Here is a 56,723-nt window from a genome sequence, read left to right as displayed (position 1 = left end):
AATCGCCACCTGAATCTCTTTTTCGTCATCGTGGAGCTTGATGGTGTGGCCGGCGCCGGTCGCCGGCGGCAGCAGCGTGCCTTTTACCGCAATAAATGAGGCCGGCGTGGCGGCATAAGGCTGCGTGAAGGTGACCACCTGCTTTCTCTCAGGGGTGATCACGATGGCATCCATAATCACGTCGTATTTTCCCGCGTTCAGGCCGGCGATCATCCCGTCCCAGTTTTGCACTACCAGCTTGCACTCAATCCCCATGCGCTGGCAGAGGTTCGCCATCAGCTCGGGCTCGAATCCGCTCAGCTTCCCTCCCGGCAGCGTCAGGTTCCAGGGCTCATACCCTCCTTCGGTCGCGATGGTAATCGACTTCCACTCCTTCGCATTGACCGTTCCACCGCAGAGCAATAGTCCAGAAAACAGGGCTGACAGGCAGGTCTGACGAAAAGTAATGCTCTGCTTCATGATTGATTCTCCTGAGATCATTAAAATAATTGCCGAACGGCGACTGCCAGGCAGGTGTAAATCACAGATGACAGATCATGTATATACAAGCATTGACAAATCCATACACTGTTCCGATGATGGATTTGTGAACCAGGCTGTAAATAATTTGTGATTAAATTGAAAAGTGCATGTATCAAAAAATTTACATGTATTCACATATAAGGTGGTATGCCCGCGATGATTATGCCCTTTACATTATCCTCCCTGCCCGTCACGCCGTGGAAAAACGGCGGCGGCGAAACCCGAGAAATCGTCAGCGTGCCGTCGCCCGATGCGCCGTTTCTCTGGCGGGCCAGCATCGCCACTTTACAAAGCGACGGACCATTTTCACCCTTTCCGGGCGTAGATCGGGTGATAACCCTGATAGACGGCGGTTCTCTGTGGCTGCGCGGCGGAGATATCGCCCATCACCTGCACCTGTGGGAGCCGTGGGCCTTTGCCGGCGAATGGCCGCTGGCCAGCGAGGGGATTACGCAACCGGGGCTGGACTTCAACATAATGACCCAGCGTAGCCGGGCCACGGCGCAGGTGAGCGTGGTGTCCACCGCGCAGCGGCCCGGCGCGGCGGGAGTCGCCTGGGTGCTGCAAGGGCGCTGGCAGTTGGGGGAGCAGCTGCACGCTGCCGGGAGCGGCATCTGGTGGCAGGATACGCCGCCGGGGGAGCTTCTCCCGCGATCCGCCGACGCCAGGCTGCTGCTGACGAGCCTGAGCGTAGGTTAGCCGTATTTCGCCCGGAGAACGGCGCCGAACGCCCGCGATATCCGGTGATATACTGGAGAGTACGCGATGGCAGGGATACGATAAGCCGCCTGCGCTGACCGTGAAGGTTGACGCCCATGAACGCAGCGGCAGCGCCGATGCCGCCCGCTGGATGTCCGCTATTGCTGAAAAATAGCGTGACACAGGGGGTCGTCAGTGGGATATAATTCTCGGCTAAATTTGAGTTATTTTGAAATAACAACACTAACTACATGATTGTTAAAGTAAAAATAAGCAATAACGATAAGGATTAAAGCTATGGGTTTTCTTTCCGGTAAGCGCATTCTGGTGACTGGCGTTGCCAGCAAACTGTCCATCGCCTACGGTATTGCGCAAGCAATGCACCGTGAAGGGGCTGAACTGGCGTTCACCTATCAGAACGACAAACTGAAAGGTCGTGTGGAAGAATTTGCTGCGGCACTGGGTTCCAACATCGTACTGCCGTGCGACGTGGCTGAAGATGAGAGCATTGAGTCTCTGTTCACCGAACTGAGCAAAGTATGGCCGAAATTCGACGGTTTCGTTCACTCAATCGGTTTCGCACCGGCCGATCAGCTGGACGGCGACTACGTTAACGCGGTAACTCGTGAAGGTTTCAAAATTGCTCACGACATCAGCGCCTACAGCTTTGTAGCGATGGCGAAAGCCTGCCGCGAGATGCTGAACCCGGGCTCCGCCCTGCTGACGCTCTCCTACCTGGGCGCAGAGCGCGCGATCCCTAACTACAACGTGATGGGCCTGGCGAAGGCGTCTCTGGAAGCGAACGTGCGCTACATGGCGAACGCGATGGGTCCGGAAGGCGTGCGCGTCAACGCCATCTCCGCCGGTCCGATCCGTACTCTGGCAGCATCCGGGATTAAAGATTTCCGTAAAATGCTGGCCCACTGCGAAGCCGTCACCCCGATTCGTCGTACCGTGACCATCGAAGACGTCGGCAACAGCGCAGCGTTCCTGTGCTCTAACCTCTCTGCGGGCATCTCCGGTGAAGTGGTTCACGTTGACGGCGGCTTCAGCATTGCCGCCATGAACGAGCTGGAACTGAAATAAGTTCTTTGCCCTCCTCACGCCGTGAGGAGGGTTTTACTCTGCTGCTGACGACCTTTCGCGCCTTCTCTCCCGCTCTGTTATTCCAATCAGCTATTTGTTAGCACGTATCAATATTTTCTCCTGCTCCAGGGTTACGCCAGGATAGTTATGCATAGATGGCCCACAGAAGTGCGGCCGGACACATATCGATCAAGGAACGCCCATGGAGCAACGCCGCGTGTATGGCAAAAACCACTGGTATCACGAGACCCAGTCAACAATCTGCCCGGTGGATGTATTACCGCTCGTCCCTGAAGCCGCTTATGTCGAAGACCGTTTTTTACTCGACCTGACGTTGCCCGAAGAGCTGCTCCACGCGCATGCGGGCTGGCTGGCGCCGGCTCGATGTTTGGCCGACGCGCTCTTTCCGACCTCAGTGACGGCGAATCGTCTGCAAACCTTTAGCGCCTACGATCGCCTGAGCACGGCGCTAACCGTCGCGCAGGTCTATGGCGTACAGCGCCTGTGTAACCACTACGCGGCGCGCCTGGCGCCGCTGCCGGGCCCGGACTCATCCCGCGAGAGCAATCGTCGTCTGGCGCAGATCACGCAGTATGCGCGCCAGCTGGCCAGCTCGCCCTCGGTCATTACCGCCCTCTCCCGCAGCCAGCTGGACGAAGTGGGATTAACCAGCCGCGATATTATCCTGATTAACCAGATTATCGGTTTTGTCGGCTTCCAGGCCCGCGCGATCGCCACCTTCCAGGCGACGCTGGGCTTTCCGGTGCGCTGGATGCCGGGAATGCCGCAGCAGGAGGATGCGCCGGCAGAAGGCTTTGCCGCTGCTGACGTCGACTGGCTGGCCGACGTCAGCGACGGCGACCTGCGCTACGCTGACGACGATCGCCAGGCGCGGCTGGTCAACTGGCAGCAACACCCCGGCCTCGCCGAGCTGGCGCCGCTGCTGGCGGTCCACGATGCTATCCTCAGCGCGCAGGATGAGCTGCTTACCCAACTGAGTGAAAATCAGCCGTTCGCGCCTCTGGTCGCGCTGATTGCGGCGCGGATCAACGGCAGCGTTAGCTGTTTTAACGCCTGGGAGCGAGAATGGACCGGCTCCCAGGCGTTTCCCGACGCATTACGCCATGACGATCGTGCGCTTCAGGCGTGGGGCGAAAAGCATCAATCCGAGCGCGCAATCTATCTGGCGGTGCAGCTGTTAACCCGCTCTCCCGACCGCTTCAGCGCCGCTCAGCTAACGCCCCTCACTGAATACGGGCTTTCCCGAACGCAGGTTATCGATATTCTGGCCTGGTGCGGGCTATGCGGCTGGATCAACCGGCTGAAAATCGCCCTCGGCAATGTGGGTCAACGGACGTAAAATGCCAAACAGCGCTTGCTGCAACAGGCATAATCGCGTAAAAATGACAGCCGCTCTTTTAGCCACGAAAATACCAAATTATGTTTCAGGACAACCCGCTGCTAGCGCAGCTTAAACAGCAACTGCATTCTCAGACTCCTCGCGTTGAAGGGGTCGTTAAGGGTACGGAAAAAGGCTTTGGCTTCCTCGAAGTTGACTCGCAGAAAAGCTATTTCATTCCGCCGCCGCAAATGAAAAAAGTGATGCATGGCGATCGTATTACCGCCGTGGTCCATACTGAAAAAGAACGTGAAAGCGCGGAGCCGGAAGAGTTGATCGAGCCTTTCCTGACGCGTTTCGTTGGTAAAGTGCATAAAAAAGACGATCGCCTGTCTATTGTTCCCGATCATCCGCTGCTGAAAGATGCCATTCCGTGCCGCGCCGATCGCAGCGTCAGCCACGATTTCAGCGAGGGTGACTGGGCGGTGGCCGAAATGCGCCGCCATCCGCTGAAAGGCGACCGCGGCTTCTACGCCGAATTAACCCAGTTCATCACCTTCAGCGACGACCACTTCGTGCCGTGGTGGGTTACCCTGGCGCGCCATAATCTGGAAAAAGAAGCGCCAGACGGCGTGGCTACCGAGATGCTGGACGAAGGGCTGGAGCGTCGCGACCTGACGGCGCTGGCGTTCGTGACCATCGATAGCGCCAGCACCCAGGATATGGACGATGCGCTGTATGTGGAAGCCGCCGCTGACGGTAAGCTGCAGCTGACCGTCGCGATCGCCGACCCGACCGCCTGGATTGCCGAAGGCAGCAAGCTGGACGACGCGGCAAAAATTCGCGCCTTCACCAACTACCTGCCGGGCTTTAATATCCCGATGCTGCCACGCGAGCTCTCCGACGACCTGTGCTCGCTGCGCGCCAACGAAATCCGTCCGGTGCTGGCCTGCCGCATGATCCTCTCGGCCGACGGTACCATTGAAGACGATATTGAATTTTTTGCCGCCACGATTGAGTCGAAAGCGAAGCTGGCCTACGACAACGTCTCCGACTGGCTGGAAAATACCGGCAGCTGGCAGCCCGAAAGCGAAGCCATCGCTCAGCAGATTACCCTGCTGCAGGACCTGTGCCTGCGCCGCAGCGAATGGCGTAAAACCCATGCGCTGGTGTTTAAGGACCGTCCGGACTACCGCTTCGTGCTGGGTGAGAAAGGTGAAGTGCTGGATATCGTTGCCGAGCCGCGCCGTATCGCTAACCGCATCGTTGAAGAGTCGATGATTGCCGCCAACATCTGCGCCGCTCGCGTGCTGCGCGACCGCCTGGGCTTTGGCGTTTACAACGTGCATACCGGCTTCGATCCGGCCAATACTGAACAGCTGGCCGCGCTGCTGAAGACCCATGACGTGCACGTCGATCCGCTGGAAGTTCTGACCCTTAACGGCTTCTGCAAGCTGCGCCGTGAGCTGGACGCGCAGCCGTCTGGTTTCCTCGACAGCCGCATCCGCCGCTTCCAGTCCTACGCCGAAATCAGCACCGAACCGGGCCCGCACTTCGGCCTTGGCCTCGAAGCTTACGCCACCTGGACCTCACCGATTCGTAAGTACGGCGATATGATTAACCATCGCCTGCTGAAAGCCATTATTAAAGGTGAAACCATCGCGCGCCCTAATGATGACGTAGCGGTGCAGATGGCAGAACGCCGTCGTCTGAACCGGATGGCAGAGCGCGACGTCGGCGACTGGCTGTACGCACGTTACCTGAGCCCGAACGCCGGCACCGATACGCGCTTCGCGGCGGAAATTATCGATATCAGCCGCGGCGGCATGCGCGTGCGCCTGGTCGATAACGGCGCGGTCGCCTTTATCCCGGCACCGTTCCTGCACGCCGTCCGCGATGAGCTGGTCTGCAGCCAGGAAAACGGCACCGTACAGATTAAGGGTGAAACCGTCTACAAGGTGACCGACGTTATCGACGTTAAGATTGCCGAAGTCAGAATGGAAACCCGTAGCGTTATTGCCCGTCCGTTCGCCTGATAGTACTCCTCAGCGGCTCCCGACTCCGGGAGCCGTTCGTTTTCCCGCTCCTGCTCTAAAAACCCCCAGATGAGATAGGTTGTGCGATCTTTTCACTTCTCTTTTGCATCCGTTTTTTGCATCATTGATTTCATTCGCTTTTGTAACCAGGATAATACTATGTCTGATCTGAATGCCCGCCTGCTCGCCCAACGTATCGATACCGTGCTGGATATTCTGGTTGCCGGAGACTATCACTCCGCGATTCATAATCTGGAGATCCTCAAGGCGGAGCTGCAGGCTCTGGCTAACGATGAGCCGGAAAGCAAGCCCGGTCAGCCGAAAGCCCCCTGGGAAATCTGACAGTCCTTCGCGCCGTAAGCGACCGCGCAGCGTCGATTGCCCGTAAAATAGCCCCCTAACAGTGATGTTGCTATGAACGCCCGACAACAAAGTATTTTGCAAATGGTCATCGATAAAGGCCGCATGAGCGTGGCCGATCTCGCGAAGATGACCGGTGTCTCTGAAGTGACCGTACGTCAGGATTTGAATCTGCTGGAAAAGCAGAGCTATCTGCGTCGTACCCACGGTTTTGCCGTGCCACTGGATAGCGAGGACGTAGAAACCCGCATGATGACCTATTTCGCCATTAAGCGTGAGCTGGCTATGCGGGCCGCTACGCTGGTTTCTCCCGGCGAGACGGTATTTATCGAGAACGGCAGCTGCAACGCTCTGCTCGCCAGGACGCTTGCCGAGCGTGGGGATATCACCATCATTACCGTCAGCAGCTATATCGCCCACCTGCTGAAAGAGACGCCAGGAGAAGTGATTCTGCTCGGCGGGATCTATCAAAAACGCAGCGAGAGCATGGTCGGTCCGCTGACCCGGCAGTTTATCCAGCAGGTCCATTTCAGCAAAGCGTTCATTGGTATCGACGGCTGGCAGCCTGAGACCGGGTTTACCGGGCGGGATATGATGCGCGCGGACGTGGTTAACGCGGTGCTGGAGAAAGGCTGCGAGGCAATTGTGCTAAGCGACAGTTCAAAATTCAGCGTCGTACACCCTTACCCACTCGGCCCGGTTGGGCGCTTCGATCGCATCATTACCGATAGCAACCTGCACGATACCGCCCGCCAGCAGCTGGCTGAAAGTGGTTTAACCGTCGATATCGTCAGCGTCGCCTGATCCGCCCCCCCTCTTTTATTCATTTCTTCGTCGCCCACTCAGGTGGGCGCAGGCCGCGCCGCGCCACGTCTGAGAGTATTCCGAGCCCCCAATTCAGACTATTTACCTGCCGGTAAAATTTAAAAAAAGTAGAATTATTGTTAGCGATATAACAGGAAGTGACTATCACCCGCGTGATTAAAGTAACACCTGCGCAACTAAACTTCATGGAATAGCCCTTAACGCATAGTTCACGCTATGCTTAAAGGAAGTTGTATCCATGAATAGATTATTCAGGAGAAAAATATGATGACTTCAATGAGCAAAAAAATGGCTGCGGCAGTTCTGGCTGTCACGGTAGTAATGTCCCTGAGCGCGTGTTCTAACTGGTCAAAACGCGATCGTAATACCGCCATTGGTGCCGGTGCTGGCGCACTGGGCGGCGCGGTATTAACCGATGGCAGCACCCTGGGTACCCTGGGCGGCGCAGCGGTTGGCGGAATTATCGGTCACCAGGTAGGTAAATAAGTTTTAAATCAGTTCAAATAAAAAATAACTGCTCGCAGATTTTCTGACTTACGCACCGGAAAAAATCAGGGCCACGGTATTTACCGTGGCCCTGTTGTTATTATCAGCCGCCGGCCAGCTTGACCTTCATACCCTTAGCTTCAAGCAGCGATTTTATCAGGTCGCGCTTATCGCCCTGAATTTCAATCACCCCTTCTTTTACCGACCCGCCGCAGCCGCATTTCTTTTTCAGCTCAGCGGCCAGCTTCGCCAGCGCGTCATCGTCCGCGTCAATGCCGACGATCAGGCATACGCCCTTACCTTTACGGCCGCTGGTCTGGCGCTGAATACGCACCACGCCATCGCCTTTAGGGCGTTCGACAACCTGCTTCGGCTCATCGATACGTCCGCTCTCCGTCGAGTAAACCAGACGGCTGTTAGAATCGGTCATTAGGCCCCCTTATTCAGCGATGCATTAATCTGGCGTAAGGTCGCCGCCGGGTCGGCAGACTGCGTCACCGGACGGCCGATAACCATATAGTCCACGCCCGCGGCCTGCGCCTGCTCCGGCGTCATAATGCGGCGCTGGTCGCCTGCATCGCTGCCCTCAGGACGAATGCCGGGGGTCACCAGCTTAAACGCCTGGCCCAGCTCCTGTTTGAAGCGCGCCGCTTCCTGCGCCGAGCAGACGACGCCATCAAGGCCGCAGCGTTGGGTCAGCGCCGCCAGCTTGGCCGCATGGTCGGCCGGAGAGAGCGTAATACCCAGCTCCTGCAAATCACCGGCTTCCATGCTGGTCAGCACGGTGACGGCAATCAGCAGCGGCGCATCTTTGCCAAACGGCAGCAGGGCTTCGCGCGCCGCGGTCATCATCCGCGCGCCGCCGCTGGCATGGACGTTGACCATCCAGACGCCAAGTTCGGCCGCCGCCGCAACGGCGTGAGCGGTGGTGTTAGGGATATCGTGAAACTTGAGATCGAGGAAAACCTCAAAATTACGCTGGTGCAAATCGCGGACAAACTGCGGCCCCAGCAGCGTAAACATCTCTTTGCCAACCTTGAGGCGGCAGTCCCGCGGATCGATGCGGTCGACGAACGCCAGCGCCTTATCGCGGTTATCATAATCGAGAGCCACAACAACGGGAGAGGATGTGACAACGCGAGAAGAAGATGTAGCAGTAGACGTCATGACCAGACCTTAATTGTTGATGGGCGCCGGGCTCGGCGCAAAAAAGGTAAACGGGCAGCATTCTACCTGCGATAAGGGGAAAATAACAGGCTGCGTTTCAGCGCCTGCCCGGCGATGGCGGCGCAATGGCCGAACGACAGCGCGGTGCAAAAAACCAACAGTATGTTGTAACTAAAGAAGGGCTTTTTTTAAATCTTACTGGCCGTCAAGGCCGCGAATCGGTTTGATGGTGGACCACGAGCGGCAGGACGGGCAGTGCCAGTAGAGGCTGTGGGCGGTAAAGCCGCATTTTTGGCAGCGGTATCGCGGCTTGCTGCGTACCTGCTCGCCGACCATATTGCGCAGCACGCCGAGGCTCTCTTTCGCGCGCCCCTCTTCCGCTTCGTTAAGGTGGTAGTCCATCAGCTTATGGAAAACGCGCATCGTCGGATGGCGCTCAAGCTGACGGGTGACGTAGCTTTGGGCGGCTTCAATCCCCTCGCGCTGTTCGAGGATCTGCGCCAGCATCAGCTCGGCGGTCGCGCCGGTATTCTCATCAACGCAGCGGCGGAGAAACGCTTCCCACTCGTCGATTTTACCCAGCTGCTGGTAGCAGGTCTGGAGCATTTCGAGGGTCTCGCCGACCAGCTCTTTGTCCTGATTGATCACCCGTTCCAGGCTCTCGACCGCCTTCGGATAATCGCCCTTTTCCATCCATACCCGGCCCATCATGATCGACACCCTGGCGCTGTTGCGATCGGCCGCGGCGCCTTTTTTCAACAGCGACATGGCCTTATCCATATCGCTGTTCGCCATCTGCTGCAGCGCCAGCTCGCACCAGAAGTTGGCGATATCGCCGCGATGCTTCTCTTTGCCGAGCTTCACCAGACGTTCGGCTACATCAATGGCGGACTGCCAGTCGCTGGTGGACTGGTAAATCTGCAGCAGCTGCTGCAGCGCGCTGAGGCGAAAATCGGTTTCATCCACCAGCTGTTTGAACATGTCCTCCGCCCGGTCGTACAGGCCGGCGGCCATATAGTCACGTCCCAGCTGCTGCACGGCAAGCAGACGCTGATCGTAGGTCAGCGAGGCGCTTTCCATCAGGCTTTGGTGAATGCGGATAGCCCGGTCAACCTCGCCGCGGGAGCGGAACAGGTTGCCAAGAGTCAGGTGAGCTTCAACGGTGCCGGTATCCTCTTTCAGCATATCGAGGAACAGATCCACGGCTTTATCCTGCTGATTGCTCAACAGGAAGTTAACCCCGGTCACATAATCACGCGACAGGCGGCTAGCGTCGTCCTGTTTGGACTGTTGTGCACTTCTGCGCCCCATATACCAGCCGTACGCGGCGGCTACGGGCAAAAGCAGAAACAACAACTCCAGCATAAACGATTATTCCTTCACCGCAGGGGTGCCTGCATCGAGTGGCGCTACGCCCGCTGGCGCAATCTGATGCTCAAGGCGCTTAACTTTACGCTCGGCGCGAGCCAACGAGACGCGAACCCGCAGCCAGAAAAGGCCGCAGATCAGCCAGCCAATGGCAAACCCTGCCGCGAAGAGCACCGCCAGCAGCGTTGAAATGCGGAATTCACCCTGTGCGAGTAAATAGTTGAACGTAACCAGTTGGTCATTTTGCGCACCCAGCGTCACGGAGATGACGAAGATCGCGAGTACCAGTAAGAAAATGAGTAAATATTTCACACTACTTCCCGTTATGTGGGTTGCGCGAAAAAATCCCGCGTTCAGCCCTATAAAGTATCATTTTCGCTGCAGCGGTGGAATGGAAAAGCACGACACCACTGCAGGATATGGGGCCAGATGGCGCGAAAAACAACGTTAGCCCTGTTATTGCGTCCGTTTCTTAATATCCTGCGCCTCTTCCCCGGGCGGCGTCAGCGGGCCACACAGCCGCTGTGTCAGCCAGGTGGCCAGCGTCACCAGCAGCCAGGAGATAAGCGTGGCAACGAGCAAATCCTGCGGCCAGTGCATTCCCAGCGCCAGACGGCTCCCCATCACCGCGGTGGCCCAGACCATCAGCAGCGCAATGGTCAGCCGACGGCGGCGCGGCCACAGCAGCCCCACCCCGAGCAGCGCCCAGCTGGCCGCAAACATGGTGTGTCCGGATGGAAAAGCAAAACCGGTCTCCTTCTGCCAGTGTTTGCGCAGGAATTTAGGAATTCCCTGCTCCTGAACCAGCTGTTCATGCACCAGTTTAGCGCGTTCTTTGCGTTTTAACGCGTAGAATTGATCGACCGGAACCTGCTGCGTTTTTTCCAGCCAGATAACGAAGGGACGCGGCTCCTGCACCTGGCCTTTGATCCAGGACTTAATGCCCTGCCCGAGCAAAATGGCCGCGGCCAGAATCATAAACAGCACCACCGCCGCCCGCAGGCGAAAGCGCAGGCACCACAGGAACCAGCCGCAAAGGATCGTATGAGTGATGATGCCCCACGGCTGAGTCACGCTTTCGGTAACCCAGTACAGCACCTTTAACCCCTGCTGCGGAAGTTCAGGATGCCACTTCCAGCCGGTGAGCCAAACCACTGCGGGCATAATCATTAATAGTGCCGCACCGGTGGCGGTTCGTCTGGCAATCGACAGCATTTCATCTCCTTAATCCTTTCTGCCGACTATCATAACGGAAAGTGGTTCGTTTGTGCGCTTTACGCGCAGGCAGCAGTGCGTAATTAGGAGAACCTCACGGCATTGTGGCAAAATAGCGGCAAACAGAAAGCACATTCAGGTGCTGACAAAGTCTGGAGAATCACATGCAGCTTAAACGTGTGGCAGAAGCCAAACTGCCAACCCCCTGGGGCGATTTCCTGATGGTGGGTTTTGAAGAACTGGCAACCGGGCAGGATCATGTCGCGCTGGTTTTCGGCGATATTTCGGGCCAGGCGCCCGTCCTGGCTCGCGTACACTCTGAGTGTCTGACGGGCGATGCCCTTTTCAGCCTGCGTTGTGATTGCGGTTTTCAGCTGGAAGCGGCGCTGTCGCACATCGCCGAAGAGGGTCGTGGGATCCTGCTGTACCATCGTCAGGAAGGCCGCAACATTGGCCTGTTAAACAAAATCCGCGCCTACGCCTTACAGGATCAGGGCTACGACACCGTAGAAGCGAACCATCAGCTCGGCTTTGCCGCCGACGAGCGCGACTTTACGCTGTGTGCTGATATGTTCAAGCTGCTGAACGTCGAGCGCGTCCGCCTGCTGACCAACAACCCGAAAAAAGTAGAAATTCTGACCGAGGCCGGGATCAATATCGTGGAGCGCGTGCCGCTGATCGTCGGACGCAATCCGAAAAATGCCCACTATCTGGATACCAAAGCCGCCAAGATGGGGCATCTGCTGAATAACTGATTCGGCAGCATAGATTCAGGGCCAGCGATTGCTGGCCCTTTTTTTTACAGCATATTGCGGATCACATAGTGCAGAATGCCGTCATTCTGATAGTAGGTCAGCTCCGTGGCGGTATCGATACGGCAGCGGCAGGCAATCACCTCCTGCTTCCCGTCCGCCCGCGTCAGGGTCACCGGCACCGTTGCGCCGGGTTCTAACGCCTGCAGCTGGCTGATATCAATCCGCTCTTCGCCGGTGAGCCCCAGCGTTTTGCGGGTTACGCCCTGCGGGAACTCCAGCGGTAAAATCCCCATGCCGATCAGGTTAGAACGGTGAATACGTTCAAAGGATTCGGCAATTACCACCCGTACGCCGAGCAGACGCGGGCCCTTCGCCGCCCAGTCGCGGCTGGAGCCGGAGCCGTACTCTTTCCCGGCAACCACCGCCAGCGGCGTCCCTTCGTCCTTATAGAGCATGGCCGCGTCATAAATCGCCACCGGCTCGCTGCCCGGCAGATGTCGGGTCATGCCGCCTTCGACGCCCGGCACCATTTCGTTACGGATACGGATGTTGGCAAAGGTGCCGCGCATCATCACCTCGTGGTTACCGCGCCGGGAGCCGTAGGAGTTGAAGTCGATACGCTCGACGCCGCGGTTTTGCAGATAGCGACCGGCGGGGCTTTCCGCCTTGATGCTTCCCGCAGGCGAGATATGATCCGTGGTCACCGAGTCGCCGAGCATTGCCAGAATCCGCGCACCGCGAATATCCTCTACCGGTTTGGGCTCAACGCCCATCTCATCGAAGAACGGCGACAGGCGGATATAGGTTGAGTCGCTCTGCCAGTCGTAGGTATCCGAACGCTCGACGTCGATAGCCTTCCATTCAGGCGTGCCTTCAAAAACCTCGGCATACTCTTTATGGAACATCTCGGTAGAAACCTGCTCTACCGCCCGCGCGATCTCCAGGCCGCTCGGCCAGATATCCTTCAGATAGACCGGCTGACCGTCGTTGCCGACGCCCAGCGGATCGCGGGTCAGGTCAACGTTCATATTGCCGGCCAGCGCATAGGCCACCACCAGCGGCGGCGAGGCCAGCCAGTTGGTTTTCACCAGCGGGTGAATGCGCCCTTCGAAGTTTCGGTTGCCGGAAAGCACCGCGCCTACGGTCAGGTCGCCCTTTTTAATCGCCTCTTCAATCGGCTCCGGTAGCGGACCCGAGTTACCGATACAGGTGGTGCAACCATATCCCACCAGATTAAAGCCCAGCGTATCGAGATAAGGGGTGAGTCCCGCATGCGCAAGATAATCAGAAACCACCTTCGATCCCGGCGCCAGCGAGGCTTTGACCCACGGCTTCGGCTTCAGGCCAAGCTCCACCGCCCGTTTTGCCAGCAGGCCGGCGGCCATCAGGACGCTGGGGTTGGAGGTGTTGGTGCAGGAGGTAATGGCGGCGATGGCCACCGCGCCGTCCGGCAGCGAATATTGCTGTCCGTTCAGCGTATAGTCGACCGGCCGTTTGTCTTTCTGCGCGTGGTTGACCTCCAGCTCGGTGCTGGCCGCAAACGCTTTTGGCACGTCCCCTAACGCGACGCGGTCCTGCGGGCGCTTAGGTCCGGCAAGGCTTGCTTCTACCGTGCCCATGTCCAGCGCCAGGGTACTGGTAAATACCGGCTCATCGCCGGTCATGCGCCACATTCCCTGCGCTTTGGCATAGGCTTCCACTAGCGCCACCTGCTCTTCACTGCGGCCGCTCAGGCGCATATAGCTGAGAGTCACCGCATCGATCGGGAAGAAGCCGCAGGTTGCACCATACTCCGGCGCCATGTTGGCGATGGTTGCCCTATCCGCCAGCGGCAGCGAATCCAGGCCGTCGCCGTAAAATTCGACAAACTTACCCACCACGCCGTGCTGGCGCAGCATCTGGGTGACGGTGAGCACCAGGTCCGTCGCGGTGATCCCTTCGCTTAATTTACCGGTCAGCTTAAAGCCGACGACGTCGGGGATCAGCATCGATACCGGCTGGCCTAACATTGCCGCTTCGGCCTCGATGCCGCCGACGCCCCAGCCGAGCACGCCGAGGCCGTTAATCATGGTGGTATGCGAATCGGTGCCGACCAGGGTATCGGGCCAGGCAAACCATTCGCCGTTATGCTCTTCGCTCCACACGGCCTTGCCGAGATACTCGAGGTTGACCTGGTGGCAAATGCCGGTACCCGGCGGCACCACGCTAAAGCGGCTGAACGCCTGCTGCCCCCAGCGCAGGAACGCGTAGCGCTCGTGGTTACGCTCCATCTCCAGGCGAACGTTCTCCTCAAAAGCGTCATCGTTACCAAAGCGGTCTACCGTTACCGAGTGGTCAATCACCAGGTCGACGGGGGAAAGCGGGTTAACCTTAGCGGTATCGCCTCCCAGGCGTTTTACCGCTTCGCGCATGGCGGCCAAATCCACCACCGCCGGCACGCCGGTGAAGTCCTGCATCAGGACACGCGCCGGGCGATAGGCAATCTCCCGGTCCGCATGGGCCTGCTTGAGCCAGGCGGCCAGGGCGTGGATATCCTCTGCGGTGACCGAGTCGCCGTCCTGCCAGCGCAGCAGGTTTTCCAGCAATACTTTAAGCGACTTCGGTAACCGGGTCAGATCGCCCAGTTCTTTAGCGGCCAGCGGGAGGCTGTAGTAGTGGTAGGTTTTATCATTGACCTGTAGCGCGTCCTTACTGGCTTCTCGTAGGGTTGACGACATAGCTCCTCCTTTATCTCAGGGATGGCATACCCTGATGCTCCTCAGGGTTTATATTAAAGATAACACATCCCAGGCATAACACTTTGATAACAACCCGAATTGCTAAAATCGGTAAAACCGCATCAAAGATATTGCACCAAAATAGACAGCAGGAATTTTGTGGTTATAAAGAGGCGAGTTCGGGAGGGATATTATTATTAGCGGAAGGAGAACTAAGTAGCGAAATGCGAAAAAGAACTAATCGCCGGTTCAGTGACGATTAGTTCAAAGGAATGGATTATTGATTAAAAACCATCGTGGCGAAATATATCCTCCTTAATGCCGTTGGTTTATTAAACTGGAATAAACACCGAGGTTCTTACTGTCATAAAAGTGACATTTTCAGCGAGACGAAAAAGCGTCGCTTAGCTCACGATCCAGACGTTACAGATGACTAGTGCAACGATACTCCAGAACATAGCCAGCCCGATGAACACAGCGCCCCAGGCCCGACTTCTCAACACAGGATCCACTTCCGTCTTGTCACCGGCCTGTGACATCGCCAACTTCATATAATCGATATCACTTATCATATCTTCACCACCAATCGTTGAAATTATCAGGTACAGTTAAATATTAATTACGGACCCTCTATTAATCCAGTGAATTTTGCCCAGAATTATTATCTTTAACCGTTAATTTGATCGGGGTAGGTATAATTGCAACCGTGTTAAAAGGAATAATGAAATTTGTGAGTTATACGAGGTTTACAATGTTAAATACGGTCCATTATAGGTATTGGCATCCCGGGGATGGGATGCCGAATATTTAGCCAAATCATTTTTCAGGCAGTTTAATATCCTTAAACATCGCCTCAATATCTTCATTCGAGCGTAAAGCCACCGCAGTATCCACCACGTCGCGCGTCAGGTGCGGCGCAAAACGTTGAATAAAATCATACATATAGCTTCGCAGGAAGGTGCTGCGGCGGAAGCCTATTTTCGTGGTGCTGTGGCTGAAAATGCCGTTGGCGTTAAGTTTCACGAGGTCCGGGTCGGACACCGGATCGACCGCCATGCTCGCAATAACCCCAACGCCCAGACCCAGGCGAACGTAGGTTTTGATGACATCGGCATCGGTAGCGGTAAACACGATGCGCGGCGTCAGGCCGGCGCGGTTGAACGCGGTATCAAGCTCGGAGCGTCCGGTAAAGCCAAAGGTGTAGGTAACCAGCGGATACTGGGCCAGCTCTTCAATCGTTACCGAGCCTCTGGAGGCAAGCGGATGCTCAGGGGTCACGACAATCGAACGATTCCAGTGGTAGCACGGCAGCATCACCAGGTCATCGTAGAGATGCAGCGCCTCGGTCGCGATAGCAAAATCGGCATTCCCCTTCGAGACCGCCTCGGCGATCTGCGTCGGCGACCCTTGATGCATATGCAACGAGACGCGCGGATAGCGTTCGATAAAGCCCTTAATCACGCCAGGCAGCGCGTAGCGCGCCTGGGTATGAGTGGTCGCCACGTACAGCGACCCCTTATCCGGCCACGTGTGCTCGCCCGCCACTGATTTGATGGCGTCAACTTTCGACAGCACTTCGCGGGCAATGCGGATAATCTCCTGACCGGCAGGCGTCACCTGAGTTAAATGCTTGCCGCTGCGGGCAAAAATCTGAATACCCAGCTCATCTTCCAGCATGCGGACCTGCTTGCTGATGCCGGGCTGCGAGGTATACAGGCCTTCGGCGGTAGAGGAGACATTTAGATTATGGTTAACAACCTCAACGATGTAGCGGAGTTGCTGTAGTTTCATGGCTGATATCCGTTAACGCGTAAAATGAATTCGCTTAATACAGTTGACGTTCAGGCTGCCTGTCGGCAGAGAGCTGCGGTTCGCCGCGCTGGCGCCGCAAAGCGTCCTGAAACGAGAATGTAGTAAGACGATTTAATAATAAAAAAGGGATTAACTATAACCACTATATCATTTATATCTACAGTGTATAGACGCTAACGGAAAATAATAAGGCGGTTATAAGCCCGAATAAATGCGGCAAAACTTCAAGGATTTCAGCAATCAACGGGAAAAGAAAAGGGCCGCAGTGCGGCCCTTTTGCGGGGTAAGGCGCTTACTTTTTCGCTTCAGTCCACTTGCCGTCGATGTAGAAGGCTGACCAGCCGGTGGCTTTGCCATCTTTTTCCGACGCAACGTACTGCTGCTTGGTTTTACGGCTAAAACGCACCAGCGTTTTATTGCCTTCCGGATCCTGCTGCGGCGCATCGGCAAGATAACGCAGCTTCTCGGCGAGGCGGTCACGGAAGCGGTACAGCTCCTCGACCAGCGGCGCGCGCGTTTCGCGGGATTTCGGGAAGGTATTTGCCGCGAGGAACACGCCGGCTGCACCGTCACGCAGAACAAACCAGGCGTCCGATTTCTCGCACGGCAGTTCCGGCAGCGGAACCGGATCTTCCTTCGGCGGCGCCACTTCCCCGTTACGCAGAATTTTGCGCGTATTCTTACATTCGTCGTTGGTGCAGGCCATGTACTTACCGAAACGCCCCATCTTCAGGTGCATCTCAGAACCACATTTCTCGCACTCAACTACCGGGCCATCGTAGCCCTTAATGCGGAACTCGCCCTCTTCAATCTCATAGCCGTCGCAGGTCGGGTTGTTACCGCAGACATGCAGCTTACGCTTAGGATCGATGAGGTAGCTGTCCATCGCCGTGCCGCACTTCTGGCAGCGGCGCTTGGCGCGCAGCGCGTTGGTTTCAGCATCGTCGCCTTCCAGCACGTTGAGCACTTCGTTTTCCGGCACCAGGTTAATGGTGGTTTTGCAGCGCTCTTTCGGCGGCAGCGCGTAGCCGGAGCAGCCGAGGAACACCCCGGTGCTGGCGGTACGAATGCCCATCTCACGCCCGCAGGTCGGACAGTCGATGCTGGTCAGCACCATCGGGTTAGGCTGCATGCCGCCCTCTTCCGGATCCTTCTCCGCCGTTTCCAGCTGAGCGGTAAAGTCGCCGAAGAAGTGATCCAGCACCTGCCGCCACTCGGCCTGATGATTCGCCACCTGGTCGAGACGGTCTTCCATCTGCGCGGTAAAGTCGTAGTTCATCAGATCGCGGAAGTTCTCTTCCAGACGATCGGTGACGATCTCACCCATTTTTTCCGCATAGAAGCGACGGTTTTCAACCCGAACGTAGCCGCGATCCTGAATAGTCGAAATGATCGACGCATAGGTTGACGGACGGCCAATACCGCGTTTTTCCAGCTCTTTAACCAGCGATGCTTCGCTAAAGCGCGCAGGCGGTTTGGTAAAGTGCTGCGCCGGGCTAAGTTCAACCAGGCTTAAGCTGTCGCCCTGATTAACCACCGGCAGGACGCGGTCTTCATCGCCCTTGCGCAGCGCAGGCATGACTTTGGTCCAGCCGTCAAAGCGCAGCGTACGGCCGCGCGCCTTGAGCTTAAAGTCGCCGGCTTTTACCGTCAGGGTGGTAGAGTCGTACTGCGCTGGCGTCATCTGACAGGCGACAAACTGGCGCCAGATCAGCTGATAGAGCTTCAGCGCATCAGATTCCATACCTTTTAAATCTTCCGCCATCACGTTGACATCAGAAGGACGAATCGCTTCGTGCGCTTCCTGCGAGTTTTCTTTGCTGGCGTACTGGTTGGCGTTCTCCGGCAGATACTTTTTGCCAAAGTTATCGCCGATATAGCCGCGCACCATGCTCAGCGCATCCTGACTCAGGTTGGTGGAGTCGGTACGCATATAGGTGATGTAGCCGGCCTCATACAGACGCTGCGCCATCATCATGGTTTTCTTCACCCCAAAGCCCAGACGCGTGCTGGCCGCCTGCTGCAGGGTTGAGGTGATGAACGGCGCGCCCGGCTTGCTGCTGGTCGGCTTATCTTCGCGTTCCAGCACGCTGTAGCCTGATTTCTCCAGCAGCGCGACGGCAGACATGGTCTCATCGCGGTTAACCGGACGGAACGGCTTGTCGTTCTTGTGCGTGACCTGCAGCGCTAAAGCGTCTCCGCCAGGCGTCGTGGTGCTGGCGTCAATCTCCCAGAACTCTTCCGGGACGAAGGCTTTAATTTCGCGTTCACGTTCGACCACCAGGCGGACGGCAACGGACTGAACGCGGCCCGCGGAGAGGCCGCGCGCTATTTTTTTCCACAGCAGCGGGGAAACCATATAGCCCACTACGCGGTCCATAAAACGGCGCGCCTGCTGGGCATTAACGCGATCGATGTTCAGTTCGCCCGGCTTGTCAAAAGCCTGACGGATCGCGTTTTTAGTAATTTCGTTAAATACAACGCGGCTGTAGCGTTTTTCATCACCACCGATAACTTCCCGCAGGTGCCATGCAATGGCTTCCCCTTCGCGGTCAAGGTCAGTTGCGAGATAGATGTGGTCGGCTTTTTCAGCCAACTGCTTGAGTTCTGAAACTACCTTTTCTTTACCCGGGAGTACTTCATAGTGCGCATCCCAGTCATGCCACGGGTCAACGCCCATGCGATTGACCAGAGCGCTACGTTCGTCCTTTTTAGGCTTTTTGGCCCCTTTGGTGGCGGTAGAGTCGGCGCTCTTTTTGGAAGCTGAGCCACTGGTCGGCAAATCGCGGATATGACCAACGCTGGACTTAACCACGTAGTCATTACCCAGATACTTATTGATCGTTTTGGCTTTTGCCGGGGACTCAACGATAACGAGAGCTTTACCCATATTCACCTTTACCTAATTTGATTCATCCAGGAATACATCGCACATTGATTCACCATCCGCTGGCGACGTCCGTCATATGTTGCGTCGTCGTCGAAGGATATCAACCCTCTGCACGTCCGGCCTCACGTCCATAAAACCAGATAGCCGGGTTTACTGACTTTGTCTAGCCAGGCGACATAGCACGAATAATTTTTGGCCGAATGTCAAGCAAATCTGCTGCCAGATCGCTGAAAGCGTCACACTGTACCTGATAAAATTCGTTACGCAACTTTATTAGCATGCAAAAACGAATCCTGCCAGTAAAGTCATGTTTCTTAGGCCCTTGCCAGTACCCCTGCAGAATAAATGGAAAATTTGCCCCTGCCCGCCGCGCGGCGTAGACTATGGCGCGAAGAATCACAGGAGGCCGTAATGCAAGGTACAACCCAACCCATCGATCGCCAGACGCTGCTTGAAAAAGCCAATAAACTTATTCGCGAACATGAAGATACGCTAGCCGGGATCGAAGCCACCGACGTCGTTCAGCGCAACGGTATTCTGGTATTTAGCGGCGAGTTTTATCTTGACGAGCAGGGTCTGCCTACGGCAAAGAGCACGGCGGTATTTAACATGTTTAAATACCTGGCGCACGCGCTGTCTGAAAAATATCATCTGGTCGATTAAGCCCTTGCGTTTTGCAGGGCGCTAAACGATAACGCGAGGCCAGGGCCTCGCGTTATTTTGTCTACATCAGCGGTTTTTGTCCCCGCTGCCACCAGCGCAGCAGCAGACGATCGGCGCTTTCAGCGGCGCTGCCGGTGAAGCGGTCAAACATCTTTTTCCTCTGCTGATAGCGCACGCTAATCACATCGTGGCTGTCGATCAGCCCCAGCAGCAGCTCATCGCTGGTTTCTACGGCATCGACCAGCCCTTTCTCCAGCGCCTGAACGCCGTACCAGTGCTCGCCGGTCGCCACCTGCTCAATATCCAGCGTCGGCCGCATTTTGTGGACGAAATCTTTAAACAGCTGATGGGTATCGTTCAGATCTTCCCGGAACTTACGCCGCCCTTCGTCGGTGTTTTCACCGAGCATCGTCAGGGTGCGCTTGTACTGCCCGGCGGTGTGCAGCTCAATATCGATATCCTTGTTCTTAAGGAAACGATTAATGTTTGGGATCTGCGCGACCACGCCGATGGAGCCGAGAATGGCAAACGGCGCCGAGACGATTTTATTGGCCACGCAGGCCATCATGTAGCCGCCGCTGGCGGCAACTTTGTCTACCGCCACCGTCAGCGGAATTTGCTTGTCGCGAAGGCGCTGCAGCTGCGAGGCGGCCAGGCCGTAGCCGTGCACCACGCCGCCGGGGCTTTCCAGGCGGATAATGACCTGATCGCGCGCTTTCGCCGTTGCCAGCACGGCGGTGATCTCTTCGCGCAGGCTGCTCACCTCGTGGGCGTCCATGCTGCCTTTAAAGTCGAGCACCCAGGCGCGCGGTTTGCCGTTTGGCTCCGTCGAACCGAGCTTCGCCCGCGCCTTCGCGGCCCTCGCTTCCTGCTTGAGCTTTTTCTTTTGCGCTTTATGCCAAAGCTTCTGCTGCGGGCCGTCGAGCAGCGCTACCGCGAGCTCCTCCCGCATCTCTTTATACTGCTCGCTAAGGTTGGTGACCCGCAGCTCCCCGCGCTGTTTCTTACGCTGAGCGAGGTTAACGATAATTACGGCGATAACCGCAATAGCGACGACAACAGTCGCGATTTTGGCCAAAAATAAGCCATATTGAGCAAGTAATTCCACGTTTTCACCTTGTGTAAACCACTGACGTTGAAGCACAGTGTACATCAGCCTTTGCCGGGAAGTCTCTGCGCTTTGTGTCCTGTGCGAGTCGCCTTCTTGTTTTTTTCAGCGACGATGAAATCGTTGCAAGATATTAATTCCGCAAAGAGTTTCCGCTTCGCCGATTGCATTACCCGGCCGTTTCAGGCATAAAACGCAAAAGTGAACGACCGAAGAGAAAGCGTGACCCGTCAGCAGGTCACCCAAGGAGTCACCGTGCACTATCAGCCGCAGAATCATTTATTGAAAGATCGCATCATCCTGGTGACCGGCGCCAGCGACGGGATCGGCCGCGAAGCCGCGCTGACCTACTCCCGATACAGCGCCAGCGTTATCCTGCTCGGCCGTAACGAAGATAAGCTGCGCCGCGTGGCGCAGGAAATTGAGCAGGACGGCGGGATCCCGGCACCCTGGTTTACGCTCGATCTGCTCACCTGCACCCCGCAGGAGTGCCAGCAGCTGGCACAGCAGATAAGCGTCCACTACCCGCGCCTCGACGGCGTATTGCACAACGCCGGTCTGCTCGGCGACGTCTGCCCGATGGACGAGCAGAAGCCGGAAGTCTGGCAGCAGGTTATGCAGGTCAACGTCAACGGTACCTTTATACTGACCCAGGCGCTGCTTCCTTTATTACTCAAGTCCGAGTCCGGTTCGCTGGTTTTCACCTCATCAAGCGTAGGCCGTCAGGGTCGCGCCAACTGGGGCGCCTACGCGGCGTCGAAATTTGCCACCGAAGGGATGATGCAGGTGCTGGCGGAGGAGTACCAGAGCCGCCACCTGCGGGTTAACTGCATCAATCCGGGCGGCACGCGTACGCAAATGCGCGCCAGCGCCTTCCCGACGGAAGATCCACAAAAGCTTAAGACCCCCGCCGATATCATGCCGGTTTATTTATGGCTGATGGGCGACGATAGCCGTCGCAAAACGGGAATGACCTTCGATGCCCAACCGGGGCGCAAACCAGGAATTGCACAATGAGTGAAGAACGCCACCGCGAACGCCAGCAGCGGGTAAAAGAGAAGGTCGACGCCCGAATCGAGGCAGCTCAGGAAGAACGCGGCATTGTTATCGTCTTTACCGGCAACGGCAAAGGTAAAACCACCGCCGGTTTTGGTACCGTTACCCGCGCCATCGGGCACGGTCAAAAGGCCGGCGTGATCCAGTTTATTAAGGGCACCTGGCCGAACGGCGAACGCAACCTGCTGGAGCCGCACGGCGTCGAATTTCAGGTAATGGCGACCGGCTTCACCTGGAATACCCAGGATCGCGAAAGCGATACCGCCGCCTGTCTCGCCGTGTGGCAGCATGCTCTGCGCATGCTGTCAGACGAGAGTCTCGACATGGTTCTGCTCGACGAGCTGACCTATATGGTGGCCTATGACTATCTACCGCTTGAAGAGGTGCTTAGCGCGCTGCGCCGTCGTCCAGCCCGGCAAACGGTGATTATCACCGGCCGCGGCTGCCATCGCGACATCGTGGAGCTTGCCGATACCGTCAGCGAATTACGCCCGGTTAAGCACGCCTTTGACGCCGGTATTAAGGCGCAGATGGGCATTGACTACTAAGAACCAGCCTCTCCAGCAGCGCGTCGTTTAGCGCCAGGCACAGGCAATCCTCGCCCTGAGCCAGCACGCTTTCGAGGCTGTTTTGTCGGGAGATAAAGTGCTTACGGTACTCTGTCGGCGTCAGCCCGCAGTATTTTTTGAAGGCGGCAATCAGGTACTTATGCTCCTGAAAGCCGCAGCTATGGCTAATGTCGGTAATTGGCGTGCGGGTATCGCGCAGCAGCGTCTTCGCCTTGTTCAGCCGCACCAGCGTCAGATACTCCTTGAAGTTGTGCCGGCTCACCTTCTTAAAAAGCCGCGAAAACCACGAATAGCTCATTCCGCTGCGGCTCGCTACCTCGCTGAGGGTCAGCGGCTGGTCAAAATGCTGGTTAATAAAGTCGATGCCTTTCTTTATCATCGCCTCTTCGCGCAGGGAGCTTTCCGCCTGCGGCACCGCGTCTCCCGCCAGCGCCAGCGCATCGAGCAGGAGATAGATAGTCGCGATGCGTTGAAACGGGGCGCGGTTGTCAATCAGCTGGCTGAGCAGGCTCAGCAGCCGTTGACGCACGACGCCATCGGCCTCGCTGTCGCCGCGCCCGGCGGTGCACCAGCTCAGCACCGGCGCGGGATGCAGCTCATCGAACAGGCCCGGTGAAAACTGCACGGTCACCAGCTGGCTGCCGGCCTCCTCCGCGCATAGCGAATGCACCGCCTCGGCGTTGATGTACAGCATGTCTCCCTGAGCCAGCTCCACGCTCTGCTGGCCGACAACGATAGAAAAGCGTCCCGTCAGCACGGTTATCAGCTCCGGCGCCGGGTGCCAGTGCGGTTCGCAGTAGCGTACCTCGGCGGCAAACGCGTTCAGCTTCTCGGCATCAAAAGCAATCAGCTCGTAGCCGCTGTTCACCGTATGCCGCCCGGCTTCCGTCGCCGAACGGGGGTGAGTGACTGAAAAGGGAAACATGCGCCATCTCCTGTAGTCGGACGATTATTCGCGCCCGGCAAGGACGCGATTCAGCTCGTCGCTGTCGATATCGAGCGCCAAAAACTCCGTCAGGGCGATCAGCAGGCCGCAGAAGAGATCCGGCGCCAGCTGGATCAGCCGCTCGCGGATCTGCGCCGGCGGCAGCTGGCTCTTGCGCGCAATCAGGGCAACCACCCGGTCAAGCGCCGCGGGCTGCTGGATCAGCTGCTGCAGCGAATTGTCATCCCGCAGCGGCACGTAGCGCGGCGCAGTGGCCACTTCGACGTCGGCGACGAGAGGCAGATCGCGCGAAGAGCCGCCAATCCGCACCTGCCAGTGGCCCGGAGTAATAACCCAGTCCGAAAGCCCGGGGTGATAGCAGGCCAGGTCGGCAATCGGCAGCTGCATACTGACGCGACGGCTCTCGCCGGGCGCAAGGGCCACTTTACAGAACGCCTTCAGCGCCCGATCCTCGCGGATCAGCTCGCCGTCCGGCGCGCTGACGTACAGCTGCGCGATCTCTTTTCCCGCCCGATCGCCGTCGTTGCTCAGGGTAAACGAGACGGTCAGCGTCTCGTCAGGACCGACGCGAGAGGCGGAAAGCTCGGGCTGGCCGTAGGTAAACCGGCTGTAGCTTAGGCCAAAGCCAAACGGGAACAGCGGCGTCATCCGCCGTTTGTCGTAGTAGCGATAGCCGACAAACAGCCCTTCGCCGTAATGGTGACGCAGGTTCTCTCCCGGGTAGTTTAGCCACGCCGGCGTCTCTTCCAGCGTATTCGGCACCGTCACCGTCAGTTTACCGCAGGGGTTACGCTGGCCAAACAGAATTTCCGCCACCGCCCGGCCCATGCCCTGCCCGGCGAAAAAGGTTTCCAGCAGCGCTTTACACTCCGCCAGCCACGGCATCACCACCGCATCGCTATTGGCCAGCACCACCACCACGTTGGGCTGCACCACCGCCACCTCGCGGAGCAGCCGTTCGTGTACCGCCAGGATGTTTAAATCATGACGGTCGCCGTTTTCGCCATCCTCACCCACCGCGGTACTGACGAAGATAACCGCCACGTCCGCCTCCTGCGCCACCGCTCGCGCCTGGGCCAGCGCCTGCTCATCGCAGCGCTCGTCGTCCGGAGCGCCAACCGCCCAGGTGACGGTAAAGTCGTCGCCCGCCAGATCGAAGATCTCGTCCAGCGGACGATCCAGCAAATAGGGTACCGTGGTGGCGCAGCCCGATCCCTGAATCACCGGCTCCTGCGCCGGCTTGCCCAATACCGCAATCCGCCGGCTGCGCTCCGGGGTCAGCGGCAGCAGATTGTCTTCATTTTTCAGCAGGACGATTGACTCCCCGGCCAGCTGCTGCGCCAGCTGGTGATGGGCCGTGAAGTCAGCCCGGGTCTCCGGGCGACGGTGGCGCTGCACCTTTTCCAGCAGCGCCAGCATTCTCCGGCAGGCGCGGTCGACCACCGCCTGAGGCACCTCTCCTGACTCGATCGCCGCCAGCAGCGTCCGCTTGTCGCGGCGGGTTTCCGGCATCGCCAGATCGTTGCCCGCCAGCAACGACGCCGGGCGGTCCTTGATGCCGTACCAGTCGGACATCACCAGCCCGTCGTAGCCCCACTCATCCCGCAGTACCTGGGTCAGTAAAAAGGGGTCCTGCGAAGTCTGTACGCCGTTGAGGCGGTTGTAGGAGGACATCACCGTCCACGGCTGCGATTTCGCTATCGCCCGCTGGAATCCGGCGAGGTAGATCTCACGCAGCGCCCGCTCTTCGATTATCGAATCCATTTCGGTGCGGCGATATTCAGAATTATTGGCGGCAAAATGCTTGAGGCTGGCGCCTACCCCTTCGTGCTGCAGGCCGTTGATCAGCGCCGCGGCAATATCGCCGGAGACAACCGGATCTTCGGCATAGTATTCATACCCCCTGCCGGCGAGCGGCGTGCGGCGAATATTGATGCCGGGCCCCAGCAGGATCCCGACCCCCATCTGCTGACATTCGCGGCCCAGCGCCTGGCCCATCTGATAGACCAGCTCCACGTCCCAGCTACAGGCTAAGCTGGAGCCGTTGGGAAAGCAGGTTGCCGGCAGCGAGGCGCTGAACAGCGCTTCGCTGCCGCCTTTTGCCGTCGGCTCCTCCGCGCTGACCTGGTCAGCGGTTTGGGTGATGACCGAAATAAAGTCATCCATGCTCCACTTTTCGCTGCCGTCGATTTGTGCGCTGCTGTAGCGCACGCCGTAGGTTCCGTCGGTCATCACGATATCGTTGATGCCATGCTGCGGCAGCGATGCCGTGCGCCACAGGCCGCTGCCGGTCAGCAGCGCCACTTTTTCCTCTGCCGTCATCGCCGCAATCACGGTATTAAATTCACTCTTCATCTCTCTGGCTCCCTGAGGTTACAGCGCATTCTGCTTGCGCAGGCTAATTTTATGGACAATATCGCGGTAGGTTTTTTCATCCAGCGAATAGCACGCCACAAATATGGCGCTGAGGGCAAACATGGCACCGGGGAATAATGTCATCAAAATATTAATCCCGTTAATCGCGCTCGCCGTGATACTCCCTGCATCATAATGATAATAGTCCAGCATCCATCCCGCACAGCCGCCGCCTATCGCCATCGCGATTTTAGTGATGAAATTAAAGAAGCCGTAGATCGCGCCTTCACTGCGCACGCCGTGATGCCATTCGGCATATTCTACGGTGTCGGCAATCATCGACCACATCGCCACAAAGCCCATTCCCAGCGTAATGCTATACAGGCATACGCCGGTCATAATCAGCCACAGGTTATTTCCGGCCACAAAATACTGCATCATCACCCCCAGGATACCAATCCCCAGAGCAATCAGCGTCATTCTCTTTTTACCCATCAGGGCAATAATTTTTTCAGAAATAACCGTCCCGACAATATACGCCGCTGACTGAATCAAAAAGAAGGTCGCGGTATAGCCTTCGCTGCCAATGATATATTTAATAAAATAGATCGCTATCGCCATCCAGACGGTATAGGCAATATAGAAGAACACCGTAAACAGCGACAGGTTAAGTAGCGGCGTATTGCCCGTCACCGCACGCAGCATCTCGCGCAGCGTCGGCGCAGGCGCCTCATCCTCGTCTTCGCCCACCCGCTCTTTGGTCATGCCAAAACAGGCGAGGAACAGAAAGGTGGCCAGCAGCGCAAAGCACGAAACCGCGAAAACGTAGCCCGTCTGTTTATCCGTAAACGGCGAAATCAGCAGATCGGCAGTCGTCGAAACAATTAAATAGCCGACGATCGCCAATACGAAGCGATATACCGACAACGACGAGCGCGAAGCTTCATGCTGCGTCAGGCGGTTAGTCAATGCCGAGTACGGCGTATTGACCGCGGTATACGCCAGGCAATATATCGTATAAGAGATTAAGGCAAAATAGAATTTCGCTTCGCCGCCAAACGGTACAAAGCACAGCACCGTCAGAAAACCGAGCGGAATCGAACCGTATAATAACCAGGGACGCAGCTTACCGTAGCGGCTGCGCGTTTTATCAATCGCCAAACCAATCAGGATATTAAAAATAGCATCAATTACCCGGGCAATAACAAATATCAGACTGGCCTGTACCGCGCTAATGCCATAAATATTGGTATAGAAGAAGAGTAAAAACAGCGAAACGAAACCAAATGATAAATTAGAAGCAAAGTCGCCGAAGCCGTAGCCTATTTTCTCTTTAACTCCGATAACCACGTAGCTGGCCGATAGTTTTCCTGCTGTATCCATTTTTGGCTACCTGTTTTTGTAATCAGTGTTGCCAGTATATGGCGTTCGCCGCCGCTTCACTTTGCGTTATTTGTCCGGGTATTTCCTGTTTTTTGTCTTTATACGGAAGTGTGAAAGGAGTCACATCAGGCAGGGAAAATAAACGTCCGGCGGGAGCCGCCGGACGCTACAACATCAATCTTTGCCACGACCCGCAGAGCGGCGGTTATTGCTGCTACCCACCTGGCTATGGCGTTTAACCGCGCGGCGGATCTGGTTCGCCTTCACGCGGCGACGATCTTTCTCTACCGCCACTTTAGAGGCGGTTTCCGCCGGCAGCTCCACCAGCTCGCGCAGGTAGTTAGTCTGCGCCAGGTCCAGCTCGGTATAGCCGCCGCGAGGCAGGCCTTTCGGCAGCAGAATGTCGCCGTAGCGCACGCGGATCAGGCGGCTCACCTGGACACCAACCGCTTCCCACAGGCGACGAACCTCGCGGTTACGCCCTTCCGTCAGGGTGACGTTGTACCACTGGTTAATCCCTTCGCCACCGGTGAATTTGATGGTTTTGAAGGCCGCAGGGCCATCTTCCAGCTGCACGCCGCGCGACAGCTGACGCAGCTTATCTTCATCGACCTGGCCGAATACGCGTACGGCATATTCACGCTCAACTTCCCGGCTCGGGTGCATCAGTCGGTTCGCCAGCTCGCCATCGGTGGTGAACAGCAGCAGGCCGCAGGTATTCACATCCAGACGACCTACCGCAATCCAGCGCGCGCCGCGCAGCTTTGGCAAGCGGTCGAAGACCGTCGGGCGGCCTTCCGGATCGTTGCGGGTGCAGAGCTCGCCTTCCGGCTTGTAGTAGGCCAGAACGCGGCAAATTTGCTCAGCGGACTCTTTCACCGAAATCAGGTGACCATCGATACGAATTTTTAAACCAGGAACAATTTCTACGCGATCGCCGAGGGTGGCGATTTTGCCATCGACGCTGACGCGGCCAGCTTCGATTTTGGATTCAATTTCACGGCGGGAGCCGTGGCCGGCGCGGGCCAGCACTTTCTGTAGTTTCTCGCTCATTGAGCTTCCTTAAGGTGTCGCCTTCCCAGGCGTCTGATATACTTTATGAAACAACAAGTTAATAAAACCATGCCCTGTTGTTAGGTAAATACTTTTGTCCCGAAGGGGTACCGCAGCCGGAGTCTGATAACCGTCACGACTGAGACACGCCTGCAAACGTGGTCGCACATATTACACTAACTTCAAAATGAATGCTTCTTCAGGTTATATTCGCCGCGCTCTGGCAGCGGCGCCCGGAGGTGGGCTGCATTGATTATGAACCAGCCGCGGTCATTTATCCCTGTCCCGGTGCGAAATCCTGCGCTATGCAGCAATAAAATGTCGCAAGCCTGCCGCCCGTAGTTGCTGTTCGCCAGGCCACGCGACCACAAGCATGGCGCTCTCCCCTCCGGAGACTGCGGCGCTCAGTCGCCGCCCTTAGCGCCCCCGCTCTGCCGGTAATAATGCTGCGCGAGGATTTTCCCGATCCTCTCCGGCGCGAGCCCCTGCTGCATCAATGTCAACAGCGTCTGCATAATCGGTAAAACGTGGCGCAGATGCAGCATGTAACCGTCGCAGAAGTAATTCTTATTGGGTCGTCCATCGTCGGACAGCATGAAGCGGTGCTTCGGACAGCCGCCGTTGCAGACCGGGCGGAGCGAACAGTTAATACATTCGCGGCCGATGTTGGTCCGCTTACGCTGGGCAAAGGCGATATTCTGCGCCGAGTTAACCAGCGCGGAGAGGCTATCGTGGTTGATGTTGCCCAGCTTATGCTCGGGATAAACGAAATGATCGCAGGAATAGATATCGCCGTTGGACTCCACGATCGGATTGTCGCCGCAGGTTTCGCTCATCACGCAGGAGCCGGATCTGCCGGCTATTTTTGCCAACGTCTGCTCGAAGTTCATCACGAACGCGCTTCCCATATCGTTTTGCACCCAGCTATCGAAGATAGCGTTGAGAAAGCGCCCGTACGCTTTGGCCGGCACCGACCATTCGGTCACCCGGCACTGCGCGGAAAAATCAGGAGAAATCAGCGTCAGACCGTTGGCATCGGGCTGTGCGGCTCGCCGCTCCACCAGCGGAATAAACTGCATGTAGCGGCTGCCGATATGCTTAAGGAAACGGTAGATTTCCAGCGGCCGTTTGACGTTTTCCGCATTCACCACCGTCAAGGTGTTGAAATCCACATTGTGCCTTTTCAGCGCCTCCAGACCGCGAATAACGGCGTCGAAGGTACTTTTCCCCCCGCGCGTCAGGCGATACGCATCGTTGCTGAGGCGATCGCCATCGAGGGAGAGACCGACGAGAAAACCGTGCTGTTTCAGGAACCGGGCCCAGTCATCATCGAGCTTTATCCCGTTGGTCTGAAAAATATTGTCGATGCGCTTCCCGCTGCGGTAGCGCTCCTGCAGCCGCAGCGCCTCGCGGAAAAAGTCAATCCCGAGCAGGGTCGGCTCGCCGCCCTGCCAGTGAAAATGAACCGTTTGCCCCGGCTGGCTGGCGATATTTTTCCGCACGTAGTTTTCCAGCGTCGCGCCGTCCATTTTCCAGCGGGCCTGCTGCTGCGGATAGAGCCGCCGCTTTTCCAGATAGTAGCAGTAGGTGCAATCGATATTGCACACCGACCCCGACGGCTTCGCCATCAGCTGGAACTGATTGATATGATGACTCATAGCCCGAGATAGCGAATAACCGCGGGTTTCGCCGGTTCGCCGCCGCGCGTGGTCACGCCATCCAGCCAGCTATCCAGCAGCTCCGGACGGCGTTTTAACTCTTCTCGCGCCGCCTGCTGCGCCGTTTGCTGCTGGTCCAGCATCCGGGCGATCACCGCGTTTTCCAGCCCGACGTTAAATGTCAGCTGGCTGTAAAAGCGATTCAGATTCGGGCATTCAGCGGCAAAATTCTTCCGCGTCACCGTATTCACCGTAGCGCTGCCATAGTTAGCGCCAAAGTACCGGTCGCCGCCGCTGAGGTAGACCAGCCGGAAGCGCGTGTTCATGGCGTGCGGCTCCCAGCCGAGGAACGCGATCCACTGCTGACGCTCCACCGCGCGCGCCACCTGCGCCAGCATGCCGCTTTCGCTGGACTCGACTAGCGTCCAGTTTTCGAGGGCGAAATCATGCGCATCAAGCATCTTCTTCAGACTGAGGTTAGCCGGCGCGCCGGGGGCAATGCCGTAAATTTTATGGCCGAACTTATCGGCAAATTTTTGCAGGTCGGCAAAATCTTTTACGCCTGCGGCGGCGACGTAATCCGGTACGGCAAGCGTAAAGCGGGCGGCGGGAAGATTCGTGCCGAGCACCTTAATCGCGCCATCGGCGGTGAACTTACTGATAACCGGTTCCTGCGCGGGCATCCAGTTGCCGAGGAACACGTCGACCTGGCCGGTTTTCAGCCCCTGAAACGCCAGCGCCACCGACAGGTTTTGCACTTTTTGCCGATAGCCCAGCGCGTTCAGTATCGTCCCGGAAAGGGCGTTGGTCGCCGCAATATCCGTCCAGCCCGGATCGGACTGCGTAACGGTGGCACAGCGCGCGTCATCGGCGGCGAAGCCGCTCAGCGGCAACCAGCCGGCAACCGCCAGCAGCATCAGTCGGGTCATGCGTTTCATTTTCATTATGATTCCTGGTGTTTCACGGGGGAAGGATAGCGGGCGAACGCCTCTTGCTCATCCAGGGTTTGATGGTTACGGATATAGCGCGTTGATGCGCGCTGAAACGGCTGATAGTCCCAGTTCGGAATGGCATCCCGTCCGGCGACCTGGGTCAAAAACAGCCGTTTTTGCTGACTGGCGAGCACCTGCTGGTAGAGGGCATCGAGATCCCAGCGCCCCCGGATTTCATCGACGAACGCCTGCACGACCGTTTGGTAATGCGCATTCGCCGCCAGGTTCACCCGCTCATGGGGATCGTCGCGTAAATTGAACAGCTGCGGCGCCTCGCTGGCGGAATGAATGTATTTCCACTCGCCCCGGCGAAACATCAGCATCGGCCCGAGCGCGCCTTCGGCCAAATATTCGCTCACCGCGCCGTCCGGCCCAGGCAGGCCCTGGAGATGCGGCACCAGGCTGTTGCCGTCCAGCGGGGCGATGGCCTGCGCCTTGCGATCTTCGCCGCTGGCAAGCTCGACAAGGGTGGGTAAAAGATCCACCAGCGATACGCTTTCGCTGACCCGACGGGCCGCGAAGCGCGCGGGGTTATGCACGATTAACGGCACGCGCACGGCGTTCTCGAAGAAGTTCATCTTGTACCACAGGTCGCGCTCGCCGAGCATTTCCCCATGATCGGCAATCACCACCACCACGGTATTTTCGGCCAGCCTCGTCTCTTCGAGGGTGCGCACCATTTCGCCAAAGCAATCATCAACGTAGGCCAGGGCGCCGTAGTAGGCGTGGCGGGCGCGCCGAATATGCTCATCGTGGATCAGGCCCGGTTCCTGCTGATACATGGCGCGCATCCGCGCCGAATGCGCATCGTCTGCAATATCTTTGCCGCGCGTGACGGGCATATCGATATCTTCCTGCGCAAAACGATCGAGGTAGCGTTTGGGTATCGCGAAGGGATCGTGGGGATGCGTTAGCGAAAGAAGCAGCATAAACGGCTGCTCTTCGGGACGGCGGGCGGCGTCATACAGGCGCTGGCGGGCGAGGAATAACGCCTCATCATCGAAATCGAGCTGGTTGGTGCGCACGCACTCGCCGGCTTCCAGCACCGAGCTCATGTTGTGATACCAGTCGAGACGGCGTTCCGGGTGTTGCCAGTCCGGCGTCCAGCCGAAATCGGCGGGGTAGATATCCGTTGTCAGCCGTTCGTCAAAGCCGTGCAGCTGATCGGGGCCGCAGAAGTGCATTTTCCCCGACAGCCAGGTGCGGTAGCCCTGTTCGCGCAGATAATGGCAAAAGGTCGGCGAGTCGGCGTGGAACTCGGCGGCGTTGTCATACACCTGGTTGCGGGAAATATACTGCCCGGTCATCAACGATGCTCGCGATGGCGCGCACAGCGGGCTGTTGCAATAGGCGGAATCAAATACCACCCCTTCACGGGCTAATTTATCTATATTTGGCGTCAAACTAACGTTATTCCCGTACGCTCTTAAGGCGCTGGCAGTTAACTGATCGGCCATCAGAATAACGATATTCGGTTTATTTATAAGCATGACCTACCTGCGAAGTAAAATAATTAATAAAACGTGTTAGCCTTATCTCATGTATCGACAGGCCCTGTGAAGGGGCTATTTTTTTATCATGGCATAAGGTGAATTTATGGCAGGGAAATTACAGCTTCCGCCTTTACAGGCGCTGGTGGTATTTGAAGCGGCGGCGCGTTTAGGTAATTTTACCGCTGCCGGAAATGAACTCGGGCTATCGCAGCCGGCGGTCAGTCAGCGTATTCAGATGCTGGAGAATCTGGTCAATTCACCGCTATTTGAACGCCGTCATCGCGGCGTTCAGCTGACCGAATCCGGCAATAGTCTGTATCTGATCGTCCGCAGCAGCCTGCTGGAAATCAGCGAGCAGCTCGAACGCACGCGCCTGCAGCGTAATGTCCTGCGCATCGATACCGATATGGGTTTTGCCAGCTACTGGCTGTTACCCCGTATGGAGAGGCTGCAGGCGCTCATTCCGGGGGTGGAGGTACAGATAACCACCTCGCCCAACGACTATAACCTTCGCGACAGCAGCGCGGATCTGGCTATCTATTTTGGCCAGGGCAGCTGGGCCGGAACGCAGAACCAGCGGCTGTTCCCTGAAATTGTCATTCCCGTTTGCAATCAAAAGATTAAGCAGGAAATGGCGCCAGCCGCCTCCCCCGAATCTCTGCTGAATTATCCCCTGCTGAAGCTGCCGGAATCCCGGCCCCAGCGCTGGATGACGTGGGAAGACTGGTTCCGCCAGCATCAGGTGCACGGGCAACACCAGGCCGCTTCCCGGACCTTCAACGCCTATTCCCTGGTGATCCAGGCCGCTCTGGAAGGCCAGGGGATCGCCCTCGGCTGGCAGCCCCTAATCGCGCCGTTTCTGGCCAGTAAACAGCTGGTACAGTGCGGCCCGATGCACCGTACCGAACGCGGCTATTACCTGATTTCCGCCAATGCTAAACCCGCCTCGGCGCAACAGGAAAAGGTCAAGGCGTGGTTATTGGATGAAGCCTGGAGTTTTCACTCTTCCGGCCATCTAATCGCAGAAAACAAATAAGCTAACGCAGAAAACGCATATTGATTTAATAAAATACATTAGCGCCACCGACGATTTTATATGTTAGCTTTTTAAGGCCACCCTAAAATAAATCTGATGCCATGTTACAACCTATATTTGAGTTACAGTCCGTTAATAAAAATTATTATTCATCCGGGAATAAACGTTTTTTCTCAACGACGCCCAAAAGCGCGGCGATTAATGCCTTGAGCGATATCAATTTAAAGATATATGGCGGAGAAATTTTTGTCATTGTCGGCCTTTCCGGCTCCGGCAAGTCGACGTTGCTGCGCACGCTTAACCACCTGCTCCCGGCCAGTTCCGGCTCGGTGATATTCCAGGGTAAAACGCTTTCCGCTCTCCGGGAGTCCGAGCTGATCGCCCTGCGTCGCCGTCATATCGGCATGGTTTTCCAGTCGTTCGCGCTGTTTGACGAACGCAGCGTGCTGGATAACGTGGCGTTCGGCCTCGAAGTGGCCGGCGAATCCCGGGATGTCCGCTATCGGAAAGCTCGCGACATGCTGGCAAAAGTCGGGCTTGGCGACGTTGCCGGACAGTATCCGCCTCAGCTTTCCGGCGGCATGCAGCAGCGGGTCGGTCTCGCGCGCGCGCTGGTCATGGATCCCACCGTGCTGTTAATGGACGAAGCCTTTTCGGCGCTCGATCCGATTATTCGCCGTGACATGCAGACGCTACTTCTGTCGCTACAGGCGGAATCCCGGCGCACGATCGTCTTTGTCACCCACGATATGGAGGAGGCGCTGCGCCTCGGTACGCGTATTGCGATTATGGAAAAAGGCAAGCTGGTGCAGGTTGGCAAACCGGAAGAGCTGATCGGCGCGCCTGCGACCGCGTATGTTCAACACTTTTTCTCCGGAATCGACGTTTCGCGCTGGCAGCTCGCCGAAAGCTATGCCGATATCTGGACTGCGCGTCAGGAGCCATCATGAGCTACCCCCTCGATTTTAGTCGTCAGATTGACGCCGCCGTGCAGCGCCTGCTGGTACACGCCGGCGGCGGCTTTGACGGGTTCGCCCATGCTATCGACAGCTTCGCCGGGGGCATCGAGAGCGTAATAAATGCGCTTTCGCCGTGGGGGCTGGTGATTATCGCGGTCTGGCTCGGCGCGTGGCGAATTGGCAAAAGTTTCGCGCTGTTTGCCCTGCTTGCTTCGCTGTATATCATTTACAGCGGCTACAGCGAGCACGCGGCGGTGACGCTGGCGCTAACCCTGTCATCCACGTTTTTCAGCCTGCTGATCGGTATTCCGCTCGGGATCTGGAGCGCGCGACGCGCGGCTATCGGCAGCATCATTCGCACCGTGCTTGATTTTATGCAGACCATGCCCGCCTTTGTATACCTGATACCCGCGACGATTTTGTTCGGGCTTGGCCGCCCTCCGGGGATCTTCGCCACGATTCTGTTTTCTATGCCGCCGGTCGTGCGCCTGACCGATTTAGGCATTCGCCAGGTTAACGCTTCGCGCATCGAGGCAGGCATCGCCTTTGGCTGCACGCCGTGGCAGCTGCTGTGGAAAGTGCAGCTGCCCGCCGCGCAGCCCTCGATTATGGCCGGCGTGAATCAATCGATCATGATGGCCATGTCGATGGTTATCATCGCTTCGATGGTCGGAGCCGGTGGGCTGGGTAACGATATTTTGAGCAGCATTCAACAGCTGGAGATTGGCACTGGCCTACAGAGTGGTTTCGTGGTGGTGCTGATTGCCATCCTGCTGGATCGGCTCTCCGCAAGCTTTGCACGACGCGGCGAGCCTTCTGGCGCCAGAAGGACGATTCCCGGCGGACTATTTCGACTCAGGTCAAAATAAAGCTGCCTGTATCACATGCGCCGATGGGGCAAGCCTGTCGCGATCCCGGCAGCCTGGATCGCGATGCTGCCGGGGAGGAGGGATTCCGTTACTGGAACGGTTTCACGTCGCCAACGCCTTCACGTACCACGACCGGCGAATCTTCGGTCAGGTCGATAACCGTGGTCGGCTGCTGGCCGAGATAGCCGCCGTGGATAATCAGATCGACCAGCTTCTCCAGCCGATCCTTAATCTCTTCCGGATCGGACTCGGTGAATTCGCTGCCCGGCAGCATCAGCGAGGTGGAGAGCATCGGCTCGCCCAGGGTCTCGAGCAGCGCCTGGGCAATCGGGTTCGACGGCACGCGCATGCCGATGGTTTTACGTTTTTCCTGCAGCAGGCGACGCGGCACCTCTTTGGTCCCCTTGAGGATAAACGTGTAGTTGCCCGGCGTATTGTTTTTAATCAGGCGAAACGCCACGTTGTCGACAAACGCGTAGGTCGACAGCTCGGAGAGATCGCGGCACATCAGGGTGAAGTTGTGGCCGTCCGGCAGCTGACGAATGCGGCAGATCCGCTCCATCGCGCCCTTATCTTCAATCTTACACCCCAATGCGTAGCCTGAATCCGTGGGGTAGACAATCACCCCGCCTTTACGCACGATTTCCACCGCCTGGTTAATCAACCGCGCCTGCGGGTTGTCCGGATGGATGTAAAAAAACTGGCTCATACTTCCCTCTCAATTTTATTCTGCGGCCGTTTCCCAACTGTGCCAGATCCCTTCCACACCTGCGGGTAGCCAAAGTTTCCGGCCCAGCTCAATCCACGGGCAGGGCTGATGGAAATCAGAACCCTGTGAACCCAGAAGACCAAACTGGACGGCGTACGCGGCAAGCTGCGTGCGCTCATGCGGCGCCTGCTGACATTGGGCCAGCTCCATCGCATCGCCGCCCTGCTCGCTAAAGTGGGCCAACAGCCTTTTCAGCCACTTGGCGGAGAGATCGTAGCGCCCAGGATGGGCGACAACCGCTTTGCCGCCAGAATGATGAATGACATCAATCGCTTGTTTTATTGTACACCACTGCGGCGGAACGTAACCGGTTTTCCCACGGGCGAGATATTTTTTAAAAACATCGGCCATATTGCCGGCGTGGCCGGCTTCCACAAGGAAGCGGGCAAAATGTCCGCGGGTCACCGCCCCGCCGTCGGCAAGCTTCATCGCCCCTTCCCACGCGCCGGGAATTCGGGCCTTATCCAGCCGCTCGGCAATCATCTGCGCCCGCAGCTGGCGGCGCGCCTTCTGCTCATCAAGCAGGGCCAGCATCGCCGGATGCTCAATATCAATATTCAGGCCCACGATATGAATTTCATGGTTTTCCCACAGGGTGGAAATCTCCACCCCGGTCACCAGCGTCAGCGGCAGGCCGGCGCGGGCAATTTCCGCCCGCGCGGCGGGAATGGCCGCCACGGTATCGTGATCGGTAATCGCCAGGGTGCCCACCCGCATCTGGTGGGCGCGATGGACAAGTTCTTCTGGAGTCAGCCGCCCGTCAGAGGCGGTGGTATGGCTATGCAGATCGTAAATCACTGCGTAAAGGGTATCGCTCAAGATGACTCCTGCTGGACATGGACTTAAATAAGCGCATTATCATACCGACTCGCGGAGAAAATCTGCAAACAGGGGTTGACATTATTCCTCTGGACTAGTTAACTAGTACGCAAGTTCACATGAAGGGGTATCACGATGAAAACGCAAACTATCACTCTGCACGGCTGGTGGCGCACCTCCTGATAACGGGCGGCGTGATCGCGTTTTGCACTCAGCATACAGATACCCGGCCCGCCAATGAGCGGGCTTTTTATTGGACAAATTATTATACCGAACAGGCGAGAACAATAATGCAAACATCAAAACCGGCACTCGAGCTTCTCACCAGCGACGCCATCTATCGCGAAAACCCGACGGCGCTGTTCCACCAGCTGTGCGGCGCGCGTCCGGCAACCCTGCTGCTGGAATCTGCCGATATCGACAGCAAGGATGATTTAAAGAGCCTGCTGCTGGTTGACAGCGCGCTGCGCATCACCGCCTTAGGTGACACTGTCACTATTCAGGCACTTTCCAGCAACGGCGCATCGCTGCTGGATTTACTCGACAACGCTCTGCCCTCCGGCATCGAAAATCTGCGTCAGCCGAACGGCCGGACGCTCACCTTCCCGCCGGTCAGCGCCCTGCTGGATGAGGACGCCCGCCTGTGCTCTTTGTCGGTCTTTGACGCCTTCCGCCTGCTGCAGGAGCTGGTGACCGTTCCGCACGACGAGCGCGAAGCGATGTTCTTCGGCGGCCTGTTTGCCTATGACCTGGTGGCCGGTTTCGAAAACCTGCCGCCGCTGGAAAGCGACACCGCCTGTCCGGACTACTGCTTCTACCTGGCCGAAACGCTGCTGGTTATCGATCACCAGAGCAAAAGCACGCGCATCCAGTCGAGCCTGTTCACGCCGCTGGCGAGCGAAAAACAGCGTCTGACGCAGCGCATCGCCCAGCTTCGCCAGCAGCTCAACGAGCCGCCGGCACCGCTGCCGGTCACGACGGTCGAGCATATGACCTGCGACTGCGACCAGAGCGACGACGAGTACGGCGCAGTGGTCCGCAAAATGCAGCGCGCTATCCGCGCCGGCGAAATTTTCCAGGTGGTGCCATCGCGCCGCTTCTCTCTGCCCTGCCCGTCGCCGCTGGCGGCCTACGACGTGCTGAAGAAGAGCAACCCGAGTCCGTACATGTTCTTTATGCAGGATAACGACTTCGCCCTGTTCGGCGCGTCGCCGGAAAGCTCGCTGAAGTACGATGCCGTCAGCCGCCAGATTGAGATCTACCCGATTGCCGGTACCCGCCCGCGCGGCCGTCGCGCCGACGGTTCGCTGGATCGCGATCTCGACAGCCGCATCGAACTCGAAATGCGCACCGACCATAAAGAGCTCTCCGAGCATCTGATGCTGGTAGACCTGGCGCGTAACGACCTCGCCCGCATCTGCACGCCGGGCAGCCGCTACGTGGCCGACCTGACCAAAGTCGACCGCTACTCTTTCGTGATGCACCTGGTGTCCCGGGTGGTCGGCGAGCTGCGTAACGACCTCGACGTGCTGCACGCCTATCGCGCCTGTATGAATATGGGCACCCTGAGCGGCGCGCCTAAGGTGCGCGCGATGCAGCTGATCGCCGCCGCCGAGGGCAAGCGTCGCGGGAGCTACGGCGGCGCCGTCGGCTATTTCACCGCCCACGGCGACCTGGATACCTGCATCGTGATCCGCTCTGCCTACGTGCAGGACGGCGTGGCCACCGTTCAGGCCGGCGCCGGTATTGTCCTCGATTCGGTGCCTCAGTCAGAAGCAGATGAAACCCGAAATAAAGCCCGCGCGGTGCTGCGCGCAATTGCCCAGGCCCACCACGCTAAGGAGACTTTCTAATGGCCGACATTCTGCTGCTCGATAATATCGATTCCTTTACCTATAACCTGGCAGACCAGCTGCGCGCCAACGGCCATAACGTGGTGATTTACCGTAACTCGGTTCCGGCGCAGACCTTAATTGAGCGTATCGGCACGATGGACAATCCGGTGCTGATGCTCTCCCCGGGCCCGGGCACGCCGAGCGAAGCCGGCTGCATGCCGGAGCTGCTGACTCGCATGCGCGGCAAGCTGCCGATCGTCGGCATCTGCCTTGGCCATCAGGCGATTGTTGAAGCCTACGGCGGCTACGTCGGCCAGGCGGGCGAAATTCTGCACGGTAAAGCCTCCAGCATCGAGCATGACGGCCAGGCGATGTTTGCCGGCCTGACTAATCCGCTGCCGGTTGCCCGCTACCATTCGCTGGTCGGCAGCAACATTCCGGCCGGGCTGACCATCAACGCCAACTATAACGGGATGGTGATGGCGGTGCGTCATGATGCCGATCGCGTTTGCGGCTTCCAGTTCCACCCGGAGTCGATTCTTACCACCCAGGGCGCGCGTCTGCTGGAGCAAACCCTGGCCTGGGCGCTGCAGAAGCTGGAGCAAACCAATACCATCCAGCCGATTCTGGAAAAGCTGTATCAGGCGGAAACCCTCAGCCAGCAGGAAAGCCACCAGCTGTTTTCTGCGGTGGTGCGCGGCGAAGTGAAGCCCGAGCAGCTGGCCGCCGCCCTGGTCAGCATGAAGGTGCGCGGCGAGCAGCCGCAGGAGATTGCCGGCGCCGCCACCGCCCTGCTGGAAAATGCCGCGCCGTTCCCGCGCCCTGACTATCCGTTTGCCGATATCGTCGGCACCGGCGGCGACGGCAGCAACAGCATCAATATTTCTACCGCCAGCGCGTTTGTCGCCGCAGCCTGCGGGCTGAAGGTGGCGAAGCACGGCAACCGCAGCGTCTCCAGCAAATCCGGCTCTTCCGACCTGCTGGCCGCATTCGGCATCAACCTCGATATGAACGCCGATAAATCCCGCGCCGCGCTGGATGAGCTGGGCGTCTGCTTCCTGTTTGCGCCGAAATATCACACCGGTTTTCGCCACGCGATGCCGGTCCGTCAGCAGCTGAAGACCCGGACGCTGTTCAACGTGCTGGGGCCGCTGATTAACCCGGCGCATCCGCCGCTGGCGCTGATTGGCGTCTACAGCCCGGAGCTGGTGCTGCCTATCGCGGAAACCCTGCGCGTGCTGGGCTACCAGCGGGCAGCGGTCGTCCACAGCGGCGGCATGGATGAGGTGTCGCTCCACGCGCCGACGGTGGTCGCCGAGCTCCATAACGGCGAGATTAAAAGCTATCAGCTGACCGCGGATGACTTTGGCCTGACGCCTTATCACCAGGAGCAGCTGGCCGGCGGTACGCCGGAAGAAAACCGTGACATTCTGACGCGCTTACTACAAGGTAAAGGTGAAGCCGCTCATGAAGCCGCGGTCGCCGCCAACGTCGCTATGCTGATGCGTTTACACGGGCATGAAGACCTGAAAGCCAACGCCCGGCAGGTGATTGACGTGCTGCGCAGCGGAGCGGCCTATGACAGAGTGACCGCATTAGCGGCAAGAGGGTAAATAATGCAGACCGTTTTAGCAAAAATCGTTGCCGACAAAGCGATTTGGGTAGAAGCCCGCAAGCAGCAGCAGCCGTTAGCCAGTTTTCAAAACGAGGTCGTCCCGACGCAGCGTAACTTTTACGATGCCCTGGCGGGGACGCGCAGCGTGTTTATTCTCGAGTGCAAAAAAGCCTCGCCGTCGAAGGGCCTGATTCGCCAGAATTTTGACCCGGCGGAAATTGCCGGAGTGTATAAGAACTACGCCTCGGCGATCTCGGTGCTGTGCGATGAGAAATATTTCCAGGGCAGCTTTGATTTTTTGCCCATCGTCAGCGCCATCGCGCCGCAGCCGATACTGTGCAAGGATTTCACCATCGATCCTTACCAGATCTATCTCGCGCGCTACTATCAGGCCGACGCCTGCCTGCTGATGCTGTCGGTGCTTAACGATGAGCAGTATCGCCAGCTCGCCGCCGTCGCGCACAGCCTCAATATGGGCGTGCTGACCGAAGTGAGTACCGAAGAGGAGCTGGATCGCGCCATTGCGCTGAAGGCGAAGGTGGTCGGGATCAACAACCGCGATCTGCGCGATATGTCGATTGACCTCAACCGCACCCGCCAGCTGGCGCCGCGCCTGGGCCATGACGTCACCGTGATCTGCGAATCCGGGATTCATACCTACGCCGAGGTCCGCGATCTCAGCCACTTTGCTAACGGCTTCCTGATTGGCTCCGCGTTGATGGAGCACGACGATCTCGACGCCGCCGTCAGGCGCGTGCTGCTCGGTGAAAACAAAGTTTGCGGCCTGACCCGACCTCAGGACGCGCAGGTGGCCTACGAATCCGGCGCCATCTACGGCGGGCTGATTTTTGTCCCTGGCTCACCGCGCGTCGTCAACGAGGCGCAGGCGAAAGAGATTATCCAGGCCGCCGGGCTGCGCTATGTCGGGGTATTCCGCGATGCGCCGGTCGAGGACGTGGCCGAGCGCGCAGAGAGCCTGCGGCTGGCTGCGGTTCAGCTGCACGGCAGCGAAGACCAGGCCTATATCGACGCGCTGCGTACGCGGCTGCCGGGTCAAATCCAGATCTGGAAAGCGCTCAGCGTGGGCGACACGCTGCCGGAACGCAGCCTGCAGCACGTCGATAAATATCTCTTCGATAACGGCCAGGGCGGCAGCGGCCAGCGTTTCGACTGGACGCTTCTGCAAGGCCAGGAGCTGGGTAACGTCCTGCTGGCAGGCGGACTCGGTGCCGATAACTGCGTAGAAGCCGCCAAAAGCGGCTGTGCCGGACTCGATTTTAATTCAGGCGTTGAGTCGCAGCCGGGTATTAAAGACGCCAGCAAGCTGGCCTCGGTTTTCCAGACGCTGCGCGCATATTAAGGAGCAATGCAATAATGAGTACTTTACTGAACCCCTATTTTGGCGAATTTGGCGGTATGTACGTCCCGCAGATCCTGATGCCCGCCCTGCGCCAGCTGGAAGAAGCTTTCGTCAGCGCGCAGAAAGATCCTGAGTTCCAGGCTGAATTTAGCGACCTGCTGAAAAACTACGCCGGTCGCCCAACGGCCCTGACCAAATGTCGTAACCTGACCGCAGGCACCCGCACCACGCTGTACCTCAAGCGTGAAGATCTGCTGCACGGCGGCGCGCATAAAACCAACCAGGTGCTGGGCCAGGCATTACTGGCGAAGCGCATGGGTAAAACCGAAATCATTGCCGAAACCGGCGCCGGCCAGCACGGCGTGGCCTCCGCGCTCGCCAGCGCGCTGCTCGGCCTGAAATGCCGCATCTATATGGGTGCTAAAGACGTTGAGCGCCAGTCGCCAAACGTCTTCCGCATGCGCCTGATGGGGGCGGAAGTGATCCCGGTACACAGCGGCTCCTCCACGCTGAAAGACGCCTGTAACGAAGCGCTGCGCGACTGGTCCGGCAGCTACGATACCGCGCACTATATGCTCGGTACCGCAGCCGGCCCGCACCCGTTCCCGACCATCGTCCGCGAATTCCAGCGCATGATCGGTGAAGAGACCAAAGCGCAGATCCTCGAGCGCGAAGGCCGTCTGCCGGATGCGGTCATCGCCTGCGTCGGCGGCGGCTCCAACGCTATCGGCATGTTTGCTGACTTTATCGAGGAAACCAACGTCGGCCTGATAGGGGTTGAACCGGCGGGCCACGGAATTGAAACCGGCGAGCACGGCGCGCCGCTGAAGCACGGTCGCGTGGGTATCTATTTCGGCATGAAATCGCCGATGATGCAGACCGATGACGGCCAGATTGAAGAATCTTACTCTATCTCCGCCGGACTGGACTTCCCGTCGGTGGGCCCTCAGCATGCGTTCCTCAACAGCACCGGGCGCGCCGACTACGTGTCGATAACCGACAACGAAGCGCTGGAGGCTTTCAAAGAGCTCTCCCGCCATGAGGGGATTATTCCGGCCCTGGAATCCTCCCACGCCCTGGCCCATGCGCTAAAAATGATGCGTGAAAATCCGGAAAAAGAGCAGCTGCTGGTGGTTAACCTGTCCGGTCGCGGCGATAAAGACATCTTCACCGTACACGATATTCTGAAAGCGCGAGGGGAAATCTGATGGAACGTTATGAGACGCTATTTGCACAACTGAAATCCCGCCAGGAAGGCGCGTTTGTTCCCTTCGTGACGCTTGGCGATCCCAACCCGGCGCTGTCGCTGCAGATCATCGATACGCTGATCGAAGCGGGCGCCGACGCCCTGGAGCTGGGTATTCCCTTCTCCGACCCGCTGGCCGATGGCCCGACGATCCAGGGCGCAGCCCTGCGTGCGTTCGCCGCCGGCGTGACGCCGGCGCAGTGCTTCGAGATGCTGGCGGCAATCCGTCACAAGCACCCGACGATCCCTATCGGCCTGCTGATGTACGCGAACCTGGTGTTCAGCCCCGGCATTGACGCTTTCTATGCCGAATGCGCGCGGGTTGGCGTGGATTCCGTGCTGGTCGCCGATGTCCCCATCGAAGAGTCGGCGCCGTTCCGCCAGGCGGCGATGCGGCACAATATCGCGCCCATCTTCATCTGCCCGCCGAATGCCGATGACGAGCTGCTGCGCCAGATTGCCTCTTTTGGTCGCGGCTATACCTATCTGCTGTCGCGCGCCGGGGTCACCGGGGCGGAAAACCGCGCCGCCCTGCCGCTGCATCATCTCATTGAGAAGCTGCGCGAGTATAACGCCGCGCCGCCGCTGCAGGGCTTCGGTATTTCCGCCGCCGATCAGGTGACCGCCGCGATTGACGCCGGCGCCGCCGGGGCGATTTCCGGCTCCGCCATCGTCAAAATCATCGAACGTAACCTCAGCGATCCGCAAACGATGCTGGCCGAGCTGAAGGCTTTTGTGCAGGGCCTTAAAGCCGCCACTAAAGCGGCGTAACGCCTCTACCGCCTGGCAGCTCGTCAGGCGGTTGTTTTTTGCTGCAGGCTGTCCGCGTATTTGCGCGTCAGGCGGAACAGCGCCAGCACATCCTCCTGAGTCCAGTCCATCAGCACCTGATTCATCAGCCGCGTTCTGGCTAGCGCAATGCGTTCGATCAGCGTCTGCCCCTGCGCGGTCAAGGTCACTTCGCTGATCCGTCGATCGCTAACGTTGGGCTGCTTCAGCGCCAGGCCCTGCGCCTCCAGCTTTTTCACCTGCCGGCTGACGGTGGTGTAATCCCGTCCCAGGCTATCTGCCAGCTCGACCACGCCCACCGGCCCATAGCGCCCAATAGCCACCAGCAGCGGAAAGAGGATCTGATCGAGCTGCACCCCGGCGGCCTGCAGTATCTGCTCATCGCGCACCGGCAAATTCATCACCCGGATGATATCCAGCAGCGCGCCGTGAAAGTCGGTGATATCGTAATTATTATGTGCATATTGCATATATTATTTAACCCGGTGTATAGTGCCGTTATCTGATATGTGCATTTTACACGTAATTCATCCCGGAGGTAACACCATGAAAGCAGCCGTCGTATTCGAACTCCAGCAGGGCCCGGTGTGGGCGGACTTTGCCGATCCGCAGGCCGATGAAGACCACCTCCTGGTTGACGTACGCGCCGCCGCCATCAGCCACGTCGTCAAGGGCCGGGCGAGCGGCAAACACTATAGCTTTGACGGTCGTCTGCCCTTTGTCGTCGGCATCGACGGCGTGGGAACATTGCCGAACGGGCAGCGCGTTTACTTCGCCTTCCCTCGCGCCCCCTGGGGCAGCATGGCGCAACGGGCGCCGGTGGCCGCGGCTAACTGCCTGCCGCTGCCGGATGCGCTGGACGATGTTAGCGCCGCCGCTATGGCCAACCCCGGGATGTCGGCCTGGGCTGCGCTGGTGAAACGCGCGGGCTTTATCGCCGGTGAGACGGTGCTGATCAACGGCGCCACCGGCAGCGCCGGCCAGCTGGCAATCCAGATCGCCCGCTATCTGGGTGCAAAAAAAGTGATCGCCACCGGACGTAACGCAGGGACGCTGGCAGCGCTCGACGCGGACATCTGCGTCAACCTGACCGCGGATGATGCGACTTTGCGCGCTCAGTTCGCCGAGCTTGCTGCGGGGCAGATTGACGTCGTCGTCGACTATCTGTGGGGGCATAGCGCCGAGCTGCTGCTCCCGGCGCTGGCAAAAAGCAGCCCCGGCCATGCGCCGGTGCGCTACGTCCAGGTCGGCTCTCTCTCCGGGGCAGATATCTCACTCAACGGCGCGGTACTGCGTTCGGCGCCGCTGCAGCTGTTGGGCAGCGGGATCGGCAGCCTGTCGATGGCCCAGCTGCTGGCGGCGACCGGGGAGATGCTGCAGGCCGCCGCGGCCGGCGGGTTTACTATTGCCACCACGCCGCTCCCGCTGCGCGAAGTGGCGGCGGCCTGGCCTCGCGACAACAGCCAGAAGCGCAGCGTTTTTGTGATCGAGTAAAAAAATCGCTTCCGCACAAAAGATGGGGTTGATATCTTAAATGAGAAACATTATCTTTCTCATTACCGAATAGTTGAGCAAAACACTCAGGTATTCGGTACGACATTGCTCACATTGCTTCCAGTATTTTTCGCCCGCATCCGTTGCGGGCTTTTTTTTGTCCTTATTCTCCCTGACGACATACGCTAAGCACCCGCTGACGCAACCAGCGGTGGCCCGGCTCCTGCTCCTGCCGGGGATGCCACATCTGTGAAACGGTAATTTCCGGCGTCTGCACCGGCAGCTCAAAAACGGCGATATCGGCCGCAAGGCTATCGCCAATGTAGGACGCCGGGACCAGCGCAATCAGCTGCGAACGGCGGGCAACCGCCAGCGCGGCGGCAAAGCTGGGCACCACGGCGACAATCTTACGCTGCAGGCCGAACCCGGCGAGGGCGTCATCAACCGGCCCCCGCACCATGCCATGACGAGACGTAATCACGTGCCCGCAGGAGATATACGCTTCCCGGGTCATGCGCGCCGACTGCGCCAGCGGGTGGCTCTTCGCCAGCACGCCGACGAAGCGATCGCGGAACAGCGCCTGCAGGCGGATTTCCGGCCCCATATTCTTGAGTACGCCAATCTCGAGGTCCACCCGCCCCTCGCGCAAAAACTGCGGATCCTTCTCGGTCTTAGCCACAAAGGTGAGCGTCACTCCCGGCGCATCCCGCGCGCAGGCGGCAATCAGCGCCGGAGCAAAGGTTTCGACGAAGCCTTCATTGGTGCGCAAGGTAAAGGTTTGCTCCAGCGTCGGGAGATGGAGCGGCGAAAGCGACGCGTTCAGGACCGAACGCACCTCTAACAGTGCATTCTGCGCACGCGCTTTGATATTTTGCGCGTGCGGGGTTAGCACCATTTTACGCCCCGCCCTGACCAGCAGCGGATCGCCGGTTGCGTCGCGCAGGCGGGTGAGCGTCCGGCTCATTGCCGATGCGCTGAGCCCCAGCCGTCGCGCTGCCCCGGCCACGCTCTCTTCGGCCAGCAGCGCGTCGAGGGCAACGAGAAGATTAAAATCGGGATCGGTCATAAGGTATCCTGCCGTAAGATATGGCGTGCGGTGCATGCTAATAGTGCACATGCTGCGCCTTCCGCCTGATATAGCCTATGACTATAGTCAGATCCTCACTCTTTGTTGCGGATTTCGACTATGACCACTCTTGCTCATCACAGCGTTTTAATCGTCGGCGCCTCTCGCGGGCTGGGCCACGCGATGGCCGCCGAATTTTTGCGGCACGGCTGGAACGTAATCGGCACCGTACGCGATATTCAGCACCCTACGCCGCTTCACCAGCTCGCCCGGGATAACCCCGGCCGGGTGCGGCTGGAGACGCTGGATATCTGCGACGACGAGCAGCTGGCCGCCCTGGACCACAGGCTCTCGGGAAGTCGCCTGGAGATGCTCTTTGTCAATGCCGGAACCACCAACCGCGATCCTTCGCAGACCATCGGCGAAGTCTCCACAGAGGAGTTTATGCAGGTGATGCAGACCAATGCCCTGGCGCCAATGCGGGTCATAGAACGCCTGCAGCGGCACGTTACCCCATCAGGATTGCTCGGCGTGATGTCTTCCGGACAGGGGAGCCTCGGCAATAACCTTAGCGGGCAGCGCGAACTGTACAGAGGCAGCAAGGCCGCGCTGAATATGTTTATGCGCAGCTTTGCCGCCCGCGCGGCTTCGGCAACGCATCCGATGGTGGCGATGGCGCCGGGCTGGATCCGCACCGCGCTGGGCGGCGACGCGGCACCGCTGACCATCGAGGAGACCATCCCCAGCCTGGTCAAGGTGCTGCTGGAGAAACGCCAGCGCCCGGGGCTGGAGTATCTGGATTATCAGGGCCGCACCGTGCCGTGGTGATGGGTACAGAACGGCAGGCGGGGTAAGGCACAGAGGCATCGAGAGCCGGTAGGAGCCACAGCAGGCCCTGGTCATACAACGACCAGGGCTACAAGAAGCTGAGAACCGGTAACATCGGGATTTGTTCATCAACGGGGAGCAGCTCAGCCCTTTTGCGAGTTCGAAAAATAGCCCGCTTTCTACACGGGATAACCCACCGAAAACGACTTAAGTTCTGCATAAGCGTCAGGACGGTCTGTATGTAACGCCTGATTTTATTTTATACTTAAAAAATATGGGATTAGGACAGGAACCAAAGCGGTGAAATTCGCAAAGTGGTTAAAACGTATCGTATTCTCGTTACTTCTCTTAGTGGTTGGCGCTATTGGGATACGGCTGTATGACATTCAGCGCGGACCCGACCTGCAGCTCTGGCATACGTACGTCCCTGATGAGATGGACGCGGATGAAATCGACAGCGCAGACTGGAACGATTACATCAAGAGAGAAAATTCGCTCTTCAACGAAGTTAAACGTAACGTCACGGATAAGCTTGATGTCCAACAGCAAACTGAACTGAATCGTTACTATGCCGATAGTCCTATCTATCCGGACAAATTCCCAACAAACTGGAATCGGTCTTACATTATGATGCCGGACGCCAGGCCCAAAGGGGCCGTGGTGTTGTTGCATGGTCTGACGGATACCCCCTACAGCCTAAGGCATATTGCCAATAACTACCGTCAGCATGGCTATATCGCCATTGGGATCAGATTACCGGGACATGGCACCGTCCCTGCAGCATTGACCGACGTGAACTGGCAGGACTGGCTTGCCGCAACGCGCCTTGCCGTGAGAGAAGCGCAAAAGCTTGCTGGCCATGATGTGCCGCTGCATATGGTCGGATTTTCCAATGGCGGTGCTCTGGCAATGAAATATACGCTGGAGGCACTGGATAATCCCGGCCTGGCTAAGCCACAGCGCGTGATCCTGATTTCGCCGATGATTGGTATTACAAGCTTCGCGCGCTTTTCCGGCCTGGCGGGTTGGCCTGCGTTTCTACCCGCATTCGCCAAAGCCGCATGGTTAGGCATAATGCCGGAATTCAATCCGTTTAAATATAATTCATTCCCGACCAATGCCGCCCGCCAGTCGTTCCTGCTGACAAAGGCGCTTCAGAGCCAAATTGTCACTGACTCGCGTAATAGAAAAATGGCAAGCCTACCTCCGGTACTGACATTTCAATCGGTCATGGATTCAACCGTCAGTACGCGGGCGATCGTCACGGCGTTGTACAACCGTTTACCGGATAACGGCAGTGAAATAGTGTTGTTCGATTTGAATCATGCGGTGAGGTTTAATTCGTTATTACGCAGAACATCTTACACCGCGCTGTCCCGGTTGCTCCCTGCAGCTCCGCGGCTTTATAGAACCACGATCATCACTAACGCGAATCCCGGCACGACAGAGATGGAGATCCGCACAACGCCTGCCGGGAAAACAGAACAATCTGTGGAAACCCTGCAGGGGCAGCGCTATTTGCCGGACGTCTACTCCCTTTCCCACGTTGCTCTCCCCTTCCCTTTAAGTGACTCCTTATATGGGCGCTATCCGCATCCGCTGAATCAATATGGTATCAGCCTGGGGACATTTGCTGCCCGCGGCGAGCGCTCGGTGCTTGTTGTTGGGCTGGATTCACTCATGCGCCAGTCTTCAAATCCATTCTTCCCCTATATGATTACGCGGATCAATGAAGGAATCGACGCCGGTGCCGCCGCTCCCGGCAGCGATTGATTTCGGCTGCGGCGTCGAATGACCCGGTCGCACCGGCAAGGTGGGCCATATAATGACCCGCCTTGCCGGGATTTTGCAGTAGAAATCAGAACCGGTATCCCGCAGAGAACATAAACACCCAGGGATCGATGCGGGTGCTGACCTTCTGGTCCACGCCGCCGGCCTTAAATTTCACATCGGTGTCGATATCCATGTACCACACCGACATATTGAGCAGCCAGTCGCGGTTAATCAGATAGTCCAGACCTACCTGCCCGGCGGCGCCCCACGAATCCTTGAGGCTCAGATCGGAGAGTCCGGCCTCTTTGCCGGTGTCGTTAAAGTCTTCGTTAAAGAAGGTGGTGTAGTTAATACCGGCGCCAATATAAGGGCGCACCTTGCTCTGCGCATCGCCGAAGTACCACTGCGCCATCAGGGTTGGCGGCAGCTGGTGTACCGTGGCGATGGTGCCCGTCGGGCCGGTGCCGACCTTATGGCGGAACGGCGTGGCCGCCAGCAGCTCGATGCCGATATTATCCGTCGCCATATAGGTGAAGGTTAATCCCAGCTGTGTGTTATTGCTGACGTTAAAGCTGCCCAGACTATTTAACACGTTGTCAGAACCTTCCGTCGGACGAACGGTGGCCGAACCTGCGCGAATGAAAAACTCTCCGGCTTCGTGCGCCCAGACGCCTCCGGAAAGCGTACTCAAAATTAATCCTACCGCTGCTAACTTCTTCATACCCACTTCCTCATTATGGTTATTCAGCGCGGAGAATATACCCATAATGAGTTAGGTTTGATCCAACATAGATCACACAAAATCATTAGTTTTAACATTTGTTGATCCAGATTAATTTTTGCAGCAGGATGCAATAAGCAAATGATTAAGCAGATCAATTTTCGCCATATTCCGTCGCCGGTGTACCGGCTCCCCGCTTTTACGGCAACAGCGCCCGCGGCAAAAGCCATCCTCAGCGGGATACGGCGCTCACTCCTCTTTACAAAGATATACTTAGCCTGGCGTGAGCAGAGGCTGCTACGCTGAAGCGATTTGCGGTACAATCGCCGGCTAGTTAACACCTGCAATACTCAAGGAGAGTGCATGTCTATCACGGCGAAGTCCGTCTACCGTGACACGGGAAATTTTTTTCGTAATCAGTTCATTACCATTTTGCTGGTTGCGTTGTTGTGCGCGCTAATAACGGTAGTCCTTGGCCACGCGTTTTCACCCAGCGAAGAGCAGCTCTCGATTCTGAGCGAAGGCGATAATCTGGCGGGTAGCGCAGGCTTGTTTGAGCTGGTACAGAACATGACGCCGGAGCAGCAGCAGGTTCTGCTGCGCGCCTCTGCGGCCTCAACCTTCTCCGGACTGGTGGGTAACGCCATTCTTGCAGGCGGCGTGCTGCTGATGATTCAGCTGGTCTCCGCCGGGCAGCGCGTCAGCGCTCTGCGCGCGATTGGCGCCGCGGCGCCGGTTCTGCCAAAGCTGCTGCTGCTGATCCTGTTCACCACCTTCCTGGTGCAGATTGGGATGATGCTGGTGCTGGTGCCGGGCGTGCTGTTAGCCATCGTGCTGGCCTTTGCCCCGATTATGCTGGTGCAGGATAAGCTGGGGATCCTCAGCGCGATGCGCGGCAGCATCCGCCTGGCGTGGGCAAATATGCGCCTGGTGGCGCCGGCGGTGCTCGGCTGGCTGCTGGCCAAAACCGCGCTGCTGCTGCTGGCTTCCAGCTTTGCGGTGCTGACGCCAAACGTCGGCGCGGTGGTGATTAATACCATCAGCAACCTGATTTCCGCCCTGTTGCTGATCTATTTATTCCGCTTGTATATGCTTATCCGCAACTAAATTTAACCAGGGTCGGGAAACCTCCCGACCCGCTCTGAACTACGGAACCTATGCATGAAGCAGTTTCTGGATTTTTTACCGCTGGTCGTCTTCTTCGCATTCTATAAGCTCTACGATATCTACGCCGCCACCACGGCGCTGATTATCGCCACCGCGGTGGTGCTGATCTACACCTGGGTGCGCTATCGCAAAATTGAAAAAATGGCGCTGATCACCTTCGTGCTGGTCGCTGTTTTTGGCGGCCTGACGATCTTCTTCCATAACGACGAGTTTATTAAATGGAAGGTGACCGTCATCTACGTGCTGTTCGCCGGCGCCCTGCTGTTCAGCCAGTGGGTCATGAAAAAGCCGCTGATTCAGCGGATGCTCGGCAAAGAGCTCACGCTGCCGCAGCACGTGTGGTCACGTTTAAACCTCGCCTGGGCGGTGTTTTTCATCCTCTGCGGGCTGGCAAATATCTACATTGCGTTCTGGCTGCCGCAGAACATTTGGGTCAACTTCAAGGTCTTTGGCCTGACCGCCCTGACTCTGATCTTCACTCTGCTGAGCGGCGTCTATATCTACCGCCATATGCCGCAGGATGACAAGTAATCGATAAAGGCCCGTCGCGCTGATTGCGCGTTTAACGCTAAAAAGCACGCCTGCGGATTCTAAAAACGCAAAGCGTGCTTTTTTTTGCGCGCCGCTGCGCAGGTTTGCGGCAATACCCGGCCTAGGGCTTGTTCCTGCTGAGGGCGGCAAACCAATCATACTTCTGCCGCGTGCCGATCTCTTTTTCTCCCTCATCTAACTTGATGATAAATCTGCGCTTATTGATGTCGTCGAGGTTAAAGAAGTAAGGCGCCAGGCGCTGCGATAAGGCCCCGTACATTGCCTGGGCGATGCGTTCCCCGGCCTCTTCCCCGTGCTTCTCGAATTCATCTTTTATCGCCTGGAAATCGTCGTTCATGCTCGCGTCCTCAACTTATACAGAGGGAGTGAGTATGATTTAGCCGCCATACATTTTCCATACCCCTTAATTTTTAGCCGACCCGGCGCTGGCTAACGGCCAGAGCAGCGAGGGCTATTCTCACGCGGCGGTTTTCATAGTAGCATCGCGCCAGATCTTCATTGACCATGACAGAGTACAGAATGACAACAACGGATCTCGTCCCCAAGGGCGAAATGGTTTTACGCACCCTGGCAATGCCGGCAGATACCAACGCGAATGGCGATATTTTTGGCGGCTGGCTGATGTCGCAGATGGATATCGGCGGCGCGATTATGGCCAAAGAGATTGCCCACGGCCGCGTGGTTACCGTCCGCGTGGACGGCATGACCTTTTTGCGCCCGGTGGCCGTCGGCGACGTGGTGTGCTGCTACGCCCGCTGCGTAAAGCGCGGCAATACTTCGATCACCATTAATATCGAGGTGTGGGTGAAGAAGGTCTCATCCGAGCCTATTGGCCAGCGCTACAAGGCAACGGAAGCGCTGTTTATTTACGTGGCGGTGGATAGCCAGGGCAAGCCGCGGGCCATTCCCGGCGAGTGAACCATTGCCCGGCAGGCCGGGCAATTTCTCGCTTACAGGAAGCCGAGCAGAGAAAAGAAGAAGTAGCCGATAACAATAATCACCACCGGCAGAACGTACAGCGGGAAATACTGCACCAGGATAGTGTGGCGCGGCACCACGATACGTTCGGCGATTTGCTCCCGCGACAGCCCTTCCGCGCCTTTGGCCTGTTCCAGAATCAGCTGATCCTCAACCCCTTCGCGAAGGAATTTCGCCTGGCGGCTCATGCGCGCGCCGGATGCCTGCAGCGCCATCCCGACGAAGACCAGAATATAGATTATCCAGAAGCCAACGTTGAGGCCGTGCTTAAAGTCCGGCAGCGGCGAGTTGTACCAGAAAAAGTTAAGAAACGGCGTATTAAATCGCATCATTTCAATCATGACGTGCGCAAAATCCATCATCACCGCGTCAATACCCGGCTTCTTCTCGCTGTGCTCATACATAAACTTCAGTACGGAAATCAGCGTCGATAGTATCGCCGGAATAAAGATGACCCACCCCAAAATACGTTTAAGTACTGCAATGCGTCCAGCTTGTTGATACGTCATGGGTTCCCCTTGTTTAAGACGCCTTCACTGCCAAGAACCAACCGGTCAGGTTCTAAGTCTACCTTCACTGGCGAATTTCGCCCACTAAAGCGCGGTATGATATACCATGAACGCAAATTGGTTATCGACTTACGCTACAGGAGAGGGACATATGTCAACCAGGCGCCAAATTCATGCCGCAATCTTCGATATGGATGGATTACTGATTGATTCTGAGCCGCTATGGGATCAGGCGGAGCTGGAGGTGATAGCCAGCCTCGGCGTGGATATCAGCCGTCGCGGCGAACTGCCCGATATTCTCGGGTTACGTATCGATTTAGTGGTGGACCTGTGGTTTGCGCAGCAGCCGTGGAGCGGGCCGGACCGCGCCGACGTTACCGCGCGGATCATCAGCCGGGCCATCGAGCTGGTGGAAGCCTCGCGCCCGCTGCTGCCGGGCGTGCGCGAGGCCGTGGCGCTGTGCAAGGCCCAGGGGCTGAAGATCGGCCTCGCCTCCGCCTCGCCGCTGCGGATGCTGGAAAAAGTGCTCACCATGTTTGAGCTGCGCGACCAGTTTGACGCCCTGGCCTCCGCCGAGCTGCTGACCTACAGCAAACCGCATCCGCAGGTCTATCTCGACTGCGCGGCAAAGCTCGGCGTCGATCCGATGCACTGCGTGGCGCTGGAGGACTCGATTAACGGCATGATCGCCTGTAAAGCGGCGCGCATGCGCTCAATCGTCATCCCCGCCGAGGAGCATAGCCACGACCGCCGGTTTGCCCTCGCCGACGTTAAGCTAACGACGCTGGCGGTGCTTAGCGTCAGCGACCTGCGCGGCTAACTTGCCGGCGTGATGAGGGAGCAGCGGCTGCCTCATTACACTAAATAAAACAGCGTTTCATTTTTAATTGTATTTTTCCGCCGGTCCCTCTATGCTGGCCGTAACGGCGTGTACTCACGCATACATCAGCATACGGAGGGACATATGGGACTTAACGCCTTCGATCTTACGGGTAAGGTCGCGATCGTGACGGGATGTGACACTGGACTGGGTCAGGGAATGGCCGTCGGGCTTGCCGAGGCCGGGTGCGATATCGTCAGCGTCAACCGTAAGATCCCGCACGAAACCGCAGAAAAAGTTCGGGCGCTGGGTCGCCGCTTCTGCGCCGTTCAGGCGGATCTCAGCCGCCAGGACGAGATAAGCCAAATCGTGGCTAAAGCCGTTGCCGCCATGGGTCGGATAGATATTCTGGTCAACAATGCCGGGACGATTCGTCGCGCCGATGCGCTCGACTTTAGCGAGCGCGACTGGGACGACGTCATGAACCTCAACCTGAAGTCGGTGTTCTTTTTATCCCAGGCGGTCGCCCGGCAGTTTATTCAGCAGGGCGGCGGCGGCAAGATCGTTAACATCGCCTCGATGCTCTCCTTCCAGGGCGGAATTCGCGTCCCCTCCTATACCGCCTCAAAGAGCGGCGTGCTCGGCCTGACCCGCCTGATGGCCAACGAATGGGCGGAACATAGAATTAACGTTAACGCCATCGCGCCGGGCTATATGGCGACCAATAATACCCGGCAGCTGCGTGACGACAGCGAGCGCAGTAAAGAGATCCTCGACCGTATCCCCGCCGGGCGCTGGGGGCTACCGGACGATTTGCAGGGACCGGTGGTGTTCCTCGCCTCCGCCGCGGCGGATTACGTGAACGGCTACACCCTGGCGGTGGACGGCGGGTGGCTGGCACGCTGACAATTTTGTGACAAAGAGTTACACCGTCACCTCTTTCGCACACTGTATAAAAACCCTATACTGTATGAATCGACAGTTTAGGGTTTTTATCATGACGGCGGAAGGCCATCTCTTCTTTTCTATCGCCTGTGCGGTATTTGCTAAAAATGCGGAACTCACGCCCGTGCTGGCACAGGGCGACTGGTGGCATATCGTCCCGTCCGCGGTGCTGACCTGCCTGCTGCCCGATATCGATCACCCTAAATCATTTCTCGGCCAGCGGCTGAGCTGGGTCTCCAGACCGGTGGCGCGCGCGTTTGGCCATCGGGGATTCACCCACAGCCTGCTGGCGGTATTCGCGGCGATCACCCTGTTCTATCTGAAAGTCCCGGAAAGCTGGTTTGTTCCCGCCGACGCGCTGCAGGGGCTGGTACTCGGCTACCTCAGCCATATTCTTGCCGATATGCTGACCCCCGCCGGGGTGCCGCTGCTATGGCCCTGCCGCTGGCGTTTTCGCCTGCCCATCCTGGCGCCGCGCAAGGGCAACCAGCTGGAGCGCGCGCTGTGCATGGCGCTGTTTGTCTACGCGGTGTGGATGCCGCAGACTTTCGCCGATAATAGCGCCGTGCGCTGGTCGTCCGGCATGATCAATACGCTGCAGATAACCTTCAATCGCTTTATTAGTCAGCAGACCGGACGATAATTAAACGAAATATCAAATTAGTTATAATCAATTCCATTTGAATATAAATAATGAATTCCGCTTCTGCTAACCTTGCGCCATAAGAGCTGGCCCGCAGGCCAGCCCAGGTAATAAAAAGATATCAGGAGAACGGGGATGAACTTTCCACTTATAGCGAACGTTATCGTGTTCGCGATTTTGCTGTTTGCGCTGGCCCAGACCCGCCACAAACAGTGGAGCCTTGCCAAAAAAGTACTGGTCGGTCTGGTCATTGGCGTCGTATTCGGTCTTGCGCTGCAGCTGATTTACGGCTCCGACAGCCAGGTGCTGAAAGATTCCATTCAATGGTTCAATATCGTTGGCAACGGCTACGTACAGCTGCTGCAGATGATCGTCATGCCGCTGGTGTTCGCGTCTATTCTGAGCGCCGTCGCGCGCCTGCACAACGCTTCGCAGCTGGGTAAAATCAGCTTCCTGAGCATTGGCACCCTGCTGTTCACCACCCTTATCGCCGCCCTGGTGGGCGTACTGGTGACCAACCTGTTTGGCCTGACCGCCGAAGGTCTGGTGCAGGGGAGCGCGGAAACCGCCCGCCTGAACGCCATTCAGAGCAACTACGCCGGTAAGGTCGCGGACCTCAGCGTTCCGCAGCTGCTCCTCTCCTTCGTGCCGAAGAACCCGTTTGCCGACCTGACGGGCGCTAACCCGACCTCTATCATCAGCATCGTTATCTTTGCCGCCTTCCTCGGCGTCGCTTCCCTGAAGCTGCTGAAGGATGACGTCGCCAAAGGCCAGCGCGTTCTCACCGCCATCGACACCCTGCAGGCCTGGGTGATGAAGCTGGTGCGCCTGGTGATGCAGCTGACGCCGTACGGCGTGCTGGCGCTGATGACCAAAGTCGTGGCGGGCTCCAACCTGCAGGACATCATCAAGCTCGGCAGCTTCGTTGTCGCCTCCTACCTTGGCCTTGGCATCATGTTCGTGGTCCACGGGCTGCTGCTGGCGGTGAACGGCGTGAGCCCGCTGAAATACTTCCGCAAAGTGTGGCCGGTGCTGACCTTTGCCTTCACCAGCCGCTCCAGCGCCGCGTCGATTCCGCTGAACGTGGAAGCGCAAACCCGTCGTCTGGGCGTACCGGAATCTATCGCCAGCTTCTCCGCCTCCTTTGGCGCCACGATTGGTCAGAACGGCTGTGCCGGCCTCTACCCGGCCATGCTGGCGGTGATGGTCGCCCCCACCGTCGGCATCAACCCGCTCGATCCGCTGTGGATTGCCACCCTCGTCGGCATTGTGACCGTGAGCTCCGCCGGTGTCGCCGGCGTGGGCGGTGGCGCAACCTTCGCTGCGCTGATCGTCCTGCCGGCGATGGGCCTGCCGGTAACCCTGGTCGCGCTGTTA

General features: G+C 57.8%; 55 protein-coding genes and 1 other annotated feature (2 of these 56 only partly in view). Of the genes, 30 read left to right on the top strand and 25 right to left on the bottom strand.

What is annotated here, in order from left to right; all coding sequences use genetic code 11:
* On the bottom strand, positions 1 to 459 hold the 5' portion of the coding sequence (locus EDF75_RS06285; RefSeq protein ID WP_133597829.1) for a transporter substrate-binding domain-containing protein. 399 nt of this gene lie to the left of the window's left edge; the window shows 459 of its 858 coding nt (coding positions 1–459); it begins with the start codon at positions 457 to 459; its stop codon lies off the left edge, out of view.
* Between the two features lie 219 nt (positions 460 to 678).
* On the opposite strand from EDF75_RS06285, the gene EDF75_RS06280 reads away from it, so the two are divergent.
* The 7 genes from EDF75_RS06280 to osmB all read left to right on the top strand — a co-directional run bounded on the left by EDF75_RS06280 (position 679) and on the right by osmB (position 7,353).
* On the top strand, positions 679 to 1,221 hold the full coding sequence (locus tag EDF75_RS06280; RefSeq protein ID WP_133597827.1) for a HutD/Ves family protein: 543 nt from the start codon (positions 679 to 681) through the stop codon (positions 1,219 to 1,221).
* A gap of 297 nt (positions 1,222 to 1,518) precedes the next feature.
* Positions 1,519 to 2,307, top strand: coding sequence for an enoyl-ACP reductase FabI (fabI, locus tag EDF75_RS06275; protein WP_045855073.1), 789 nt, complete (start codon positions 1,519 to 1,521; stop codon positions 2,305 to 2,307).
* Positions 2,308 to 2,509: 202 nt separating this feature from the next.
* On the top strand, positions 2,510 to 3,667 hold the full coding sequence (locus EDF75_RS06270; RefSeq protein WP_133597825.1) for a CMD domain-containing protein: 1,158 nt from the start codon (positions 2,510 to 2,512) through the stop codon (positions 3,665 to 3,667).
* Between the two features lie 80 nt (positions 3,668 to 3,747).
* Positions 3,748 to 5,682: an exoribonuclease II gene (locus EDF75_RS06265; protein WP_133597824.1), complete on the top strand. Its 1,935-nt coding sequence runs from the start codon at positions 3,748 to 3,750 to the stop codon at positions 5,680 to 5,682.
* Positions 5,683 to 5,841: 159 nt separating this feature from the next.
* The gene (locus tag EDF75_RS06260; protein WP_041145195.1) at positions 5,842 to 6,024 is read left to right on the top strand and encodes a YciZ family protein; all 183 of its coding nucleotides are present in this window, start codon (positions 5,842 to 5,844) and stop codon (positions 6,022 to 6,024) included.
* A gap of 72 nt (positions 6,025 to 6,096) precedes the next feature.
* Positions 6,097 to 6,846 (top strand): DNA-binding transcriptional regulator YciT, encoded by a 750-nt coding sequence (gene yciT / locus EDF75_RS06255; RefSeq protein WP_133597822.1) that lies wholly within the window; start codon positions 6,097 to 6,099, stop codon positions 6,844 to 6,846.
* 288 nt (positions 6,847 to 7,134) lie between these two features.
* Positions 7,135 to 7,353 (top strand): osmotically-inducible lipoprotein OsmB, encoded by a 219-nt coding sequence (gene osmB / locus EDF75_RS06245; protein WP_032688354.1) that lies wholly within the window; start codon positions 7,135 to 7,137, stop codon positions 7,351 to 7,353.
* A gap of 103 nt (positions 7,354 to 7,456) precedes the next feature.
* Here osmB and yciH read toward each other — a convergent pair whose 3' ends face one another.
* The 5 genes from yciH to pgpB all read right to left on the bottom strand — a co-directional run bounded on the left by yciH (position 7,457) and on the right by pgpB (position 11,103).
* A complete protein-coding gene (yciH, locus tag EDF75_RS06240) occupies positions 7,457 to 7,783 on the bottom strand; it encodes a stress response translation initiation inhibitor YciH (RefSeq protein ID WP_041145193.1) in 327 nt (108 codons plus the stop codon).
* Positions 7,783 to 8,520 (bottom strand): orotidine-5'-phosphate decarboxylase, encoded by a 738-nt coding sequence (gene pyrF / locus EDF75_RS06235; RefSeq protein WP_123551333.1) that lies wholly within the window; start codon positions 8,518 to 8,520, stop codon positions 7,783 to 7,785. Before pyrF ends, yciH begins: the two co-directional genes overlap by 1 nt.
* A gap of 195 nt (positions 8,521 to 8,715) precedes the next feature.
* Complete coding sequence (lapB, locus tag EDF75_RS06230; protein ID WP_133597818.1) at positions 8,716 to 9,885, bottom strand: lipopolysaccharide assembly protein LapB; 1,170 nt, start codon at positions 9,883 to 9,885, stop codon at positions 8,716 to 8,718.
* Between the two features lie 6 nt (positions 9,886 to 9,891).
* Entirely contained in the window at positions 9,892 to 10,200 is a 309-nt protein-coding gene (locus EDF75_RS06225) for a LapA family protein (protein WP_133597817.1), read from the bottom strand.
* A 144-nt stretch (positions 10,201 to 10,344) separates the two neighbouring features.
* Entirely contained in the window at positions 10,345 to 11,103 is a 759-nt protein-coding gene (pgpB, locus tag EDF75_RS06220; RefSeq protein ID WP_133597815.1) for a phosphatidylglycerophosphatase B, read from the bottom strand.
* A gap of 164 nt (positions 11,104 to 11,267) precedes the next feature.
* On the opposite strand from pgpB, the gene ribA reads away from it, so the two are divergent.
* On the top strand, positions 11,268 to 11,858 hold the full coding sequence (gene ribA, locus EDF75_RS06215; protein WP_041145188.1) for a GTP cyclohydrolase II: 591 nt from the start codon (positions 11,268 to 11,270) through the stop codon (positions 11,856 to 11,858).
* 44 nt (positions 11,859 to 11,902) lie between these two features.
* Here ribA and acnA read toward each other — a convergent pair whose 3' ends face one another.
* The 4 genes from acnA to topA form a co-directional block, all read right to left on the bottom strand.
* On the bottom strand, positions 11,903 to 14,575 hold the full coding sequence (gene acnA / locus EDF75_RS06210; protein ID WP_133597813.1) for an aconitate hydratase AcnA: 2,673 nt from the start codon (positions 14,573 to 14,575) through the stop codon (positions 11,903 to 11,905).
* A gap of 404 nt (positions 14,576 to 14,979) precedes the next feature.
* On the bottom strand, positions 14,980 to 15,147 hold the full coding sequence (locus tag EDF75_RS06205; protein ID WP_071844914.1) for a YmiA family putative membrane protein: 168 nt from the start codon (positions 15,145 to 15,147) through the stop codon (positions 14,980 to 14,982).
* A 244-nt stretch (positions 15,148 to 15,391) separates the two neighbouring features.
* Positions 15,392 to 16,366, bottom strand: coding sequence for an HTH-type transcriptional regulator CysB (gene cysB, locus EDF75_RS06200; protein ID WP_041145186.1), 975 nt, complete (start codon positions 16,364 to 16,366; stop codon positions 15,392 to 15,394).
* Between the two features lie 313 nt (positions 16,367 to 16,679).
* Positions 16,680 to 19,277, bottom strand: a complete 2,598-nt coding sequence (topA, locus tag EDF75_RS06195; RefSeq protein WP_128878373.1) for a type I DNA topoisomerase — start codon at positions 19,275 to 19,277, stop codon at positions 16,680 to 16,682.
* Between the two features lie 411 nt (positions 19,278 to 19,688).
* Here topA and EDF75_RS06190 point away from each other — a divergent pair, with 411 nt between their 5' ends.
* The gene (locus EDF75_RS06190) at positions 19,689 to 19,940 is read left to right on the top strand and encodes a YciN family protein (RefSeq protein WP_041145184.1); all 252 of its coding nucleotides are present in this window, start codon (positions 19,689 to 19,691) and stop codon (positions 19,938 to 19,940) included.
* A 61-nt stretch (positions 19,941 to 20,001) separates the two neighbouring features.
* On the opposite strand, the gene sohB is transcribed toward EDF75_RS06190, so the two are convergent.
* A complete protein-coding gene (gene sohB, locus EDF75_RS06185) occupies positions 20,002 to 21,048 on the bottom strand; it encodes a protease SohB (RefSeq protein ID WP_133597811.1) in 1,047 nt (348 codons plus the stop codon).
* Positions 21,049 to 21,303: 255 nt separating this feature from the next.
* Here sohB and EDF75_RS06175 point away from each other — a divergent pair, with 255 nt between their 5' ends.
* Both EDF75_RS06175 and cobO read left to right on the top strand, forming a co-directional pair.
* Positions 21,304 to 22,065 carry a YciK family oxidoreductase gene (locus tag EDF75_RS06175; RefSeq protein ID WP_133598024.1) on the top strand — a complete coding sequence of 254 codons (762 nt, stop codon included), beginning with the start codon at positions 21,304 to 21,306 and terminating at the stop codon, positions 22,063 to 22,065.
* On the top strand, positions 22,062 to 22,652 hold the full coding sequence (gene cobO, locus EDF75_RS06170; RefSeq protein WP_045855061.1) for a cob(I)yrinic acid a,c-diamide adenosyltransferase: 591 nt from the start codon (positions 22,062 to 22,064) through the stop codon (positions 22,650 to 22,652). The genes EDF75_RS06175 and cobO overlap by 4 nt, the downstream gene beginning before the upstream one ends.
* On the opposite strand, the gene EDF75_RS06165 is transcribed toward cobO, so the two are convergent.
* From EDF75_RS06165 to betC, 7 genes are all read right to left on the bottom strand, one after another.
* Positions 22,624 to 23,598: a helix-turn-helix transcriptional regulator gene (locus tag EDF75_RS06165; protein ID WP_133597807.1), complete on the bottom strand. Its 975-nt coding sequence runs from the start codon at positions 23,596 to 23,598 to the stop codon at positions 22,624 to 22,626. The genes cobO and EDF75_RS06165 overlap by 29 nt on opposite strands.
* Positions 23,599 to 23,622: 24 nt before the next feature.
* Positions 23,623 to 25,974, bottom strand: coding sequence for a beta-glucosidase family protein (locus tag EDF75_RS06160; RefSeq protein WP_133597805.1), 2,352 nt, complete (start codon positions 25,972 to 25,974; stop codon positions 23,623 to 23,625).
* An 18-nt stretch (positions 25,975 to 25,992) separates the two neighbouring features.
* Positions 25,993 to 27,357 carry an MFS transporter gene (locus EDF75_RS06155; protein ID WP_133597803.1) on the bottom strand — a complete coding sequence of 455 codons (1,365 nt, stop codon included), beginning with the start codon at positions 27,355 to 27,357 and terminating at the stop codon, positions 25,993 to 25,995.
* A 174-nt stretch (positions 27,358 to 27,531) separates the two neighbouring features.
* The gene (gene rluB, locus EDF75_RS06150) at positions 27,532 to 28,410 is read right to left on the bottom strand and encodes a 23S rRNA pseudouridine(2605) synthase RluB (protein WP_133597801.1); all 879 of its coding nucleotides are present in this window, start codon (positions 28,408 to 28,410) and stop codon (positions 27,532 to 27,534) included.
* Between the two features lie 404 nt (positions 28,411 to 28,814).
* Positions 28,815 to 30,068: an anaerobic sulfatase maturase gene (locus EDF75_RS06145; RefSeq protein ID WP_133597799.1), complete on the bottom strand. Its 1,254-nt coding sequence runs from the start codon at positions 30,066 to 30,068 to the stop codon at positions 28,815 to 28,817.
* Positions 30,065 to 31,012: a choline ABC transporter substrate-binding protein gene (gene choX, locus EDF75_RS06140; protein ID WP_241783138.1), complete on the bottom strand. Its 948-nt coding sequence runs from the start codon at positions 31,010 to 31,012 to the stop codon at positions 30,065 to 30,067. Before choX ends, EDF75_RS06145 begins: the two co-directional genes overlap by 4 nt.
* A complete protein-coding gene (gene betC / locus EDF75_RS06135) occupies positions 31,012 to 32,550 on the bottom strand; it encodes a choline-sulfatase (RefSeq protein WP_133597797.1) in 1,539 nt (512 codons plus the stop codon). The genes choX and betC overlap by 1 nt, the downstream gene beginning before the upstream one ends.
* A gap of 106 nt (positions 32,551 to 32,656) precedes the next feature.
* On the opposite strand from betC, the gene EDF75_RS06130 reads away from it, so the two are divergent.
* From EDF75_RS06130 to EDF75_RS06120, 3 genes are all read left to right on the top strand, one after another.
* Entirely contained in the window at positions 32,657 to 33,589 is a 933-nt protein-coding gene (locus tag EDF75_RS06130; RefSeq protein ID WP_133597795.1) for a LysR substrate-binding domain-containing protein, read from the top strand.
* Between the two features lie 206 nt (positions 33,590 to 33,795).
* Positions 33,796 to 34,539: an ATP-binding cassette domain-containing protein gene (locus EDF75_RS06125; protein WP_243733504.1), complete on the top strand. Its 744-nt coding sequence runs from the start codon at positions 33,796 to 33,798 to the stop codon at positions 34,537 to 34,539.
* Complete coding sequence (locus EDF75_RS06120; RefSeq protein WP_095096988.1) at positions 34,536 to 35,417, top strand: ABC transporter permease; 882 nt, start codon at positions 34,536 to 34,538, stop codon at positions 35,415 to 35,417. The genes EDF75_RS06125 and EDF75_RS06120 overlap by 4 nt, the downstream gene beginning before the upstream one ends.
* Before the next feature lie 88 nt (positions 35,418 to 35,505).
* Here the strand turns inward: EDF75_RS06120 and EDF75_RS06115 are convergent, their stop codons facing one another.
* Entirely contained in the window at positions 35,506 to 36,126 is a 621-nt protein-coding gene (locus EDF75_RS06115; protein ID WP_095096985.1) for an L-threonylcarbamoyladenylate synthase, read from the bottom strand.
* A gap of 15 nt (positions 36,127 to 36,141) precedes the next feature.
* Entirely contained in the window at positions 36,142 to 37,005 is an 864-nt protein-coding gene (gene rnm / locus EDF75_RS06110; RefSeq protein ID WP_045855052.1) for an RNase RNM, read from the bottom strand.
* A 135-nt stretch (positions 37,006 to 37,140) separates the two neighbouring features.
* On the opposite strand from rnm, the gene trpL reads away from it, so the two are divergent.
* From trpL to trpA, 6 genes are all read left to right on the top strand, one after another.
* Positions 37,141 to 37,188, top strand: a complete 48-nt coding sequence (gene trpL / locus EDF75_RS27550; protein WP_115193975.1) for a trp operon leader peptide — start codon at positions 37,141 to 37,143, stop codon at positions 37,186 to 37,188.
* Positions 37,165 to 37,260: a sequence feature (Trp leader region), on the top strand. It overlaps the preceding gene by 24 nt.
* 35 nt (positions 37,261 to 37,295) lie before the next feature.
* Positions 37,296 to 38,858: an anthranilate synthase component 1 gene (locus tag EDF75_RS06100; RefSeq protein WP_133597791.1), complete on the top strand. Its 1,563-nt coding sequence runs from the start codon at positions 37,296 to 37,298 to the stop codon at positions 38,856 to 38,858.
* A complete protein-coding gene (gene trpD / locus EDF75_RS06095) occupies positions 38,858 to 40,453 on the top strand; it encodes a bifunctional anthranilate synthase glutamate amidotransferase component TrpG/anthranilate phosphoribosyltransferase TrpD (RefSeq protein WP_045855050.1) in 1,596 nt (531 codons plus the stop codon). Before EDF75_RS06100 ends, trpD begins: the two co-directional genes overlap by 1 nt.
* 3 nt (positions 40,454 to 40,456) lie before the next feature.
* Positions 40,457 to 41,815, top strand: coding sequence for a bifunctional indole-3-glycerol-phosphate synthase TrpC/phosphoribosylanthranilate isomerase TrpF (trpCF, locus tag EDF75_RS06090; RefSeq protein ID WP_133597789.1), 1,359 nt, complete (start codon positions 40,457 to 40,459; stop codon positions 41,813 to 41,815).
* A gap of 14 nt (positions 41,816 to 41,829) precedes the next feature.
* Positions 41,830 to 43,023 carry a tryptophan synthase subunit beta gene (trpB, locus tag EDF75_RS06085; RefSeq protein ID WP_133597787.1) on the top strand — a complete coding sequence of 398 codons (1,194 nt, stop codon included), beginning with the start codon at positions 41,830 to 41,832 and terminating at the stop codon, positions 43,021 to 43,023.
* A complete protein-coding gene (gene trpA, locus EDF75_RS06080) occupies positions 43,023 to 43,832 on the top strand; it encodes a tryptophan synthase subunit alpha (RefSeq protein ID WP_133597785.1) in 810 nt (269 codons plus the stop codon). The genes trpB and trpA overlap by 1 nt, the downstream gene beginning before the upstream one ends.
* A gap of 23 nt (positions 43,833 to 43,855) precedes the next feature.
* Here trpA and EDF75_RS06075 read toward each other — a convergent pair whose 3' ends face one another.
* The gene (locus EDF75_RS06075; RefSeq protein ID WP_133597783.1) at positions 43,856 to 44,320 is read right to left on the bottom strand and encodes a MarR family winged helix-turn-helix transcriptional regulator; all 465 of its coding nucleotides are present in this window, start codon (positions 44,318 to 44,320) and stop codon (positions 43,856 to 43,858) included.
* Between the two features lie 76 nt (positions 44,321 to 44,396).
* Between EDF75_RS06075 and EDF75_RS06070 the strand changes: the two genes are divergently transcribed.
* Positions 44,397 to 45,344 (top strand): quinone oxidoreductase family protein, encoded by a 948-nt coding sequence (locus tag EDF75_RS06070; RefSeq protein WP_133597781.1) that lies wholly within the window; start codon positions 44,397 to 44,399, stop codon positions 45,342 to 45,344.
* Between the two features lie 163 nt (positions 45,345 to 45,507).
* Here the strand turns inward: EDF75_RS06070 and EDF75_RS06065 are convergent, their stop codons facing one another.
* Complete coding sequence (locus tag EDF75_RS06065) at positions 45,508 to 46,410, bottom strand: LysR family transcriptional regulator (protein WP_133597780.1); 903 nt, start codon at positions 46,408 to 46,410, stop codon at positions 45,508 to 45,510.
* A gap of 120 nt (positions 46,411 to 46,530) precedes the next feature.
* On the opposite strand from EDF75_RS06065, the gene EDF75_RS06060 reads away from it, so the two are divergent.
* The gene (locus EDF75_RS06060) at positions 46,531 to 47,238 is read left to right on the top strand and encodes an SDR family NAD(P)-dependent oxidoreductase (RefSeq protein WP_133597778.1); all 708 of its coding nucleotides are present in this window, start codon (positions 46,531 to 46,533) and stop codon (positions 47,236 to 47,238) included.
* A 300-nt stretch (positions 47,239 to 47,538) separates the two neighbouring features.
* The gene (locus EDF75_RS06055) at positions 47,539 to 49,011 is read left to right on the top strand and encodes an alpha/beta hydrolase (protein ID WP_133597776.1); all 1,473 of its coding nucleotides are present in this window, start codon (positions 47,539 to 47,541) and stop codon (positions 49,009 to 49,011) included.
* An 85-nt stretch (positions 49,012 to 49,096) separates the two neighbouring features.
* On the opposite strand, the gene ompW is transcribed toward EDF75_RS06055, so the two are convergent.
* Complete coding sequence (ompW, locus tag EDF75_RS06050; protein ID WP_045855041.1) at positions 49,097 to 49,732, bottom strand: outer membrane protein OmpW; 636 nt, start codon at positions 49,730 to 49,732, stop codon at positions 49,097 to 49,099.
* Positions 49,733 to 50,095: 363 nt separating this feature from the next.
* Between ompW and EDF75_RS06045 the strand changes: the two genes are divergently transcribed.
* On the top strand, positions 50,096 to 50,839 hold the full coding sequence (locus tag EDF75_RS06045; RefSeq protein ID WP_041145152.1) for a YciC family protein: 744 nt from the start codon (positions 50,096 to 50,098) through the stop codon (positions 50,837 to 50,839).
* 54 nt (positions 50,840 to 50,893) lie between these two features.
* Positions 50,894 to 51,430 (top strand): septation protein A, encoded by a 537-nt coding sequence (locus tag EDF75_RS06040; protein ID WP_133597773.1) that lies wholly within the window; start codon positions 50,894 to 50,896, stop codon positions 51,428 to 51,430.
* 121 nt (positions 51,431 to 51,551) lie between these two features.
* On the opposite strand, the gene EDF75_RS06035 is transcribed toward EDF75_RS06040, so the two are convergent.
* On the bottom strand, positions 51,552 to 51,788 hold the full coding sequence (locus EDF75_RS06035; RefSeq protein WP_133597771.1) for a hypothetical protein: 237 nt from the start codon (positions 51,786 to 51,788) through the stop codon (positions 51,552 to 51,554).
* Between the two features lie 182 nt (positions 51,789 to 51,970).
* Between EDF75_RS06035 and yciA the strand changes: the two genes are divergently transcribed.
* Entirely contained in the window at positions 51,971 to 52,369 is a 399-nt protein-coding gene (yciA, locus tag EDF75_RS06030) for an acyl-CoA thioester hydrolase YciA (RefSeq protein WP_133597769.1), read from the top strand.
* Between the two features lie 32 nt (positions 52,370 to 52,401).
* On the opposite strand, the gene EDF75_RS06025 is transcribed toward yciA, so the two are convergent.
* Positions 52,402 to 52,938: a YniB family protein gene (locus tag EDF75_RS06025; protein WP_133597766.1), complete on the bottom strand. Its 537-nt coding sequence runs from the start codon at positions 52,936 to 52,938 to the stop codon at positions 52,402 to 52,404.
* A gap of 151 nt (positions 52,939 to 53,089) precedes the next feature.
* Here EDF75_RS06025 and hxpB point away from each other — a divergent pair, with 151 nt between their 5' ends.
* The 4 genes from hxpB to EDF75_RS06005 all read left to right on the top strand — a co-directional run.
* Entirely contained in the window at positions 53,090 to 53,758 is a 669-nt protein-coding gene (gene hxpB, locus EDF75_RS06020) for a hexitol phosphatase HxpB (RefSeq protein ID WP_133597765.1), read from the top strand.
* Between the two features lie 144 nt (positions 53,759 to 53,902).
* A complete protein-coding gene (gene kduD / locus EDF75_RS06015) occupies positions 53,903 to 54,664 on the top strand; it encodes a 2-dehydro-3-deoxy-D-gluconate 5-dehydrogenase KduD (protein ID WP_133597763.1) in 762 nt (253 codons plus the stop codon).
* A gap of 91 nt (positions 54,665 to 54,755) precedes the next feature.
* Positions 54,756 to 55,346, top strand: a complete 591-nt coding sequence (locus tag EDF75_RS06010; protein ID WP_041145145.1) for a metal-dependent hydrolase — start codon at positions 54,756 to 54,758, stop codon at positions 55,344 to 55,346.
* Positions 55,347 to 55,481: 135 nt separating this feature from the next.
* Positions 55,482 to 56,723: the 5' portion of an L-cystine transporter gene (locus EDF75_RS06005; protein ID WP_133597761.1), read on the top strand. It continues 150 nt past the right edge of the window; the window shows 1,242 of its 1,392 coding nt (coding positions 1–1,242); its start codon is at positions 55,482 to 55,484; its stop codon lies off the right edge, out of view.

The organism is Klebsiella sp. BIGb0149 (assembly GCF_004362605.1).
GTDB classification, from domain to species: Bacteria; Pseudomonadota; Gammaproteobacteria; order Enterobacterales; family Enterobacteriaceae; genus Klebsiella; species Klebsiella terrigena.
The sequence above is the reverse complement of the archived record's forward strand: the minus strand, read 5'-3'. Positions and strand labels throughout refer to the sequence as shown.

Excerpts from the sequence above, each read along its gene's own strand:
- EDF75_RS06260 (WP_041145195.1), top strand. The coding sequence starts at position 5,842 with ATGTCTGATCTGAATGCCCGCCTGCTCGCCCAACGTATCGATACCGTG.
- fabI (WP_045855073.1), top strand. The coding sequence starts at position 1,519 with ATGGGTTTTCTTTCCGGTAAGCGCATTCTGGTGACTGGCGTTGCCAGC.
- ompW (WP_045855041.1), bottom strand. The coding sequence starts at position 49,732 with ATGAAGAAGTTAGCAGCGGTAGGATTAATTTTGAGTACGCTTTCCGGA.
- cysB (WP_041145186.1), bottom strand. The coding sequence starts at position 16,366 with ATGAAACTACAGCAACTCCGCTACATCGTTGAGGTTGTTAACCATAAT.
- EDF75_RS06270 (WP_133597825.1), top strand. The coding sequence starts at position 2,510 with ATGGAGCAACGCCGCGTGTATGGCAAAAACCACTGGTATCACGAGACC.
- yciT (WP_133597822.1), top strand. The coding sequence starts at position 6,097 with ATGAACGCCCGACAACAAAGTATTTTGCAAATGGTCATCGATAAAGGC.
- EDF75_RS06165 (WP_133597807.1), bottom strand. The coding sequence starts at position 23,598 with ATGTTTCCCTTTTCAGTCACTCACCCCCGTTCGGCGACGGAAGCCGGG.
- EDF75_RS06120 (WP_095096988.1), top strand. The coding sequence starts at position 34,536 with ATGAGCTACCCCCTCGATTTTAGTCGTCAGATTGACGCCGCCGTGCAG.
- EDF75_RS06130 (WP_133597795.1), top strand. The coding sequence starts at position 32,657 with ATGGCAGGGAAATTACAGCTTCCGCCTTTACAGGCGCTGGTGGTATTT.
- EDF75_RS06155 (WP_133597803.1), bottom strand. The coding sequence starts at position 27,357 with ATGGATACAGCAGGAAAACTATCGGCCAGCTACGTGGTTATCGGAGTT.
- EDF75_RS06035 (WP_133597771.1), bottom strand. The coding sequence starts at position 51,788 with ATGAACGACGATTTCCAGGCGATAAAAGATGAATTCGAGAAGCACGGG.
- pgpB (WP_133597815.1), bottom strand. The coding sequence starts at position 11,103 with ATGCTGTCGATTGCCAGACGAACCGCCACCGGTGCGGCACTATTAATG.
- choX (WP_241783138.1), bottom strand. The coding sequence starts at position 31,012 with ATGAAAATGAAACGCATGACCCGACTGATGCTGCTGGCGGTTGCCGGC.
- EDF75_RS06205 (WP_071844914.1), bottom strand. The coding sequence starts at position 15,147 with ATGATAAGTGATATCGATTATATGAAGTTGGCGATGTCACAGGCCGGT.
- acnA (WP_133597813.1), bottom strand. The coding sequence starts at position 14,575 with ATGTCGTCAACCCTACGAGAAGCCAGTAAGGACGCGCTACAGGTCAAT.
- EDF75_RS06045 (WP_041145152.1), top strand. The coding sequence starts at position 50,096 with ATGTCTATCACGGCGAAGTCCGTCTACCGTGACACGGGAAATTTTTTT.
- EDF75_RS06070 (WP_133597781.1), top strand. The coding sequence starts at position 44,397 with ATGAAAGCAGCCGTCGTATTCGAACTCCAGCAGGGCCCGGTGTGGGCG.
- hxpB (WP_133597765.1), top strand. The coding sequence starts at position 53,090 with ATGTCAACCAGGCGCCAAATTCATGCCGCAATCTTCGATATGGATGGA.
- EDF75_RS06145 (WP_133597799.1), bottom strand. The coding sequence starts at position 30,068 with ATGAGTCATCATATCAATCAGTTCCAGCTGATGGCGAAGCCGTCGGGG.
- EDF75_RS06100 (WP_133597791.1), top strand. The coding sequence starts at position 37,296 with ATGCAAACATCAAAACCGGCACTCGAGCTTCTCACCAGCGACGCCATC.
- trpB (WP_133597787.1), top strand. The coding sequence starts at position 41,830 with ATGAGTACTTTACTGAACCCCTATTTTGGCGAATTTGGCGGTATGTAC.
- ribA (WP_041145188.1), top strand. The coding sequence starts at position 11,268 with ATGCAGCTTAAACGTGTGGCAGAAGCCAAACTGCCAACCCCCTGGGGC.
- pyrF (WP_123551333.1), bottom strand. The coding sequence starts at position 8,520 with ATGACGTCTACTGCTACATCTTCTTCTCGCGTTGTCACATCCTCTCCC.
- trpD (WP_045855050.1), top strand. The coding sequence starts at position 38,858 with ATGGCCGACATTCTGCTGCTCGATAATATCGATTCCTTTACCTATAAC.
- betC (WP_133597797.1), bottom strand. The coding sequence starts at position 32,550 with ATGCTTATAAATAAACCGAATATCGTTATTCTGATGGCCGATCAGTTA.
- kduD (WP_133597763.1), top strand. The coding sequence starts at position 53,903 with ATGGGACTTAACGCCTTCGATCTTACGGGTAAGGTCGCGATCGTGACG.
- EDF75_RS06265 (WP_133597824.1), top strand. The coding sequence starts at position 3,748 with ATGTTTCAGGACAACCCGCTGCTAGCGCAGCTTAAACAGCAACTGCAT.
- yciA (WP_133597769.1), top strand. The coding sequence starts at position 51,971 with ATGACAACAACGGATCTCGTCCCCAAGGGCGAAATGGTTTTACGCACC.
- rluB (WP_133597801.1), bottom strand. The coding sequence starts at position 28,410 with ATGAGCGAGAAACTACAGAAAGTGCTGGCCCGCGCCGGCCACGGCTCC.
- EDF75_RS06075 (WP_133597783.1), bottom strand. The coding sequence starts at position 44,320 with ATGCAATATGCACATAATAATTACGATATCACCGACTTTCACGGCGCG.
- EDF75_RS06280 (WP_133597827.1), top strand. The coding sequence starts at position 679 with ATGATTATGCCCTTTACATTATCCTCCCTGCCCGTCACGCCGTGGAAA.
- cobO (WP_045855061.1), top strand. The coding sequence starts at position 22,062 with ATGAGTGAAGAACGCCACCGCGAACGCCAGCAGCGGGTAAAAGAGAAG.
- trpA (WP_133597785.1), top strand. The coding sequence starts at position 43,023 with ATGGAACGTTATGAGACGCTATTTGCACAACTGAAATCCCGCCAGGAA.
- EDF75_RS06190 (WP_041145184.1), top strand. The coding sequence starts at position 19,689 with ATGCAAGGTACAACCCAACCCATCGATCGCCAGACGCTGCTTGAAAAA.
- trpCF (WP_133597789.1), top strand. The coding sequence starts at position 40,457 with ATGCAGACCGTTTTAGCAAAAATCGTTGCCGACAAAGCGATTTGGGTA.
- EDF75_RS06160 (WP_133597805.1), bottom strand. The coding sequence starts at position 25,974 with ATGAAGAGTGAATTTAATACCGTGATTGCGGCGATGACGGCAGAGGAA.
- EDF75_RS06010 (WP_041145145.1), top strand. The coding sequence starts at position 54,756 with ATGACGGCGGAAGGCCATCTCTTCTTTTCTATCGCCTGTGCGGTATTT.
- osmB (WP_032688354.1), top strand. The coding sequence starts at position 7,135 with ATGACTTCAATGAGCAAAAAAATGGCTGCGGCAGTTCTGGCTGTCACG.
- yciH (WP_041145193.1), bottom strand. The coding sequence starts at position 7,783 with ATGACCGATTCTAACAGCCGTCTGGTTTACTCGACGGAGAGCGGACGT.
- EDF75_RS06060 (WP_133597778.1), top strand. The coding sequence starts at position 46,531 with ATGACCACTCTTGCTCATCACAGCGTTTTAATCGTCGGCGCCTCTCGC.
- topA (WP_128878373.1), bottom strand. The coding sequence starts at position 19,277 with ATGGGTAAAGCTCTCGTTATCGTTGAGTCCCCGGCAAAAGCCAAAACG.
- EDF75_RS06025 (WP_133597766.1), bottom strand. The coding sequence starts at position 52,938 with ATGACGTATCAACAAGCTGGACGCATTGCAGTACTTAAACGTATTTTG.
- EDF75_RS06115 (WP_095096985.1), bottom strand. The coding sequence starts at position 36,126 with ATGAGCCAGTTTTTTTACATCCATCCGGACAACCCGCAGGCGCGGTTG.
- lapB (WP_133597818.1), bottom strand. The coding sequence starts at position 9,885 with ATGCTGGAGTTGTTGTTTCTGCTTTTGCCCGTAGCCGCCGCGTACGGC.
- EDF75_RS06065 (WP_133597780.1), bottom strand. The coding sequence starts at position 46,410 with ATGACCGATCCCGATTTTAATCTTCTCGTTGCCCTCGACGCGCTGCTG.
- EDF75_RS06040 (WP_133597773.1), top strand. The coding sequence starts at position 50,894 with ATGAAGCAGTTTCTGGATTTTTTACCGCTGGTCGTCTTCTTCGCATTC.